This is a genomic window from Ectopseudomonas khazarica (genome assembly GCF_017915135.1).
GTDB lineage: Bacteria > Pseudomonadota > Gammaproteobacteria > Pseudomonadales > Pseudomonadaceae > Aquipseudomonas > Aquipseudomonas khazarica.
Genome location: NZ_CP068551.1, coordinates 2,593,930 through 2,650,153, shown reverse-complemented (window position 1 = coordinate 2,650,153; position 56,224 = coordinate 2,593,930). Strand labels below are relative to the sequence as shown.

Here is a 56,224-nt window from a genome sequence, read left to right as displayed (position 1 = left end):
CGGGGTGGGCAAGACCACCCTGGCCACCCATATCGCCGGCGAACTGGCCCTGCGCGGACAGAACGTCATCTTGCTCGATGCCGACCCACAGGGCTCGGCACTGGACTGGACACAACGGCGCAGCCAGCAGGGCTTGCCCAGGCTGTTCAGCGCCGTCGGCCTGGCGCGCGAGACACTGCACCAGGAAGCCCCAGAGCTCGCCCGTCGTGCCGATCACGTGATCATTGACGGACCACCGCGCATCGCCGCCCTCGCCCGCTCGGCGTTGCTGGCGGCAGATCGCGTGTTGATCCCGGTACAGCCCAGCCCCTACGACCTGTGGGCCAGCGCGGAGATGGTCAACCTGATCCGCGAGGCACAGGTGTTCAGGCCCACGCTGCGCGCGGCGTTTGCCATCAATCGCCGCGTCAGCACCACGGTGATCGGCCGGGAAGCCCGCGGCGCCTTGGCCGAGCAGCCGCTACCGGCACTGCAGGCAGAGGTACGCCAGCGCATCGTCTTCGCCGAAAGCGTGGCAGCCGGTCGCCTGGCGCGTGAACTGGCGCCGGACAGCGCCGCCGCGCGCGAGGTCAGCAGCCTGGTCGACGAGCTGCTGAGGTGGTCACCATGAGCGGCAAGCGCATCGGTATCGGTGCACGCCCGCTGGCCGATCCGCAGGCCGAAGCCTGGATACGCCAGGGCGCCGCCGTCGACAGCGGCAAGGCCGAGCGCTACAGCGCCCGGCTGACGCTGGACGTGACGCCGGCACTGCGCACGCGCATCAAGCTGGCGGCCTTCGACCGCGGCGTGACCATGGCGGAAATGCTGCGCGAAGTGCTGGAGCAGCAGTTTCCGGAGAGCGCGTCATGACGTTGTGTGCTCGCGGCATGCGGTGGCCACTGGCGCTGCTCGCCGGCAGCCTGGCAGCAATGGGTTGGGCAACGATTGCAACGTCGCCACCACGGCTGGTCTACAACGCGTCCGACAGCGTGCCCGTCGGCTGGTACCGCATTTCGCCGGCCAACTCGTTGGAGCCGGGCGATCTGGTGCTGGTTCATCTACCGCCGGAGGCAAGGTCGCTGGCGGCGCAGCGCGGCTACCTGCCGGCGAACGTGCCGCTGTTGAAGACCGTGGCGGCGATGGCGCCGCAGCGGGTGTGCATGTTGGGCAGTCAGGTGCGTATCGATGGCGTCGTTGTTGCCAGGCGCATGAGGAGGGATCGACAGGGGCGCGCGCTGCCAACCTGGCAGGCCTGCCGGCGCCTGGTTGGCGACGAGCTGTTCCTGCTCAGCAGCAGCAACCCGGCGTCGTTTGACAGCCGCTACTTCGGCCCGATATCCGCCGACGCGGTGATCGGTCGGGCGCAGCCCTTGTGGCTGGAGTCGCGTCGATGAGCTGGCCGTTTCCCTGTCGCCCCGCCTGCCGACTGCATGCGCTCGACGTGCGCGGTCGCGGGCCGCCTGGCTGCAGATACCTCTGCCCTCGCCTGCCGGCCAGGAGCTTTGGAAGTCGCCATTCTGCCTCCCCTGATTACCCAGCTCAGCAGCGCAAAGGCACGGAAAAAGCGGAGGGCAAGATAAAAGGGGGCGGCACTTCGTTGGCCTGGAAAGCAGTCTGCACGGGGGTTGGCGGCGACACAGCGCCGGTGTCGCCAGGTGCCGAAATAGTGCTCGCCCTACAGTTTCACTGGCCGGGAAGCGTGCCTGACACGCCGTACTGCGATCAACTTGGAGGAGTCCAAACATGAGCAAAGGGAGTCGTCAGGACGACGAATTGCGTTTTCGCCCGCAGCCGGGCAAGCCGCAGCAACGCGGTCAACCCTTCGTCAATCAGGTGCTGCGCCAGGCCAACAAGGCCGGCACCGGAAATCCGCGCAAGGCGGGCCACCAGCCCGGCGCCCGCCTCGGCCGCGGGCATGTCGCCGCTCGTTTCAGCGCGCAGCAACTGCCGTCCAACGCCCGTCGCGTCACCATCAAGACACGCTTGGTAAACCTGCGCCAGGCTGGCAAGCGCTCGACGCTCAGCCACCTTCGCTACATTGAGCGCGACGGAGTCAGTCGCGAGGGCGATCCGGGTCAGGCCTATGGATCATTGACCGACCAGGCCGACCTCAATGCGTTCGAGGAACGTTGCTGGGATGACCGCCACCAGTTTCGCTTTATCGTCTCGCCCGAGGACGCTGAGCAACTCGACGACCTACGCACCTACACCCGCCACCTGATGAGCCGGATGGAGGCCGACCTCGGCACCCGCCTCGACTGGGTGGCGGTCGACCACTGGAACACCGACAACCCGCACACCCATATCGTCCTGCGCGGCAAGGACGACACCGGCAAGGACCTGGTGATCGCCCGCGACTACATCGCCGAGGGCATGCGCAACCGTGCTTCTGAGCTGGCCACCGAATGGCTGGGGCCGCGCACCGAGCTGGAGATCCAGCAGAGCCTACAGCGCGAGGTGCAGCAGGAGCGTTTCACCAGCCTGGATCGCAACCTGCTGCGCGAACGCCTGGCCGGCGGCCTGAGCCTGAAAACACTTGCAAACCATCCACGTCGGCAACTGCTGATCGGCCGCTTGCAGCATCTGCAGAAGCTTGAACTGGCCCATGAAGTTCGACCTGGGCATTGGCTCCTGCATGACGACGTCGAGGCGACCCTGCGCGCCATGGGCGAGCGCGGCGATATCGTGCGTACGATGCAACGGGCCATGGGTAGCCTGCAGCGCGAGCTGGCGGTCTTCGAGCCGGGCAAGGATGGTTCTGTTGTGGTCGGTAGGATCGTATCCAAGGGCCTGGCCGACGAGCTAAACGACCGCGGCTATCTAGTGGTCGACGGCCTCGACGGCAAGGCGCATTACCTGGCCCTGCCTACCCGTGCGGAGCTGGCCGACTACCCCATCGGCGGCCTGGTGGAAACACGCAGTCTGAGCAAGCCGCGCGCGGTGGATCGCTCGATTGCTTCGCTGGCTGCGGACGGCCTTTATCGAACCGATCATCACCTGGCCCTGGCACGCTCGCAGTCGAGCGACGGACATGATCCTGATGCACTGATCGAGCGTCATGTGCGCCGCCTCGAAGCCCTGCGCCGGGCCGGTATCGTCGAGCGGTTGGCCGAGGGTGTCTGGCGGGTGCCGGCCGACCTGCCCGAGCAAGGCCGGCAGCATGATGCTCGCCGCCTGGGCGATGTCGCCGTCGAGCTGCGCACACCGCTGCCCCTCGAGCAGCAGGTACGCGCCGTCGGCGCGACCTGGCTGGACCAACAGCTGATCGGCGGCAACCGCGAGCTGGTCGACAAGGGCTTCGGCAAGGAAGTGCGTGAAGCGTTGCGACAGCGTGCCGACTTCCTGGTGGAACTGGGGCTGGCCGAACGCCAAGGCCAACGCGTGGCGCTCTCACGCAACCTGCTGGCCACCCTGCGAGGACGGGAGCTGGCCGCAACGGCGCGCGAGATCTCGGCGCAGACGGGCATGCAGTATCGCCCGGTAGTCGAGGGCCAGCGCGTCAGTGGGATCTACCGGCGCAGCGTGCAGTTGGCCAGCGGCCGTTATGCCCTGCTCGACGATGGCATCGGCTTCAGCCTGGTGCCGTGGAAGCCGGTGATCGAGCAGAGGCTCGGGCAGAGCGTGTCGGCGGTGATTCAGGGCAACAGCGTGTCCTGGCAACTGGGTCGCCAGCGCGGGCCGTCGATTGGTTGAGCAACAGGCGCCGGGGCTTATACCAGCGCCGGCTCCTGTTGCAGCCACTGCTCGAAGTCGCGGCTCTGCGGCATACCTTCCTTGGCTGCGTAGTAGACCAGCCGCAGGTGGCGATCCTCGTCGATGGTCAGCGTGGTGTGTTCGAACACCACCTGGCCGACCGAATCGATCTTCAGGTGACGGATCCCCTGGCAAGGGCCGTGGATGTCCTGCTGTCGCCACCACTCCCTGAAATCCGGCGAGGCCTTCTCCAGATCCTTCACCAGAGCGGCGATATCTGGATCCTGGGTCGCCCGCACGAAGTCGCGGCGGAAGCTGGAGAGGATCTGCAGCGCCTGCTCAACCCAAGGGTTGAACAACTCGCGCATGGCCGGGCTGGTGAACAGCATCCACAACAGGTTGCGGCGATCCGCCGGCAGCGCGGAGAAGCCAAACACCCGGTCCGCCGCAGCATTCCAGGCCAGCACATCCCAGCGCAGGTTGAGCACATAAGCCGGACGTGACGGCAGATCCCCCATTAGACGGTGAATCAGCGCCGGCACCGTGCACCAGGTCTTCCCTGGCTCTGGCGGGAGGCGCTGGTGAGCGAGCAGGAACAGGTGACGACGCTCGGTGGCATCCAGCTTGAGCGTGCGCGAAAGGTTGTCGAGGAAGGTCGCGGAAACGCTGATGTCCCGGCCCTGCTCAAGCCAGGTGTACCAGGACAAACCCACCCCGGCCAGGGCCGCGACCTCCTCGCGACGCAGCCCCGGCGTGCGCCGTCGACTACCGGCGGGCAGGCCCACCTCCTCCGGCGAAATTCTTTCGCGGCGGCTACGCAGGAATTCGGCCAGCTCTACCCGAGTGCGTTCAGCTGTGCGAGGCGCGCTCATCCGGTTACCTCCAGTACTAGGATAAACAGTCAAATTGTAACCCCTATAAATCCCGAGAAGAATAGCCCGACCTGGCCGCAATTACCCGTGTCAGGGCTCTCGCTTGATGAGGAACCACACAGAGACGTGTCATCAACTCGCTAAGGAGATAAACGGATGTACCAAGCACTTCTTCGGGAACAACTGGAGACATTGAAGTCCTCCAACCAGTACCGCACCTTCACCACCCTCAGCCGCATCTGCGGCCAGTACCCGCTGGCCAAACTGGATGGCCGTGAGCAAGAACCGGTGGTGGTCTGGTGCAGCAACGACTACCTCGGGATGTCGCAACATCCTGCAGTGCGCGAACAGATGCACGATGCGTTGGAGACCTACGGAGCGGGCTCCGGCGGATCGCGTAATATCGGCGGTTCGCACGAGGTGTATTCCAGTCTGGAAGCAAGCCTGGCTGACTGGCACAGCAAGGAAGCGGCGCTGGTCTTCCCCACCGGCTTCGGCTCCAATGACGCCACCCTCCAGTGCCTGCTGCGGCGCATCCCCGACTGCGTGGTGATCAGCGATGAGCTGAACCACGCCTCCATCGTCAACGGCATTCGTTCCACGCCCAACGAGCGCAAGATCTTCCGCCATAACGACGTCGAGCATCTGGAGCAGATTCTCGCCAGCTACCCGCTGGGTCAGCCGAAGATTGTGGTGTTCGAGTCGATCTACTCGATGGATGGGGACATCGCCCCAATCGCCGAAATCGTTGCGATCGCCAAGCGCTACAACGCCCTCACCTACCTCGACGAGGTGCATGCGGTGGGCATGTACGGCCCACGTGGCGCCGGTATCGCCGCCGAGCTGGGCGTGGCCGATCAGGTGGACATCATTCAGGGCACCATGGCCAAGGCCATCGGTGTGATCGGCGGCTACATTGCATCGACCCAGGTGATCGTCGATGCAGTGCGCTCCTTCGCCACCGGCTTCATCTTCACCACCTCGCTGCCGCCGGCAATTACCGCAGGCTGTCTGGCCAGCGTCGAACACCTCAAGGCCAGCCGCGCCGAGCGCGATCGCCTGCATGCCCAGACCGCCAAGCTGCGCGAGCGCCTCAAGCACCATGACGTACCGGTGATGCCCTGCTCGCAGACGCATGTGTTGCCGGTGCTGGTGGGCGAGGCCAAGCGCTGCAAGGTGGCGGCCGAGCGCCTACTGCATACCCACGGCGTGTACCTGCAGCCGATCAACTATCCATCCGTGCCGGTAGGGACCGAGCGCTTCCGCGTCAATGCCACACCGAACCACAGCGATGCGCAGATCGAGCACCTGGCGCTGTCGCTGCGCGAGACCTTCGATCACTTCAGCATCCCGCTTGCGTCCGAGGTGTTTGCTGCGGAGGTGGCCTGAGATGGAACAGTCCTTCTTCACAGTACGTCCGGCGAACCAGGCCGACCTGGCCCGTTTGGTGGAGCTGCGCGCGTATCTGCTGGACGGCACCAACGCCAGCTATTCGAGCAAGACGCCGGAGGACGCGGCGCGCTGGCGGGCGGCCTACCGCACCTGGCTGAATAGCCGCCTGAACGACAGCGACTGCGTGCAGATCCTCGCCGCCGAGCACAGGGAATCCGGCCAGATGCTGGGTTGCGCGACCGCCATCATCGACCAACGCGCGCCGGCACCGGGCTGCCTTAACGGCCTGTCCGGCTGGGTGCAGTCGGTGGTGGTGGAACCGCAGTGGCGGGGCCGTGGCATCGCCAAGCAACTGATGCAGCACCTGCTGCGCTGGTTCGCCAACCGCGACGTCGGCTGCGTGGTGCTGCAGAGCACCGCGGATGCCGGCACGCTGTACCAGACCCTCGGCTTCGCCGTCAGCGACGAGCGCCTGCTGATCCGTCAGGAGGCCTCGGCATGAAGATTCTGATCATCGGCCTGGGCTACGCCGGCAACCGCTACCGCCGCGCCTTCGAACATATCGCCACGAGTACCGGCCTGCCGCTGTCTCTAGCCTATGTCGGGCGTCGGCAGAAGACGACCGAACTGCCCTACTTCGATAACGTTGGCCGCGCGCTGCTGGTGTTTGAGCCGGACATCGTGGTGGTCAGCGTCAACGACCACAGCCATGCGCCTGTGCTCAAGCAGTTGGCCGGCTACCGGGGCTTCGTGCTCTGCGAGAAACCCCTGGTCACGCCTGCTGACGACCTGGATGAGCTGCTCGGTGCGCTAGATCGGATCAGTGGCTTTGCCCTGGACCTGGTGGAGCGCTACTCGGATGCGACCCAGCAGTTGCGCGACTGGGTCGAGCGCCATGACTGGCAACTGGTACGTGCCAGCTTCCACTGGGGCAAGGACCGTATCAACGACTACCGCCCCACCTGCGGCGTGACCAGCGAGGTGATTCATGCCCTGGATCTGCTCGGCTGGATCTGCCCGCGCGCCGGCCAGCTCCAGCTCGATGGCGTGCTCGGTGTGCGCTCGGACTTCTCCATCTCCGGCGCAGAGGTGCTCGACACCTTGCAACTCATCGCCAGCTTGGGCGAAGCGCGGATCACCGGCTACGCCAGCTTCGTCAACATCGTGCGCCAACGCACCGTGGATTTCAGCTTCGTCGATCGCGATACCCGGCTGATCCATGCGCGCCTGGTGTTCGACACGCCGCGCTGGGATCACGACCAGCTGCGGATCTGGACGCGCGGTGCCAACGGCGCCGAGGAGCTGCTGCACGAGTTCGCCACCGCGCCCGACGAGCCTGGCCTGGACACCCTGCACAAGCTCTCGCGGCTGTGCCGGCAGGTGGTGCGCGCCGTGGCGCTCAAGGAGACGCCCCGCCAGCCCTTCGCGGGGCTCGACACCGCCGTGGCGCTACAGCGCCTGCTCAACGACCTGGAAACCCATGCCCGAGCCCCAGCACCGGCGCGCTACGTCCATGGCGAGACGCGCGTGCTGCTGGCCGAGGACAGCGACCTGGAAAGCCTCGGTTAACCCAATCACAAGGAGAACGACTATGTGTGGAATCGCTGGATGGCTGTCATACAGCCAGAACCTGGAAACGCAACGCGACACCCTGCAGCGCATGACCGACACCATGGCCCGGCGCGGGCCGGATGCCGGCGGGCTGTGGATCGACGGACCGGTCGGCCTGGGCCATCGGCGCCTGTCGATCATCGACCTGGAGGGCGGTCGCCAACCGATGACCGCCCTGCACGGTGGCCCGCGCGAGGTCGCGGCCATCACCTACAGCGGCGAGGTCTACAACTTCCGCGAGCTGCGCACCGAACTGCAACGACTTGGCCACCGTTTCGAGACCCGCAGCGACACCGAGGTGGTACTGCGCGCCTATGTCGAATGGGGCGAGGCCTTCGTCGAGCGGCTCAACGGCATGTATGCCTTCGCCATCTGGGACCTGCGTTCGCAAGAGCTGCTGCTAATTCGCGACCGCATGGGCGTCAAGCCGCTTTATTACTTCCCCACCGCGGACGGTGTAGTGTTCGGCTCCGAGCCCAAGGCGCTGCTGGCCAACCCGCTGGTACCGCGCAAGGTGCGTGCAGACGGCCTGCGCGAGATCCTGGAGATGGTGAAGACGCCAGGCCATGCGGTGTTCGCCGGCATGCGCGAGGTGATGCCGGGCGAGATCGTGCGCATCAACCGCCAGGGCCTCGGCCGTCGCCACTACTGGAAGCTGGAAGCGCGCGAGCACGAACACACGCTGGACGAGACCATCCGCCATACCCGCGACCTGCTGGAGGACATCGTCGACCGCCAGATCGTCGCCGATGTGCCGTTGTGCAGCCTGCTCTCCGGCGGCCTGGATTCCTCGATCATCACCGCGCTGGCGTCGAAGAAGCTGCTGGCCGCCGGCAAGGAAAACATCCGCTCCTTCTCCGTCGACTTCGTCGACCACGGCAGCGGTTTCACCGGCGATGCCGTGCGCGGCACGCCGGATGCGCCCTTCGTGCGTGACCTGGTGGAGATGATTCGCTCCAGCCACCAGGAGATCGTCCTCGACAGCCGCGAGCTGGCCGATCCGGCGCTGCGTGCACAGATCGTTCGCGCCCTCGACCTGCCACCGGCCTTCTGGGGCGACATGTGGCCATCGCTCTACCGGCTGTTCCAGGAGGTGCGCAAGCACTCGACGGTGGCACTGTCGGGCGAGAGCGCCGACGAGGTCTTCGGTGGCTACCGCTGGTTCCACGATCCGGAGGCGATCCAGGCCGATACCTTCCCCTGGCTGGCCTCGGTCACCGGCAAGTACTTCGACGGTAAGACCCTGTTCGATCCAGGACTGCTGGCCCAACTCGACATGCACAGTTTCCTGCGTGACAGCTACACCCAGGCCATTGCCGAGGCGCCGGTGCTGCCGGGCGAAAGCGCGGTCGACCAGCGCATGCGGCAGATGAGCTACGTCAACCTGACACGCTTCGTGCAGACCCTGCTCGACCGCAAGGATCGCATGAGCATGGCTGTCGGCCTTGAGGTGCGGGTGCCTTTCTGCGACCACCGCCTGGTCGAGTACGCCTTCAATATCCCCTGGGCGATGAAGGCCTTCGACGGGCGAGAGAAAAGCATCCTACGCGCGGCGACCCGCGACCTGCTGCCAGAGTCGATCAGCGAGCGGGTGAAGAGCCCATATCCCTCGACTCAGGATCCAGCCTACGAGCAGGCGCTGCGTGATGCCCTGGCCGCTATCCAGGCGGATCACAACGCGCCGGTGACGCCACTGCTCGACAGCGGCCGTATCCAGCAGACCCTGGCCAAGCCGCTCGACAGCGTCTCGCCCATGTACGAGCGCATGGGTATGGAGCTGGCGGTCGGCCTCAACACCTGGCTGAACGAGTACGACGTCAGCCTCGAACTCTAGTCCCCAACCGGATACGGCCCCGGTGCGGGGTCGCATCCCTACGCTGTACCACCCACGCGTTCTTGCAACGCAAGCGAGTCCGAGCATGCACACACCCAACCAATCACCCATCTACCTCATAGCGCTGGGGGCCTTCGCCCTCGGCATGGCCTCCTACGTCACCGCCGGGTTGATCCCGATGATCGAGGCCTCGTTCGCGGTCTCCGTCGCGGTGGCTGCACAGTTGGTCACCGCCTTCACTCTGGCTTATGGCCTGGGTTCGCCGATCTTCGTGGCCCTGACCCCAGCACACCGTCAGCGCGCCGGCTTGTTGCTGGCCTTGGGCCTGTTCGTCATCGCCAACGCCGCCAGCGCGCTGGCCGAGAGTTTCACCGCACTTATGGTCTGGCGCGCCATCGCCGGTATCGGCGCCGGCGTCTACCTGGCCATGGGCATCGGCGCCTCGGCCGCCGTGTCCACCCCGGAACGCCGCGGCAAGGCCATTGCCATAATCATGGGCGGCATGGCCAGCGGCGTGGTGCTGGGCGTGCCGCTCAGCCTGCTGATCGCCGAACAGCTGGGCTGGCAGGCCGCCTTGTGGCTCGTAACCTTGCTCGGTCTGGTGGCCCTTGTCGGCCTGCTGCTGAAGCTCCCTTCCCTGCCGGCAGCCACCGCCACCACGCTGGGCCAGAAGCTGGCTATCCTCGGCGACGGCCATGTGCTGGTCATCCTGCTGGTGTCGCTGCTCGCCGCCATCGCCAGCCTGGGCATGTACACCTTCATCGCCCCATTGCTGGCTGACCCGGCCTACGGCGCGGTGCGTTCGGTCACCCCCTATCTGTGGGTCTGGGGCATCGGCGGCGTGCTGGGCAGCTTCCTGATCGGCCCCCTGGTGGATCGCATCAAGGGCCCGGTGCTGACCTTCGCCATCATGCTGATCCTCGCCGTGTCGCTGTTTGTGCTGCCGCTGACGGCGGCCCTCAGTACCTGGCTGGTGATGCTGCCCATCGCGCTATGGGGCGCGGTCGGCTGGGCACTGCAGGTGCCGCAGAACAACGAGCTGATCCTGGCACGGCAGGCCCAAGGTGACGGCAACCTGGCCATCGCCCTGAACGAGTCGGCGCTCTACCTGGGCAGCGCCATCGGCGCCGCGGCCGGCGGCTTCGTGCTGCTGTTGCAAATGCCCACCTGGACCCTGGCCGCCAGCGCCGGTGGTGTCGCAGCCCTCGGTGCCCTGCTGCAGGTCGTCAACCTGCGTCGCCAGCCAACCTGGAACGGCGACGTGCAAGCCGAACCCTACAACTGACGGAGGAAAGGCCGTGGAACTGCGCCACCTTCGCTGTTTCATCGCCGTCGCAGAAGAACTGCACTTCGCCCGTGCCGCCGCGCGCCTGCATATCGAACAGTCGCCCCTGTCGCGGATCATCAAAGAGCTGGAGTACCGCCTGGGCGTGCAACTATTCGAGCGCACCACGCGGCGCACGCGCCTGACCTGGGCCGGCAAGGTGCTCTTGGAAGAAGCGCGTCGGGTGCTGGCCGTGGTCGACCAGGCCAAGGCCAGCGTCAAGAGCGCGGCGGCCGGCTACCGCGGACGTATTCGCGTCGCGCTGTCCGACGGTATACCCCAGGCACGCCTGGCCGCCCTGCTCGCCCAGTGCCGCGAGGAAGAACCCGAGGTCGAGATCTGCCTCTCAGAAGTCACCTTTAGCGAGCAGGTCAGGGGCCTGAACGACGACCTGTTCGACATCGGACTTGCACAGTCCGACGAGGTTGGCGATGGCCTGGTGGCCGAGCCGGTCTGGTTCGATCCGCTGGTTGTGGCGGTACCTGCCCGCCACCCACTGCTGAGCTACCGGCGCGTGCCGCTCGACGAGGTGGTGCGCTACCCGTTGGTCCTTTGCGATCCGCAAGTTTGCGAAGGCTTCTGGCAACAGCTGCAGCGGGTGCTGGGCGCCGTGGATACGCGACTGACTATTGCTGACCGCGTTCCAACTCTGGATCTGATGATGGCGTTGGTGGCCGCGGGTTACGGCCTGGGCTTCTCCAGCCTGGCGCGCATCAACGAACTCAACAATCCGGACGTCGTGGCCAGGCCGCTAGACGGCTGTGCATCGATGCTAACCACCTACTTGGTAAGGCGCGAAGGCGATCCAGCCGAGCAACTGGCCAGGTTTATCGAGCGGGTCAGCCCGGCAGAAACTCAGGTGATGCTGCCGGATCACAGATCACACAAGGAGATCGCCTGATCGCATCAGGCACAAGATATCCCCTCGCAGCGCGCCTGTCAGAAGAGAGTCTTAGCGGCAGCCCACTCAGGCTGCCGCATTTGTTGTATCTGGCCAACAAGCCTCTTTCTTGACAAGAAGACACTCTCCATTAAATATACGCAAATAGCGCATACAAATGAAAGCATTGTTCGTTGAACTGTCACCCTTTGAGCGCAACCGAAAAGCCCACCTCGATGATGACGAGTACTCGCTATTCCAGCAGATGCTCTTGACCAACCCGGAGGCAGGCGCAGTCATCGCCAACAGCGGTGGTCTACGGAAGGTCCGTTTCGGATCGGTCAGGCGCAACAAGGGGAAGCGAGGTGGCGTTCGGGTGATTTACTACTACTGGCTCCGCGGTCTGCAGTTCTGGCTCTTCACCCTGTATGACAAAGACGAACTCGATGACCTGAGCAGTGACCAGCGTAGGCAGCTGAAAGCGCTCCTTGAGCGCGAAGTGAAGGCGAGGCAAGCACCATGACCAAACGCGATATTTTTTCCGAATTGATCGAAGGCTTTGACGACTTGGCCGCAGCACGTGAAGGCAAGCGTACGCTGCGTACTCAAAAGGTTGAATACAAGCCAATCGAACCCGCGACAGGTGCGGAAATCGTCGCACTGCGCGAAAAGCTGCAGATGTCCCAGGGTGTATTTGCGCAGGCCATTCACGCCAAGCCAGCGACTCTCAAGAACTGGGAACAGAACCGCTCAAAGCCCAACGACCAGGCTACTGTTCTCATCCGTATCCTGAACAAGCATCCGGACCTCATACGCGAACTGGCGTAGATCACCAGAGCGCAGATGGTCCCTGTAACAACAGCAAACGGGCAGAATCACTCGCCGGGTACTCAAATAGATTGGGAAGCGATGTGAGGCGAGCCGCATGCACAGCCCTTCACCACAACTCGTTCGCCCTCCGTCAGCGTCTACAGGACACTGATGGCTCTGCGCGCTGTCACCTTGATCATCCAGCCTACCCATCTCGATGATGATCTGGAGCGGAAAGCAATCAGAGTCAACCGGCTTACAACGTTGCTAGCCGAATAGTTCCCAGCGCTGAGAGTGAACCCTACAATCAGGTAGGGAGCGACCTCCGGCCACGGACTGCCGATCACAACCGGCAGAAATCGGCCCAGACCGTGTAAAAACGCAGCAAACGATGACCATCAACTTCCGGGGATTTTCTCAGCGTCTAGGAGGCCGTCGGAGGCCCAATCAGGCGCAATCGATAATTCTGGTTGCTATGGCACTTTCGGCTTCAGTACGCCTGCTGGAGGGCGGTACGAGTCGTAGAACAGGCCTCAGGCCTTCATCGCTGCCATCAGGGCACCGCTGCCCAGCACGTTCAACACGCGTTTGAGATTGTAGGCGAGCACATGCAGGCTCATCTCGGTACTCACTCGGTCGAGAGTCTTGGTGAGGAAGTGGGTGGCGCCCATCCAGCTCTTCAGCGTGCCGAACGGGTGCTCGACCGTCTGACGGCGGATTCGCATCATTTCAGGCGCTTGATCCAGGCGACTCTGCATCGCTTCGAGCACTGCCTCATGCTCCCATCGGCTCACTCGGCGCTCTGAGCTAGGCGTACAGTGCTCTTTCAACGCACAACCCTGGCAATGCGAACTCCAGTAGCGGTGCAGTTTCAGCCCTTTTTCGACGCTTGAGAACCGCCAGATCAGGCTTTGCCCAGCCGGGCATCGATACTCGTTCTTGGCTGCGTCATAGATGAAATCACCTTTGCCGAAGCGACCAGCCGCTGTCGCTCCCGAGGTCAGCGTCTTGGGCACGAAAACGGTGATTCCAGCCTCATGGCACGCCAGGATTTCTTCGCCTTTGAAATACCCTCTGTCTGCGACCGCCGAGAGTTCCTCGACACCCATGGCCTCTCGCGCTTGCTTGGCCATGGAGCTCAGTTGGTCTCGATCGACCCCGTCGTTCGTGACCTCGTGGGTCACGATCAGGTGGTGCTTCGCGTCGACCGCCGCCTGCACGTTGTAGCCGACTATTCCGCTGCCCCGGGTCTTCATTGAGCGGGCATCGGGATCGGTCAGGGAGATCTGTTTATCCGGTGTTTCGTTGAGCTGTACCTCGATTTCCTTGAGCTCCCGCAGCTTAGTTTTCAAGGTCGCAATCTTGTCGTGGAGGCGTTCGGCTTTGACCTGCGCCACGGCCGGTTCCTGGCGATCAGCGGTATCCAGTGCGGTCAGGTAACGGTTGATGCTGGACTCGATCTCCTCCATTCGCCGCTGAAGCTTGGCGCTGGTGAAATTGCGGTCACGGTTGTTGACCGCCTTGAACTTGCTGCCATCAATGGCTACCAGCGCTTCAGAGAACAGGCCAAGTTGCTGGCACAGCACCACGAACTGCCGACAGACGCCGCGGATTGCCTTGCCGTTATCCTTGCGGAAGTTGGCGATGGTCTTGAAGTCCGGCATCAAACGTCCGGTCAGCCACATCAACTCAACGTTGCGCTGACTCTCGCGTTCGAGACGTCGACTGGACTGGATACGGTTGAGGTAACCGTAGATGTAGATCTTCAGCAGGTCAGCAGGATGGTAGGCGGGTCTGCCGGTTTCCGCCGGGACGACACCCTCGAAACCCAGTAGGCCAAGGTCGAATTCATCGACGAAAACATCGACCACCCGCACCGGGTTGGTGTCCGCCACGTAGTCATCCAAGCTCTCGGGAAGCAGTGTGCTTTGCCCTCGGTGCTCTCCCTGGATAAAGCGCTTCATTGGCGTCCCCCGCTGATTTTGAATCCATCAAATCACAGCAAGGACGATGCCAACGTTTTTACACGGTCTGGGCCAATAGCGGACGTAGTCAATAGACCACTTTTCGGTAGGTGCGCGTTCATTAAAGCGAGGAGCTAGCAGGAGGCACTCTGGATCAGGCCTTCAGTGTCCTTCGATCAACTCCCCGAACAACTCCCTGACCTTGACCTTGGCATCTGCCAGCGCAACTCGGCCTTCATCGGTAATTTCGTACATGCGCCGCTCACGGCGCCCGGTGCGCTCATGGTGCGAGCGCAGATAACCCTTCTTTTCCAGGCCGTGCAGCATCGGATACAGGGTGCCCGCGCTGAGCTCGTAGCCGTGGTGTCGCAACTCCTCAATGATGGCCAGCCCGAAGATGGGGGCCTCGGCCGCGTGGTGCAGGATGTGCAGGCGGATAAGCCCGCCGTAAAGGTCTTTGTCGGTCATTCGCCGTATCTCACAGGGCAATGCTCAACAGCCCGCCCAGGACACCGCTGCCGAGCACGACCAGCCACGGCGGCAGCTTCCAGAACATCAACGCCACCAGTGCCACAAGGGCCAGGCCAAAGTCTTGCGGGCCATGAATCGCACTCGTCCACACGGGCTGGTAGAGAGCAGCCAGCAGCAGGCCGACCACGGCCGCATTGATGCCCAGCAGTGCTGCCTGCGTGCGTAGGTTACGGCGCAGGTGTTCCCAGAACGGCAAGGCACCCACCACCAGCAGGAAAGAGGGCGCAAAGATAGCCAGCAGGCAGATCAGGCCGCCAAGCCAGCCAGTCGGTGCTTGGTTCATCGAGGCGCCGAGAAAGGCTGCGAAGGTGAACAGCGGCCCCGGCACGGCCTGCGTCGCACCATAGCCCGCGAGGAATGCGTCATTGTCGACCCAGCCTGTTGGTACGACCTCCGCTTGCAACAGCGGCAGCACGACATGCCCGCCACCGAATACAAGCGAGCCGGCGCGGTAGAAGGCATCCACCATCGCCAATGTCTGGTTCGGGAACACAGCTGCTAGCAACGGCAGCCCCAGTAGCAGGGCTAAGAACAGGGCCAGCCAGAACAAGCCAACGCGACGTCGCACGCTGATCGGTAGTGGATCATGGGCCTCGCCCTGCTGTGGTTTGAACAGCAGCAGGCCGACGATGGCTGCAAGGATGATGACACTCACTTGCCCCCAGGCAGAGGGTACGAGCAGCACGAAGCAGGTCGCCGCCGCCATGATGGAAATACGCGGTGCATCGGGACACAGATTGCGCGCCATGCCCCAGACCGCCTGGGCGACCACTGCCACGGCCACCACCTTCAAACCGTGCAGCACACCAGCAGGCATTGCATCACCATAACTGGCGATGCCGAGTGCGAAGAGGATCAGGGCCATTGCGGAGGGCAAGGTGAAGCCCAGCCACGCGGCCAGCGCGCCGCGATAGCCGGAGCGCGACAGACCGAGCGCGATACCGACCTGGCTGCTGGCCGGCCCTGGCAGAAACTGGCAAAGGGCAACCAGATCCGCATAGCTGCGCTCGCTCAACCATTGTCGGCGCACCACGAACTCATCGCGGAAATAGCCCAGGTGAGCGATTGGGCCGCCGAAGGAGGTAAGCCCCAAGCGGAGGAAGATTAAAAAAACAGCCCAAGGGCTACGGTCAGTCTTAGTGATTTCAGTCATGGCCATTACTTGATCTGTGACAGGGCTGGATGAAATTCTCGATCTACGATAGCGTAAATCGATAATTGAGGTCGAGCATCATGGAACTCGTTCTGATCGGCTTTGCAGCACTGCTGGCTTCCGGGCTGACGTTGCTCTCTGGCTTCGGCCTAGGGACGGCACTGATGCCAGTGTTTGCCCTTTTCTTCCCCTTGCCGCTCGCTGTTGCGGCCACCGCCGTGGTGCACTTCGCCAACAATCTCTTCAAGCTCGGGTTGATGGCCCAGCAGGCTGATTGGTCGGTTGTGGTGAAGTTCAGCGTGCCGGCTGCCCTCACGGCAATCCTGGGCGCAGGCTCACTGACGTTCTTCGACCAACTGCCGCCTCTCTGGCACTACAGCATTGCAGGGTCAAGTTTCGAAATAACGACAGTGAAAGCTGTCATTGGCAGCCTAATCATCCTGTTCGCATTGCTTGAAATGTCCACGCGGTTTCAAACGCTGGCCTTTCCTACGCGCTGGCTTCCTGTAGGTGGGGCGCTTTCGGGTTTCTTTGGCGGTCTATCGGGAAACCAAGGTGCATTGCGTTCGGCGTTTCTGCTAAAAGCGGGCCTGTCTAAAGATGTTGGCGCAATGCCGGCCCGCTCCGCTTCGACAGCACCCTGCAAGACGAGGCTTGCGCCGTAACAGGCCGCTCCCGCGCCACATTGCCAACGCAACGGGTTTTCAACGGTCTGTTAGGTTGATCCCAGTCAAGGACTCACCCGACCGCGCTGGCTCATGCTCAACTTGTCGCCGCAATGACATTTGCGCCGGGAGATGCATCGCCTGCGAATGGAAACAGTGATCCGGAACAAAAGCTTGCTTACCCATATCGGTAAATTTAACGTGCATCCACCCAGTACATTTGTTGCTGGGTTTTTCCACCGGGGCGGGCTCAGATCCTCCCCTCAATTAGCCTTGAGGAAGTACTCATGAAAAAAATCCTGGTTCCGCTGTTCGCCCTGAGCGGCGCGCTGATGCTGCAACCGGCGATTGCTCAGGACGGCGAAGCGCTGTTCAAGAGCAAGCCTTGCGCAGCCTGCCACAGCATCGATGCCAAGCTGGTTGGCCCGGCATTCAAGGAAGTCGCCGCCAAATACGCGGGCCAGGAAGGCGCAGCCGACCTGCTTGCCGGCCACATCAAGAACGGCAGCCAGGGCGTCTGGGGTCCGATCCCGATGCCGCCAAATGCTGTAACCGAAGAAGAAGCCAAGATCCTCGCCGAGTGGGTTCTTAGCCAGAAGTAACCTAGCGTCCTGGAGGACGTCATGACAGTGTCCCGACACGCAGTATCACGTTTGGGGCTCGCCCTGGCGCCCCTCCTCCTGATTCCCGCAGCCCTGGCCGCGGCACCTGATGCCGAACGCTGTACATCTGCTTGCGATCGTAGAGCCGCGGAATCAGGTGATACAGCGAGCCGATGGAGATCATCGCCACCCAACCGAGGGCGCCGGCATGTACGTGGCCGATGGTCCAGTCGGTGTAGTGGGACAGGGCGTTGACGGTCTTGATGGCCATCATCGGACCTTCGAAGGTGGACATGCCGTAGAACGCCAGCGACACCACCAGGAAGCGCAGCACCGGATCGGTGCGCAGCTTATGCCAGGCGCCGGAGAGGGTCATCATGCCGCCCCAGCTGGGCGCGAGCAGAATCACCGACATCGCCATGCCCAGGCTCTGCGCCCAATCCGGCAGTGCGGTGTAGTGCAGGTGATGCGGGCCGGCCCAGATGTACAGGGAGATGATCGCCCAGAAATGCACGATGGACAGGCGATAGGAATAGATCGGCCGCTCGGCCTGCTTCGGCACGAAGTAATACATGATGCCGAGAAAGCCCACCGAGAGGATGAAGCCCACCACACTGTGCCCATACCACCACTGGATCATCGCGTCGGTGGCGCCGGAATAGACCGAGTAGGACTTCATCAGGCTCACCGGCACCAGCGCGTGGTTGATCACGTGCACCATGCCGGTGACGATGATGAAGGCGCCGAAGAACCAGTTGCCCACGTAGATGTGGCTGACCTTGCGATACGCGATGGTGCCGAAGAACAGGTAGGCATAGGCCAGCCAGACCAGGGTCACCCAGGCGGCGATCGGCCATTCCATCTCCGCGTATTCCTTGGAGGTGGTGTAGCCCAGCGCGTAGCTGACCACCATGGCGACGCACGCGGCTTGCCAGGCCCAGAAGACGAACTCGCCGAGGCTATCGGAGATCAGGCGAACACGGCTGGTGCGCTGCACCACATAGAGTGAGGTCGCGAACAGCGCGTTACCGCCGAAGGCGAAGATCACCAGATTGGTGTGCATCGGCCGTACGCGACCGAAGCTGGTCCAGGGCAGATCGAAATTCAATACCGGCCAGACCAGTTGCGCCGCAATGAACACGCCCAGGCCCATGCCGATGATTCCCCACACCACCGTCATCAGGGTGAACTGACGCACGACGCGGTAGTTGTAGAGGGGAGATGCCGATGTGGACGCTTCGATCATGGACGTGCATGAGGCAACTACGCACGCGCCTGGGGAACACAGGCATGCCGCGCACCTGCCACTCCTTCGTGAGGTCAGGTTCGTGAGCGCGGCAAGCGGCCGCGTCGGCTGGGAATGCCGCCCATTGTCGACCGACCGTTGAGTTATCTCTAATGAATAGTGTTGCCGTTATAGCGCAATTTTTTTGCTATATATGTGACGCTTCGACGGTACGCGAAACATTAGCGATGCGCGGCTTCAAGCGATCGCCGCGTAGGCCTGACGTCCGTACTGCTCCACCACCGCGGCGACGATGCGCATCACTTCCAGGTTGGCTTCTTCCATCTGCTCAAGATGCCGCAATGCCTTCTCCAGATGCTGCGCCTGGAAGGCATCGATGGCGGCCTGGCCCTGATCGTGCACTGCGGTGTGCGGCCACTCGATCCGCTGGAAGTGCTCCAGGTCCTGCATCTCGCGGTTGCCTTCCCCGTAGTACCAGCGGCCGAAACGACATTCGCGCTCGCTGGGCAGCTGCGCGCTGCCCTGGGTATCGCTGCCGAGCAGCTGATTGTAGACGACGAACTTGAGCGACAACTCGTCGAGGTTGGCCAGTTCGATACCGGCACGGAACGACGAATTGTCGATGCCATGCCGCATGCTGCCGGCCAGCTGATGCAGGGTCCGCATGGCGCCGACGGCCAGCTCGGTGGTCTGGCTGAAACCCTGGGCGAGCTTGCCCTGCAACTGGATGTAGTCGTGAACGCTGGCGATTTCGGCCTGGACTTCGCCGATCTTGCGCACGATGTCCTCGGTGGCGAGCGCGGTCTTTTCCGCCAGGCTGCGAATCTCCCCGGCCACCACGGCGAAGCCGCGCCCCGCCTCACCGGCCCGGGCAGCCTCGATCGCGGCGTTGAGGGCCAGCAGGTTGGTCTGGCTGGCGATTCCGCTGATCAGATCGACGATCCCGTTGATCTCCTTGGAATGGCCGGCCAGGGTGTCGACTTTGTGCGAGGCTTGGTTGAGCCCGCTCTCCATGTCCGAAGCCTTGCTCTGCAGCTCGCCGAAATGCTTCTGGTTGCTCAGTGCCGCCGAGGCCACCTGCTCGGCATGCGCCTTGTTCTGGCCCAGCTGTCCGGTGAGGTATTCGAACGAATCCCCCAGATGCGCGATCGAGTGGCTGAAGCGAATCAGGTTGCCGGCCACGCCGCGGTAATAATCGAACTGCCGACCGCTGGTTCGATTGGCCTGCCTGGCGGCCTCCAGCTCCTGCTCCAGTTCGGCGATCCGCAGGCGTTGCTCGTCACAGGTCGCCTGGAGGCGGTCCTGTTCCTGCTGCAGCTTGCGCGCCGTTTTCTTCCATCCAAACAGCATCGAGGGTTCCTCGCTCTTTCAGCTCAGGGTGAAGCCGTTATCGACGACCCAATCCTGACCGTAGACGCCACGCGCTCCTTGCGACAGCTGAAACAGAATCACGTTGGCCACCGCGGCCGATTCCAGGAAATGCCCCGGCAGCAGGCGCTGGGCGATGCCATCGGCCACGCCCTCGAGCTGCTCGTCCGACAGGCCCAGGGCGCCCCAGATCGCCGTCGCGGTAGGGCCGGGCGAAACCATGTTGATGCGCACGCCCAGCGGCGCGAACTCCACCGCCAGGGTACGGACCTGCGCCGCCAACGCCGCCTTGCTGGCGATGTAGGCCGCCAGGCCAGGATAGGTCGAGCGCATCAGGAAGGTACCGATGAAGACCACCGAAGAGGATTTCGCCAGCTCATGACGCAACACCCCTAGCGTGTTCAACGCACCCGCTCCGTTGACCGCCCATTGCCGATCGAACGCCGCCATGTCGAGGCCATCCGCCAGCTCGGCGATACCGGCATTGGGCACCAGATAATCGACCTGCCCCAGCTGCGCGGCGCGTGCCCGCAAGGCCTGCAAGTCGGCCGGCACGGTCACGTCGCCCGCCAGCCAGACCAGTTGCTCCGCGTAGGTCTGCAGCAGCGGCTCCAGTCCGCCCAGCGCGCGGGACATCGCCAGCACCCGGGCGCCGCGTTGCAGCAGTGCCGTGCACAGCGCCAGTCCTATGCCCGAGCTGGCGCCGGTGACGACCGCCAGGCGATCCTGAAAATCGTTTTTCATCATCATCTCCGATGCTCGACATTGCCGAGCCGCAAGCTGCCCCTCCCCTCCGGGAACGGACAGCGGTTTGGAACTCTCGCCGGCAGACCTGAACGGGCCGGCATCGCACTCAGCCCGGATGCCCGTCGACCCGCGCGGTGACCAGCATCGGTGCGTAGCGCCAGACATACAGCGCGAAGGCCGACGCCCAGCAGATCGCCGCCAGCCAGAGCCCCGGCACAGGCCATGCGGTCGCCAGGAATACGCGTGCGAAGGCGCCCAGATTGAACAGCACGAAGGCCCAGACCACGCCCGCCGGCAGCTGCAACGGCCGGCCGGTGTGACCGAGGGTGACGCGCGCGATCATTGCCAGGATCAGCCCGCTCATGGACCCCACGCTCAGCGCGTGCAAAGCGGGGCTGGATTGCGCCAGCACGCCGAAATGCCACAGCGCCAGGCCGAAGCAGGCCACCACCAGCCAGAGCATCGCCAGGTGCAGCGACCACAGCAGCGGCACCTTTCTGAGGTCGGCGTCGTACCAGCGGATCAGGCGCAGCAGATGTCCCAGACCGATAGCCAGGAACAGCAGCCCGATCAGCGCATGGGGCGCCAGCGCCACGCCAACTGCATGCAGAAGCGCGATCAGCGCACTGCCGACCAGCAGCGACCAGTCGAGCCAGGGCCAGGCCTTGACCTGCGCCGTACGTCCCAGGCCGCGCTGAGTGAAGAAAGGAATCACCCGGCCGCCGATCAGCGCCATCAGCGCCGCCACCAGCCAAAGCCCCGCCAGTACGCCCTGGCGCTGCAGCGCGTCATTGCCTTGCAGCACGCCGGCCAGCATCAGCGCATCGGCACCGATCATCAGCGTCAGCACCACCACGATGGGGTAGTTGCGCTGCTGCCGCACGGCCCAGAGCATGCGCGCCATCATCCAGGCGACGACGAGCAGGAACAGCAGATCCAGCGGCACTAGCAGTGGCGCCGGCAACCCGAGCAGCCAGCCCAGGCGCGCCGCCAGCCAGATCAGCGCCACGCCCATCAGGCGGTTGCCGGAAGGCGCCACCTGACCGGTCCAGGTCTGGACCGCGGTCAGCAGGAAGCCAGCGACGATGGCCATGGCGAAGCCGAACAGCATTTCGTGACGGTGCCAGGCCAGCCAGCCGCCAGTGGGTTGGAAACCGGGCCAGAAACCCGTCCGGGCCGCGACCCAGAGCGGAATCGCCAGCAGCGCATAGACGCCGCCAGCGAGGAAGAAAGGACGAAAGGCGAGACGCCAGACAGGCGGGATACTCAGGGCTTTTCGCCGGTCGACTACTTGCACGGAAGGCCTCCAGGGTTTTCTTCTAAGCCCGCCGCACAAAAGCGTCACTGCGCGGCGGAAACGACGCTCCAGCCAATGCGGGAGCCAGGACTACTTTCTACAGGGTAGGCGGCCTCGACAGACTTGATTGCAATCAGCTTTTTACCGAGGCGAGGGGAAAGCGACAGCCGGTGGGGCGAAATACGGTGTAGGGTCTGTTGCCGTTTCGTCGCGAGCCGCGCACGAAATGGCAACAGACCCTAGCAACGAACGAAAGAAGCCGGTCACCGGCAGTCCGCAGAACCGCACCGCAGAATGGCATGAGCGAAGCGATACCCAGCGTGACGCACCTGCACGCGATGGGCTGTGGCCTGGGTGATACGAAGCCTTCTCTTCCTGGCGGAAGAGAACTGGGAGAAGCGTGCCTCCAGCGGGCCGGGTCCGCCCTTCGGTGAACCCGGAGCAGAAGCCCTTACTTGAGTTCCGGCTTGACCGGCTCCACCTGGGCCGTGCTTTCACCCTCGCTCACCGACTTGCGAAAGCCCGCGATCGCGCTGCCCAGATCCGAGCCCAGGCCACGCAGGCGCTTGGTGCCGAACAGCATGACCACGATCAGAAGAATGATCAGAAGCTGCCAGATGCTGATACCCATCATTTTGCTTACCTCGATTGCGTCGAATGCGGTCAATGACCCGCGTGATCGTTGTGTTCGGTTTCGGACATGTGCTCATGCATGTCGTGATGCTGCATGTCCGCGCCCTGCTGCAGCACCGCATGGTCGATCTCTTCGAAGCGCAGCACCCGTCCGCCATGCTCGGCAGCGAGCTGCTGCGCCTGCTGCTCGTCGGCGAAACTGGCCAGGGAGACACCCATGGCGCCCTTGAGCGGCGTACCGGCGACGTACCAGGCCGTGCGGGCGTCGATCAGGTGCTCGTCGCTGGGGTGCGCCCATTCGCTCTTGCCCATGTCATGCACATAGAGCTTGGCATCGAGCAGCTTGTTTTCCGGCTGCAGGTACCAGCCGAGCATCTCGGCGGTGGAGCAGAACTTCTTCACGCCGGCCTTATCCACCGCCTGGCCTTTCGGGCCGGGGAAGTCGGCGATGATCATGCCGCAGACGTGGCATTCGTCACTTTCATGGAAAGCCACCGGGTCGAGCGATTGCTGGACTTCTTGCTTGTCGCCACAGGCGGCCAGCCCGAATGCCAGGAGCATCGCGAGCAGCGCCTGGGCGCCGGTACGGTACAGATTGTTCATCATTCGTTTCCCTCCAGAAAGTCAGGCCAGGCGCCGACGGAAGATGCCATAGGCCAGCAGCAGCGATGCGCCTGCCCAGGCCAACAGGCAGAGCCAGAGCACGGCGTTCGGCACGGGCAGGTCGCTGCCCAGCGACAGCACGCCCATGGCGCCGCCGCCTTCGAAGCCGGACAGGTTGATCAGCCGGTAGATGTCGGTGGGGTTGAGCAGCAGCAGCCAGGGCAGCAACTCGGGGCTGAACTTGCCTTCGCTGAGCACCAGCAGCGCCAGCAACACCAGGTCGAACACCAGCACGAACAGGAACCAGATCCCCAGCGCCAGGCCGGCGGCGCTGGATTTCTCGTTGACCTTGCCGCTGAGCACGTAAGCCAGGGCAAGGAACACCCAGCCCAGCAGCGTGGAGGAAACCATGAAGCGACCGAAGGCCCAGAGCAGCAGGCCCAGCTCGATATCCTCGACCAGCAGAGCGATGGCCAGCGCGGCGCCGCCGAAGCCGATCAACACCGCCAGGGCAAGGATCAGCCCGTGGCCGACGAACTTGCCGAGCAGGATCTCGCCGCGCCCCAGCGGGTAGGTCAGCAGCAGCATCAGCGTGCCGCCTTCGTCCTCGCCAACGATGGCGTCATAGGCCAGCAGCAGCGCGATCAGCGGCATCAGGAAGGTGGCCAGGCTGGCCAGGCTGGCGATGGTCGCCGGAATCGAGGTGAACCCCACCTGCCCCGAGGCGGCCGCACCGAGCCAGGCAATGCCCACGGCCAGCACCGCGAACAACAGGCTGATGGCCAGCAGCCAGCGGTTGCGCAGGCCATCGCTGAGTTCCTTGCGGGCGATGTTCCAGACCTGGTTCATACCCTGCCCTCCGCGGCCTGCACATCGCCGGCGCGCTCCATGTAATAGCGGTACAGATCCTCCAGCGAAGGCTGGTGGATTTCCACATCGTCGGGTTCGCTTTCCCCGAGCAGCTCACGCAGCAACGGCAGCTTGTGGCCGTTGATGGCGATCACCTCGACGCCATCCTCGCCGAGACGCTGCGCCGAGTGCCCCGCATTGGCCCAGCGCTCCAGCCAGGCCTCGCTCTGACTGATGCCACTGGCGCGGATACGCACCGGCAGGCCGGCCTCGCTGCGCAGCTGCTTGAGGCTGCCGATGGCCTGCAGGCGCCCCTTGGCGAGAATCGCCGCACGGTTGATATGCGCCTCCACGCCGGGCAGCACGTGGGAACAGAGGATCACGCTGGTACCCGTCTGGCGCAGCCGATCGATCAGCAGGTAGAGCTCCTGGGTGGCGATGGGGTCGAGCCCCACGGTAGGTTCGTCGAGCAGCAGCAGGCGCGGCTCGCCGAGCACCGCCTGCGCCAGGCCGAGCCGCTGGCGCATGCCCTTGGAATAGGTCTTCACGCGGCGATCGGCGGCGTGGGCGAGGCCGACCTGCTCGAGCAGATCGTCCACCTGGCCCAGCGGCGTGCTCTTCAGGCGCGCGAAATGACGCAGGGTCTCGCGCCCCGTCAGTTGCGGATAGAAGGTGACGTTCTCCGGCAGATAACCCAGGTGGCGGCGCACGTCGGTGGTGCGCGGATCGCGACCCAGTACCTGGACGCGCCCTTCGCTGGCCTGCAGCAGGCCGAGAATCAGTTTCATGCTGGTGGTCTTGCCGGCGCCGTTATGGCCGAACAGCCCCAGTACCTCGCCTTCGCCGAGGTTCAGGTTCAAATCATGCAACACGGTCATGTTGCCGTAACGCTGGCTGACGCCCTGGATCTCGACGGCATTCATGAGTGGGGCCTCTGCGTTGTGTTCATCGGTTCCTCTGTCACGCCTCGGGTAGGCGGCTTCATCAACGGATGGCTGTCCTGTACGCCCGGTGACTTGATCACCGGAAACGCGCGCTGCACCCAGCGCAGCACTTCGATGCTCGGGCTGTTCATCAGCAGACGCACCTGCGGATACATCCACAGCAGGCGATCGACGTTGTCGTTGGGCTCGTAGGCGATGTCGCCCAGGCCGTCTTCGTTGCGGTCCCAGCCCAGGTAGTCGCTCCAGTAGTTGCCGCGCCCGTCGACCGACCACTCCTGAGTCCGTATGGCGACGTACTTGACCTGCTGCGCGTTGCCGACGAAGGCGTTGCTGGAAATACGGTTGTCTTCCGAGCCGGCGGTCAGATGGATACCCAGATCGCTGCGCTGGAAGTGGTTGTTCTCGATGGTGTTGAACAGCGAGTTGTAGATGAACAGCGCCTTGCCTTCACCGCCGCTGATCATGCTGTCGCCACCGGTATCGCCACGCTCGACATCGGTGACGAAATTGTCCTTGAGGGTCGAGTAGGTGATGTAGTTCATCAGGATGCCGTAGTTCTGATCCTGCTCGGAGCGGTTGCCGATCACGGTCAGTTTGCGGCTCTGCATCAGCGCGTAACCGGTACGGGTGCGGCGGGTGATGTTGGCGATCACGCGGTTCTCGTGGGAGAACATGTAGTGCACGCCGTAGCGCAGGTCCTCGAACAGGTTGCGCTCGATGCTGTTGCCGTTGGAGTTGTCGATGTAGATGCCGTCGCGGGTGTTCCAGACATGGTTGTCGATGACCCGGGCACCGCGCACGGAGAACAGGTGGATGCCGTTGCCGCGATCCTGGGAACGCAGGCCGAGGTCGCCCTCGATACGGTTGCCTTCGACCAGCAGGTCACGGTTGCGATCGGCCCAGATGCCGAAGCCCGGCCCTTGCAGGTCGTTGTTGCGAATCTGCGCGCCGGTGGCGGTCGGTTCGAGGAAGATCGCCGCGTTCATCGCCGTGAGGTCGCGCCCCCAGTCACGCAGCGCGCACCCCTCGATGGTCACGTTCGCTGCGCGCACGGTCAGGACGTTGCCTTGCCCCGGCGCCTTGATCACCGCACCCGGCGCGCAGTGCAGCGCCAGCGGTTGATCGATGATGAATTGTCCGGTGTATTCGCCGGCGGGCAGTGTCCAGCGGTTCTCGCCCTGCGCTTGCAGCGGCAGCGAGGTGAGCGGTTGCGGTTCCGCCAGGGCGGCTCCCGCGGGAATCATGAGCGCGGTAAGCGCCAGGGTGTAGCACGCACGCATAGCCTGAAATCTGAGCACATCAATTACCTTCTCTTCAGCGTCAGGCGGGTTCGGGAACCCGGCGAAGCCAGTTCGCCGGGTTGGAAATGATCATTGGAGCGACTCGGCGCCACGCTGCGCGATGGCATCATCCACCGCTCCCACGACCAACACCTGGCCTCAGGCCGGCTCGACGATCATGCGGCCGACCATCTCCATGTGCAGCGCGTGGCAGAACCAGCTGCAGTAGTACCAGTGCAGGCCGGGCTTGTCCGCCACGAAGGTAATGGACGAGGTCTGCTGCGGGCTGATCTCCATGCTCACGCCATGGTTGACCACCACGAAGCCGTGGGACACGTCTTCGATCTGGTCGGTGTTGGTCACCACGACAGTCACTTCGTCACCCTGCTTCACGGTGAAGTCGGTGATGCCGTAGGCCGGCGCCATGGAGGTCATGTAGACACGGACTTTGTTGCCGTCGCGGATGACCTTGTTGTCGGTAGTCAGGTTGATACCGTCCTTCTCGGCCATCTTCACGGTCGGCGCGAAGAACGGATCGTTGCGGTCCCAGATCTTCTTGGTCTTGATCTGGTCGCGACGGGCCATGATGCAGTCGTGCGGCTCGGCGAAAGTCGGGCCGTCGTGCACCAGCTTCATCTCGTCGCCGGAGATATCGATCAGCTGATCGTTTTCCGGGTGCAGCGGGCCGGTAGGCAGGAAGCGGTCCTTGGAGAACTTGGACAGCGCCACCAGCCATTTGCCGTCGGCTTCGCTGGTTTCGCACAGCGAGGCGTGCAGGTGGCCCGGCTGGTAGTGCACGTCGAGCTTCTGCTTGATGTAGTTGACCTTCTCGCCCTTGTAGGCGCGACGGGCCTCTTCCATGTTCCACTTGACCACCTGGCTGTCGATGAACAGCGTGGTGTAGGCGTTGCCGCGACCGTCGAAGGTGGTGTGCAGCGGGCCGAGACCCAGTTCCGGCTCACCGACCACCACGTCACGCTCGTCCTTCAGCTTGCCGGCGAACAGGTCGGGCAGCATGTCGATGGCGATCATTGAGCAGGTCGGCGACAGCTTGCCGTTGGCGATGAAGTACTTGCCATCGGACGAAGTGTTCAGGCCATGGGGGTTCTTCGGCACCGGCACGTAGCGGGTGAACTCGCTGTTCTTGCCGTCCTTCTTGCGCCCATCGACCACCGGTACCTTGGAGTCGCCCAGGGTGATGAACTTGCCGGCCTTGACGGCTTTTTCGATCGCGTGGATGTCGAATACCACCACCCAGTCACGCTCGTTGCGCATCATCCCGCCCAGGTCGAAGGCCTTCTCCGAGTTGTAGCAGGTGGCGGCGGCGAAGCGGCCGGTGTAGTCGGCGTCGGTGTTGTCGAGGTTGCCGTCGACGATCACCTGGAAGGCCATCTCCATGCTTTCCGCATCGATGGCGTTGTACATGGTGTAGCTGTTCTCGTCCTGCAGGTCGAAGACCTTGCCATCGTTCGGGTGCGGGATGATGAACTCGGCGTTGGCGAAGACATACTTGGTGTGCGGCACCTTCTGCAGACGCAGACCGTGGATCGCCTGCACGTTCGGCACGGTGATCATCTTGTCGCACTTCATGATGTCGAGGCGGATACGCGCGACGCGGCTGTTGGCCTTGTCGTTGATGAACAGGTACTTGCCGTCGTACTTGCCGTCGGTCATGGAGATGTGCGGGTGGTGGCAGTCGCCGTTCAGGAACTTGGCGCTGTCGCCCATGATCGCGCGGCTTTCGTTGGTCAGGCCCCAGCCGGTGGCGGAGTCGACGTTGAACACCGGAATACGCATCAGCTCGCGCATGGACGGTACGCCCAGCACGCGGACTTCGCCCTGGTGACCGCCGGACCAGAAGCCGTAGTACTCGTCCAGCTCGCCCGGTCCGACGTGAATCTTGGATTGTGCGTCCTTGACGGCTGCCGCCCAGCTTTCGCGGCTCATGACGGCACCACCCAGGGCAGTGGCCGCCACCGCGGCACCGGTCAGGGCACTTGCGCCGAGGAAGCCGCGGCGACTCAGGCCGTCCTTCTCCAGCGTTTGCGGGGTGTTCTTGGAATCATTGTCGCTCATGGGTTTTGCTCCTAATTGAACATCTTCAACACGGTCGACCGACCAGTTTTGAGCGTTTCGCCCGGTGGCGATCACTCAGGATTCCACCACTTGCACTACAGGGATCAGCTCGGCCCCGACCGGCGCTTTCTTGTCGCGCTTCTTGCGCTTGTTCTTCTGAATAAGCGGCGGGCACTTGTTTTCGTTGTGGTAGGTCATCTGGCAGTCCAGGCAGTAATGGCATTCGTTGTGGTTGATATGCCCGTCCGGATGAATCGCCTGCACTTCGCATTCATTGGCGCAGATCTGACAGGGGTTGCCGCATTCCTTGCGCCGCTTGAGCCAGTCGAACAGCCGGAAGCGACCGGTGATCGCCAGCCCCGCGCCCAGCGGGCAGACGTAGCGGCAATAGACCTTGCGAGTGAAGATGTTGATTACCAGCAGGAACACCGCGTAGGCGACGAACCACCACTGGCGGTCGAACTTCAGCGTGATGGCGGTCTTGAAGGGTTCGATCTCGGCGGCCTTCTCGGCCATCATCATGGATTCCAGCGAGATGCCGAACAGCACCAGCAGCACGATGTACTTGATGGCCCAGAGCCGCTCGTGAACGCCGAAGGGCAGGTCGTACTGGGGAATCTTCAGCTTGCGCGCGGCCTCGTTGATCAGCTCCTGCAGGGCGCCGAAGGGGCACAGCCAGCCGCAGAACACGCCACGCCCCCACAGCAGGATGCTGGCGGCGGTGAATACCCAGAGAATGAAAATCACCGGATCGGTCAGGAACAGCTCCCAGCGGAAGTCCTGCACCAGCGCATGGACGAAGGTCAGCACGTTGACCACCGACAGCTGCCCGAGGGCATACCAGCCGATGAACACCACGGTGAAGACCAGGTAGCCATGGCGCAGCCGCTTGAGGAAGTTGGGATGCTGGGTGAATTTGTCCTGCAGGAAGAGGATGACCGTCAGCAGCGCCAGCGCGACCAGGATCACCCCCACCTGGAAGCTCTTCTGGTACCAGATGTTGACCCACAGCGGCCGGTTGGCTTCCTCGATGGCGGCCAGCTCTTCGGCAGTCAGCGGTACCCGCTCGATGTACTCCTCGGGCATCACGTAGGGCATCTCGAAGCTGGTGAAGATGCTCTCCACCGGGCCGACCTGGCGACGCACCAGCAGCTCGAGGTTCCAGGGCGAGCCCGGATCGAAGCGATACTGCTCGCGGGCAGTGAAGATCGCCATCTCGAAAAATTCCGGCATGCCTTCGGCATACACGTCGGACAGACGGATGAAGTCCAGGTCGCGGAAGCTGATGGTGTCGCCGAACTGGCGCAGCTGAACCCGATCGAAGATGCCGCCACGCACGTAACCCGAGCCCTTGAATGAGTATTCGCCGTTGGCCAGCACCGCGAAGGCATGCTCGCCCGGCTTGAGGTTCGCCATCAGATCGGCGTACTGACGCTCGCCCAGCAGGTTGCGGCCAATGGTCGGCGGGTTCAGGTGCGTGGCGTAGAGATCGATGAAGGTTTCGTCGCGCTGCTCCGCTGCGGCAACGTCGACACCCTCGGCCTCGGTGCCCTTGAAGGCATCGTCGACCTGGCCACGGGTAAGGTGCATGCGACGGATGGCGCCATTGCCCACCAGCTCGGTCCAGCTGGTCGGCTGGAAGACGTCCTCGCGCACCAGCGCCGGCTTGGGGCGCGCGGTGGCGCCCGCCTCGACCAGCCCCAGATCCACGGCCACGGTATGGGCCGCACGCATGACGATCTCGTTGATCACCATCACGGTCACGGTGGCGCCGGTAACGGCGTCGACCGTGACCGCGCTCTTGTCGCTGGAACGACCGACTACCACGCGCTGGTCGACGTGGATGCCGCTGTAGTTGGCGTTGAAGTCGTGAACCTTCTGCTCGGGAATACCGATGAGCACGATGGGTTCGTGGTGCTCGAGCATGTAGGCATCGACGATGACGCCCTTGGGGTCGAGCAGGATCTGCATGTTGATCGGCTTGCCGGAGTAGGCCGGCATGTCCGTGACGTTGATGCTCTGGAAGGCGTACCCGTAGATCGTGCCCACCCCGTCCGCAAGGGTGCGCACCTGGTACTCGCCCTCGGGCTCGGAAATTTCGGTGACTTTCGGGAAAAGCAACTCGATGCGTTGCTGCTCTGCTTCGTACTCTTTTGCCTGTGCCACGGATACACAGAACATCAAAGCCAGGAGGATCGTAAAGCCAGCTACCCAGCGGCGCGAGGTGCCGACGACTGCAAAACCTAGGGATTTCATGGATTTACCTTACTTCCACTGCTGGATGTAGTCGCCATGTTAGGGATGTCGCCCCAAGCCATCCTTGACGCTGATCAACCTCACGTCCTTGGGAGCTGTTTCATTGCGCCAAGTCAATGCCGTGCCGCTTAGTCACGTAAGACTCAGCCTAGACGATATCCTCTGCACTGTCTCCCGGCCGAAGCGGCGCCGCCTGGGGAGCCGCCCGCATCACCGTCGTTCACTTCCGTCCAGGCGGCGTCAGGTAGGCCGCGGTTGCACCTCGATTCGCTTCGCTGGCCTTGATCTCCATGCGCGCGATGCTGCGCAGATGGACCTCGTCGGGACCATCAGCATAACGCAGCGCGCGGCCGCCGGTTCACATGTCGGCCAATGGCGTATCCGGTGTCAGACCCATGGCGCCGTACGCCTGCATGGCCCGGTCGACCACCCGTGTATGCATGCGCGGCACCAACGCCTTGATCATGGCGATCTCCTTGCGGGCTGCCTTCGCTCCCACTTCGTCGATCATCCAGGCGGTCTTCAGTACCAGCAGGCGCGCCTGCTCGATCTCGATACGCGATTCGGCGATCCGGTCTGCGATGTTGGAATACTGCTGCAGGTAGCGGCCGAACGCCTTGCGCTCCTGGCAGCGCTCGATCATCAATTCCAGCGCCAGCTCCGCCATGCCGATCGAACGCATGCAATGGTGGATGCGCCCCGGCCCGAGGCGCGCCTGCGCCATCATGAAGCCCTCGTCCTCCCGGCCCAACAGGTTGCCAAGCGGAACCCGCACGTTGCGCAGCACCAGCTCGCTGTGGCCCTCGGGAGCGATGTGGTTCATCACCGGGATGTTGCGCACCAGCTCGACACCAGGCGTATCGAAGGGCACAAGGATCATGCTCTGCTGATGGTGCGTGTCGGCTTGCGGATCGGTCTTGCCCATCACGATCAGCAGCCGGCAGTCGGGGTGCGAGGCGTTGGTGATGAACCACTTGCGCCCGTTGATCACGTACAAACAGGGCAAAGATAACCAATATTGACCAGTCGATAGACAGCATCAACGCGTCGCTCAGTACGCTGGGTCTCAAAGGTTTCTTGGTGGTGCGGGAGGAAGGCGATTTGCCCCGTTACCGCTTGGAAAGACCGGTTCAGCAGCAGGGCGTCTTCAAGACCCTGAGCGAGGGCGAAAAGACGTTGATTTCGTTCCTGTACTTTCTAGAGGTTTGCAATGGAGACCTAGATAGCAAGAGCGGTAAGCTCAAGACAAATCGCGTCATCGTTATTGATGATCCAATTTCCAGCCTGTCGCACAACTATGTTTACGATATCGCATCGTTGATCTATCGGAGGGTGTTAAGCCCAAAGGATCGGTTCAAGCAGGTTTTCATCCTGACCCATAATCTTTTTTTCTTTCATGAAATGCTCAAGCATCTGAAGAAGGCTGATGATTGTTCGTTATTCAGAATCACCAAGGCGCAATACAGCAGTGTCGTCCCAATGAAGGCAACTGATGTGCAGAACGATTACCAATCCTTCTGGCAGGCGATTAAAGACGCCCAGGCAGGTCGAACCTCAGTATCTGTCATCCCCAACATGATGCGGAATATCCTTGAGCACTATTTCAATTTTGTGCATAGACAGGATGAGCTCGCAAAGGCATTGCAGGAGTTGGCTGAGGAGGATATTGAGTTCAAGGCGCTTTATCGCTATGTCAATCGTGAATCGCACTCCGATGCCATAAATCTTACAGATTTTGGTGAGATCGAGCCTAGTCATTATGTTGAACGATTCAGGCAGGTTTTCGTACGCACTGGTTTTGAGCAGCACTACGAGAAGATGATGGCCTAAGCGAACAGGCTTCAGATTTATTTCCCTACGTCCGTTCTGGCCGCTTTGAGCCTGTCGCATTAGACCGGAGTCGGCCAGAAGCAGACGGCCGGATGCGCCTACGAAATAGATATTCTTAATACGTAAATGCATAAGCCATCTACAAAAAATAGCAGTGCCAAATTATTTTTCGTAGAGATATCATGACTGCGTTGCTGGATTACGTCTCTGATCAACTTAAAGCACACTCAATCGATATTACCAAGGCTGTCACACAGGCAATAAATATTCAGCTTCTTAAAACTAAAGTCGCGCTTCTGAATAAGGCCTGTCCAAGCATGCCATCCAAAGTGTTGTAGACCTGGTTTTGGTGTAATCCGCCCACGGCTTTAATACGTATAAATTCCTAGATAGATTGCGGCACAAGCACCAAAGCTTGGTGTTTGATCACGGGAATATGACGACTGTCTTATACTGATTTATCCGAGTAGATAATTAGCGCAATGCGCAAAGCTAAGCAGTTCCTTTGTGCCACAACTGCAACTCAGATTGACAGACGCTGACAAACTCTCCGCAAAGGAGATTTCTATGATTTTTTTGCTTAATTCCAGCATGCCAAGCTTAGAATTGGGTTGGTTTGTATATTCATACTAATTGTCACAGGGTTGTTTAGCATCACATGTCGAGCATATAGATGAGCAATGAATTCGATATTAGCAAAGTCGAAGAGCGCTTGAGAATAGCTCAACTCAAAGGAGATATCGATGAGCTATCTCTACTTCTCGACGACTCCCTGTCGTTTACAGCCCTTGATGGAACGCTAGTCAGTAAAGTGGATGATTTAAATCTGCACAAGTCGCCAAATTTTTCTATAACCAAGATGAATGTGATTAATCGGTGGAGTCAGTATTTTGAATACGCTGCGGTCCTATCAACTCTCATAAATGTGACATCCATCATAGACGGGATTACTATAAATCAAAGGATCCGTTACATACGTATCTGGTATCGGTTTGGTGATGATTGGCGCGTTGTTTCAGGAAGTATGAAGGCTTTGTGAATTTTTAATTTTTGCGACAGCTTTATAGAGTACACACTTTTCTAAGACTAGCAGATAATCTCTTCGTGGCGGCTGTCAGGCCAACCAAGATCCGATGAGAACTAATGCTGGCGTATATAGTTTCACTATTAGCGAGCAAGAGCATCACAAAGCAGATCAAAAACTATACGTATGCATCGAGCTGTGCGTAATTCCCTGTGGGTAACCAGCCAGATCGGAAATGGTACTGGTGGCACGTCCTCAAGCACACGGACAACACCTGCGGTGTCATTAGCAATATCCTCAATCTGAGCACCTATTCCAAAACCGTGGCGTACCATTTCCCAATGAGTCGCGGTGTTATCTGCAAAACAGCGGAAATTAGCGGCTGTTACTGGCAGGCCATGAGCTTGCAGAAAGGCCAGATAGTTTCCGGATCGGTCTGCGCCAATAAAATCATGGTGTGCGATATCAGCAGCCGTACGTGGATGGCCATTTTCGCGCACCCAACTCTCTGAAGCATAAAAATATCCAAATGCATTGCGAACCAATCGGCCAATTAGCTCAGGCTCCGTGGGCGAAACATGGCGGATAGCGATGTCTGCCTCACGACGAAGCAAGTCACTGAGGCCATCCGTTGGAACAACATCCACAAATATTCCAGGCGCGAACTTACGGAGCCGAAGCAAAATTTTGGGGAGCAGGTAGGATGCAATTCCGTCACAAGCCGATACCGAAACAACGCCCTCTAGAGATTCCGAGCGACCTTTAGCAGAGAGCCCCAGGTCTCTAGCCGCAGCCCCCATCAGACGTGCATGCACCAATAGCTCACTGCCCGTTGACGTCAGCACCATGGCTTTGCCTACCCGCTCGAAGAGCGTCACTCCTAGGCTTTGTTCAAGCGCGGCGACCTGGCGACTGAGAGTGGGTTGCGTCTGCCCGAGCTTGCGCGCTGCTGCCGACAACGAGCCGGCTTCTGCTGTCTCCAGAAAAGCTCGTAGCTGATTCCAGTCGACCTTATCCATGCGTAAATGCATATGTCCTCTGCAATTTATCTCAATACCGCCGGGTGATTAGCCGGGATAGTATCAACCGTGCTGTCGTATTTCGCTATATACCCATGCAAAGGATGCACACCCATGCGCTCACCTGTCATCTCTCCCGGCGACCGAGGCTCTGAAGATACAACCTCTGCTGCCATGGCCAACAAAGCGCGCTTCTGGAATCGAGTTGCACGCAAATATGCGAGTGATCCTATTGCTGACTTGGTAGGTTATGAAAGGACGTTGCAGCGCGTAAAAGAAACGCTGTCAACGGACTATGAGGTGCTGGAGATCGGTTGTGGCACAGGATCAACCGCACTGCGATTGGCTCCTGCCACGCGACGATTGGTGGCTACAGATATATCCGAACAGATGATTGCCATCGCTAGGGAGAAACTCGCTAGCCAACCGATGCCACAACTAAGTTTCAATTTGGCAGATGCTGATGGATCTTTATCAGAAGATAACTCTTACGACATTGTCTTAGCATTTAATATGCTGCATTTAGTGTCGAGCTTATCTCAGACGCTTAAATTGGTAGTCAAGTCTCTGAAACCAGGAGGCTTACTAATCTCCAAGACGCCCTGCCTGAATGAGATGAATCCCCTTATACCAAAAATCGCCTTACCTCTGATGAAAGCTGTAGGAAAAGCTCCGCCTGTTTTATGTTTCACTGCTGCGCAGTTACAGGACGCCATGATAAAAACTGGATTACAGATCATTTCTGCAGAGCGCCACGGAAGTAAAGGCAATGATTTTCGTGCTTTCATTATTGCTCGGAATATTAATTCCTGAAATTAATTACTGAGTCTCTACACCTAGACCAGGCCGATTTAGCACCCAGCCAAACATGAATAGAACACAAGAAATATCTTCTGAATGGAAGTTATTTCTTTGAGCATAACTTTGTCAAAAAAAGGAGTTTTAAAATGAAAAAACATGCTTTTGCCTTTATCTTTAGCGCTCAATTTTTCCTGGGTGGCTGTGCCAGCAATAGCGGCCAGCTTGGTGAACATACGCCTCTGCCTGAGCAACGTCAGCAGTCGAATCTAAATGGAGGAAGTGCAGTTTCCTCAAAAAATTCTGATGCTGGCATAACCGTTCGGGATACTGTGGATACAGTACAAGATATTACACAGAATGCTCGCGAAGCCAAATCTACTGCATATGAGCTAAAGCAAACCATAAATGAACTTAAAGGACTTATGGAGGGCTGGTAAGTTGAGAGCTTATACAGTTTCATATTGCGCCTCGTTAGTGACTCTTTTGCTTTTCCCGTTCGATGCCCAGGCTCGTCCATGTGTAGAGGGGGTTTGTCTGGGGGATTCAATAAATGCGGTTAAAGCGTTCAAATACGAATCTGTCGACTCATTTGGGCGCCAATTATCCCCGCGCCAGAAGCGGAAGTTAGATGCTGCCTACCCAAGGTACCCGGCAGAGTTGGCCATGCCACTTTTACAGGGCCGCTTTGATAATAGAATACTTATGATGTTGCCTGCAGTGAGCAAAGCATGCTCACCTAGAAGCATGATTGGAAAAACGCTTAAGCCAGCAGGTGTGGAAACACAATTCACATTGCAACTTGATACAGCTGGAAATTGGAAGGTTGTGGGTATTGCACAGGTATTCCCTCCTCTAGCTCGTGATGAGTTGAGCAGGCTTAATGTCGACCTGGACAAGCAGTACGGGAAGTATTCAATACACTCTACAAATAAAGCGCCACATTATGCGTATGTCTTCAATCCCAACCTGGCAAAACCCTATTTCGTGCTAACTCAACCCGTGCCAGATAAAAAAGCGATGGAAAGATACAGGAATAATTGCACTTGATGAATATTCGATGCTGTGCACCTTTTTAATCCTGAGGGCAACAAGATCTATCAGATGGTCAGCGCTCATATCTGATGTTTGTTTTTTTATCCTGGGACGGGAGGTGAAATGGTAAAAAATATATTAGCTTCAGCTTCGGCAATCGTAGCAGCCGCAATTCTTGTTTATCTGATTGCCCCAGACTCAAAGCTATATAGCTACTTTGTTGGCATTGAGCGTGCCTATGCCGGGCTTGAGTTAAAACGACTAGAAATCGATGGATTGGAAGTTGAGCATCTTCGCGGAGGGAGTGGTCACCCTTTAATTTTGCTGCATGGCTTTGGAGCAAATAAAGATAACTGGAATCGAATTTCCAGATACCTTGTTAAAGACTTTGATGTGGTAGCGATCGATTTGCCAGGATTTGGCAATAGTACAAAGAACCCTGATCTAGATTATGACGTTCGCACACAGGTTAAAAGGCTTAAGTCGATAGTTAATGCATTAAATATAGATAACTTTTATATAGCAGGTAGCTCAATGGGCGGGTACATTGCAGGTAATTTCGCTGCAAGATACCCTGAAAATGTGCAGCGCTTATGGTTAATTAGTCCGTTTGGCGCTCAAGACTCAGAGTTGAGCGAGATGTTTGAGTTCACCCAAAATGGCGGGCATCCAGTTATTTTGCCGAGAACCAGCAGAGAGTTTTCAGAGTTGCTGGATTTCGTATTTGTCAATCCACCATATATCCCTTCACCAATCCTAAATCATTTGGCTGCCGAGTTTGAGTTAGATTTTTATATGAATGAGAAAGTATTCGACCAGATACATAGAATGACGGATGGAATGCCGCATCCAGAACTGCCTCTGGATAAAGCTCTCACATCTTACAAGGGGCCAGTTCTTATATCTTGGGGCGAAAGAGATAGAGTTTTGCATTGGTCAGGTTCTTTAGCTTTAAAAAAGGCAATTCCACATGCGGAAATCAAGATAATGAAGAACATTGGTCACTTGCCTATGGTGGAGTCTCCTGCGGAGACTGCCATGTCATTTTTGTCCTTTCATAGAGACTAGGTCAGCGGATATATTGACTGAATATATGGGGTCGCTGCTCCTGCAGTGAGGGATTCTTGATACTTTCTTGGATTGCTTATAACAACAATATTTTTATATTGACACTAAGTCACCCCCTTGTTTCTCACTCACTTTGAATGTCCGCTCCTGGCCGGTTAGCGACGGCCTGACTTCGACCGTCGCTATACATGGTCAAACCTCGGTCTGCTCCGCCATTTCCAAGGCGTCGTCGACCTCAATCCCAAGATATCGAACGGTGCTCTCCAGCTTCGTATGGCCGAGCAGCAATTGAACCGCCCGCAGGTTCTTCGTCCGGCGATAGATCAGTGATGCCTTCGTACGTCTCATTGTGTGAGTGCCATACATGGCCGGATCGAGGCCAATGGCTTTCACCCAGCCCTTGACGATACGAGCGTATTGACGAGTGGATAGATGGTCTGAGGTGTGCAGCCTGCTCGGGAAAAGGCAGTCTTGGTTACGGAGCTGGGCTTGGTGTATCCAGGCCGCGAGAGCAGACTGTGTTTGCTCAGTAATTTCGAACTGCACTGGCCGCTTCGTTTTCTGCTGCATAACCATTGCTCGTGATGACACATGCTCGCCATGAGCAACGTCGCATACACGAAGCTTGGTTAAGTCGCAGGCTCGGAGCTTGCTGTCGATTGCCAGATCGAACAGAGCCAGATCACGGGTTCGTTCTGCAAGTTGAAGCCTTACTCGGATGGCCCAGATATCTCTCAGCCGGAGCGGGGTTTTCTGCCCGACCAACTTTCCTTTGTTCCAGGGCCGGCAGCTGCAGGTAGCAATGATGTTCATGGCAAGTCCTCCACATGTGGGAGGACAAGCATGGCTAGCCAAAGCAGTAGTCGCTAACCGGCCAATAGCGGTCATCAGGTGTCTACAGAAACAGGGGCTATTCAGTGCTGACTTCCAGAGCAGAGAGAGATGACCTCGAAGTCTGCCACAGCAACCGGCTTGCCAAACAGATAACCTTGAAAGTGCTTACATCCGCTATCACTCAGGGCATCACGCTGAGCCAAGGTCTCTACGCCCTCAGCAATGACTTCGAGATTAAGACTATGCGCCATAGCCAAGATGGCGCGAACTATAGCCAGACCGCTCGTGTTTTCAGGTAAGTCACGCACAAATGACTGGTCGATCTTCAACTGATCGAGCGGCAACTGTTGAAGGTAAGCCATGGACGAATAACCGGTACCGAAATCGTCGATGGAAAAGCGAATGCCCATCTCCCGTAGTGACTGCATGCGCATCACTGCCTTCTCCTTGTCAGTGAGCAACAGTGACTCAGTTATTTCGAGCTTTAGGCGCAGTGGGTTGGCCTGGGTTTCATCCAACAAATGCTTAATCAGATCGATAAAGTCATCCCTGTAAAGCAGTCTGGAGCTAATGTTAACTGACAAGCTCAAAGCAGCTCGCTGCGGCTGGTTTGACCAGCAGGCAAGGAGCTCGCAGCCCTGGCGCAAGGTTGCAAGATCCATCACTTCAATAAGGTCGCTGCGTTCAGCGATCTCGATGAATACGCCGGGCCCCAAAATACCACGCTGGGGATGCTGCCATCGCACAAGGGCCTCTGCACCTTCGAGATAGCCATTCACCCCAGCCTGTGGCTGCAAGTAAATGACAAACTCTTCTTCGGCTAGGCCGCGACGAATATCTTCTTCGAGTTGCAGGCGCTTGCTCACCACAGCCTGCATCTGCGGGTCGTAGAAACTGAGTGCGTTCTTGCCCAAGGCTTTTGAGCTGTACATGGATAAGTCCGCATGCTGCATCAACTCATCCACCGAGTGGTGAGCATCATTGAACATCACAATACCCAAGCTGGCGCTATTGTTGAACCGATGACCGCTGACTAAATAAGGCTCACGCAACGCCTGCAATAACTTGATACCTATGTGCTCAACCTGGGTGCCTGCCTCCTCGGCACAGGACTCCAAACCCTCCAACAGGATTACAAACTCATCCCCGCCAAGACGTGCCACGGTGTCCTGTTCTCGAAGCGTTTCAGTAAGGCGCTTGGCCACCTGACATAGCAACTCGTCGCCAACTTGGTGACCATAAAGGTCGTTGACGTTTTTGAAGTCATCCAGATCAAGAAAAATTAGTGCGCCATACATGCCTTTCCGGCCGCATAAGGCCATCGCCTGTTGGAGACGGTCACGCAACAAGCGCCTATTGGGCAAATTAGTCAGTGGATCATAGAAGGCCAGATGCTGAATTTTCTGCTCGGCACTTTTGCGCTCAGTGATGTCGGTGAGGGAAGCCACGTAGTTAATGACCTGACCTTGCTCATCACGTACGGCGCTAATTGTTAGCCACTCTGGGAACACTTCATTGTTCTTGCGGCGATTCCAGATCTCACCCTCCCAGAAGCCGTTTTCAGAGAGCGTTTTCCAAAGCTCTTGGTAGAACTCAGGGCCTTGATGGCCAGAGCCAAGCATGCGGGTCGGCTGTCCTAAAACTTCAGTTTCGGTATAACCGGTGATGCGCGAGAACGCTTTATTGACTTTGATAATCCTGGTTTGAGCATCGGTTATTATCATGCCTTGCTGGGACTCGAAGGCGATAGCAGCAACCCTTCGATCCAGATCATAAGCAATCCGGTCAGTTATATCCCGAGCCATAAGCACCACTGCACGACGGCCCTGAATAAGCGTATCTAAGCGACGCGCACGCGCTTCGAAGGTGCGATGACCAACCTGGGTTTGCATACCATATTCGATGGTTTGTGGGCGGTCACTGGCCAGAGTACGGCTTATAAATTTATGGAATAAATCTGCCTGGCTTGCCGGCAGTACATCTTGCAGGCGCTTTCCAAGTAACTCCGAAGCCCCAGTAAAAAGCAGGTCATTGTCTGGTGTCTTGATTTTCAGGTAGCGCCCATCCTCATCGAGCACCAGTGATAAATCAGGTACTGCTTCAGTAATCGCACGCAAATATGCCTCGCTCTGCCGCAAAGCCTCGCGGGCTTGTCTCTGTAGCTGAACATCCCTTAACAACAGACCTAGGAGCAGCGTTGCGGGTATCAGCACTGCAACGAGAGGCAATAGTGCATGCTTAAGGAACAAGGCAAAATGGTCGACTGGTAGTAGCGCCAGATTCAACACCTGCAAGCCTTGAAGCACAACTCCAAATACCAGCAGTGAGCCGATATTAAAGGGCACCCATCCCCGCCGATGTATGTAACTAAATGCCAGCCCCATTAGTATCGGCATCAATATATTGAGCAGCCCAGGGATAACACCTATACCTCCTAGCCAAAGGCGAAACAAACCTGCCATGCAACCTGCAATCGCGCCAACCAGTGGCCCGCCGAAGAACGCGGCCATACTTAGCACTACTGTGCGACCATCGAAAATTATCCCATCAGTCAGCACCAATGGGATTTTCATCCCGGCAATACAAACTGCGCCGAATAATAGGCCTGCGCAGACTTTACCCAGCCGCTCATACCCGTCCAGATACCGCATGATCATCCCATGTAGCCAGCACAGTGAGATCAGTAGGGTTATGTTCTCGATAAGGTCTATAAACATTCAATCTTCCACTGTGTAGAACGATGTCAGCCGAAGGTTAGCAAGCGCAACGGTATTAATTTGACCGCGCGCGCAGACTGGTAATAGTAGGTAAAAGTAGCTCACATAAAGCTTTTCCAGGCCATCTCTTGAAGCATTTCGCTTACTCCCTGCAACAGCACGTAGCAATCTGTATCGACCTGGTTCAGCTTTTCTACAAGCCAGGTTCCGCAATAGGTGAAGAACGCGAAAGCCATTCCGCTACGTAGCAGGGTCAGTTTGGCACTAAGAATGTGTGCCTTGTGACTTCTGGGTCGACGTCTTTGCTTGCGCTAATGCTTGGATACGGCCTAATTTTTTACAATACGCGGCCGATTACCGAAAGAAGAACAGCAGCGCCTTCCGGCACTAGCCAGTGGCTTCGCTGGAAAATGATATCATTACGCCACCACCAAGAAGGCTTATGAAAAATGCGTAAAAACCTCCCCCTAACAGGCCGCGAGCGAAGCTTTGATCAGTCGCAACGACTGATTTCAGCAACAGACTCGTCGGGAAAAATCCTCTACTGCAATGATGAGTTTGAGGCGATAAGTGGCTTTACTCGGGCAGAACTGATTGGCAGCCCGCACAACATCGTCAGGCACCCCGACATGCCACCCTCTGTCTATGAGCACATGTGGCAATGCCTCAAGGCCGGAAAGTGCTGGATGGGTATAGTGAAGAACCGCTGTAAAAATGGTGATCACTACTGGGTTGAAGCCTACGTTACGCCGATCACTGAAAGCGGTAAGTTGATCGGGTACGAATCCGTTCGAACGAAACCGAGCCCTGAGCGCGTCAACAGAGCAAGCGCGCTGTACGACAGCATCAACGAAGGCAAGCTCAGCTCAGCATCCGCAGACCATTTTAGGTCATTGCTTGGGCAACTTTTTGCCCCTATTGCCATAGGCCTTGCCGGTGCGGCTCTAATAAGCTCTATGGGAGCAAGCTTTTGGATGGCCATCGTTCCGCTTTTTAGTGCTCCAGCTGCGGGCCTTATGGCAGTAAGGCGTTTGCAGAATCGTGTCAACGCTGCTCTGGGTGAAGTGCCGGATGCTTTCGACAGTGAACTGGCCGCTAAGGTATTCACTAAAGATAAGGGCGTTACAGCCAAGCTGCGTATGGTTTTAATCAGTGAAGCAGCACGAATTCGAACCGTTCTCACACGCTTGGGTGATTATGCCGAGCAGACTAGTCAGGGTGCTGCGGATGCTCAAACGCTTGCCAGCAAGACCAGGCATGCGTTGGCAGAACAGCGTGCTGAAGCCGATATGGCAGCAACAGCCATGACAGAAATGACCGCCTCGATTAACGAGGTAGCAGCCAATATCCAGCTCACAGCTGAGGAAGCACAGAGCGCCTCTAGTCTGGTGGCACAAGGAAGTGAAGTCGCGGACACAACGCTAAAAGTTATAGAAGCCTTATCCGTAACAGTGGATCAGGTCACTTGCGCAGTCGAAAGTCTTGCAACCGAAACGGACTACATCAATACCGCAGCGAGTTTGATCCAATCAATCGCTGATCAAACAAATCTACTCGCACTAAACGCTGCGATTGAGGCAGCACGGGCCGGCGAGCAAGGCCGTGGTTTTGCTGTTGTTGCTGACGAAGTACGCTCATTGGCGCAAAAAACAAGAGAGTCCACTGAGTCGATTCAGAAGATCATTAGCACCTTGCGTAATAGCGCAGTAAACGCAGTAGAGATCGCCCGCAAAGGTAATGAGGACGCTGAGCAAGGCGTAAAGCGTGTCAGTGAAACACAGCAAGCCCTTGAAGGAATAAAATCAGCCATGGAGCGCATAAGTGCCATGAGCCAGCAAATGGCTGCGGCAGCAGAAGAGCAAGCTCACGTTGCTGAAGATATTTCACGACAGATTAACCACATTGCTGAGGCTGCTGATGAGAGCTTGGGGAATGCCTCCAAGGCTAGTGATAGGGGGCAGGAGTTAGAGAAAACCGCGTCAGATCTCCATGGCCTGACGGAGCGCTTTAATACCTAGAACACTGTTTGCCAGAAGCGTGCGGCAAGCATCGTGTTGCATCGATTGATGCGCCTGGAATGGCTGCGCTCGCAGACAGGGTATCTTCGACGAGCTGGCCGCTACGGTTGTAAGTCTCAAGTGGCTTCACCGAATCATCTGACGCACCTATCCAATGTCATCGAACCCAACAAAGTCTGGGACAAGGACATAACCTACATCCACACCTATGAGGGTTGGTTATTTTTGGCGATTGTGCTCGATCTGTTTTCTCTTCAGGTCATTGGCTGGTCTGTGAAGCCGCAGATGGCCAGCGATCTGGCTATTGATGCATTGCTGGTGGCTGTTTGGCTGCTCAAGCCCAAGCAGGATGTGATGTCTCACTCAGACCAGGGTAGTCAGTTCAGCAGCGGTGACTGGCAGAGTTTCCTGAAAGCTAACAACTTGCTTGGTGGCATGAGTCGACAACGTAAACGTCAAAGGTTGTAGATACCATTCTGAAAGCGAAACACCAACTTTTATAGATGCCGGATGACTGCTCTTGGCCGGTTTCTGCCTGTCGCCAGGCGCAGCTTCGGATAGACATCTACCTCGTGTAAACACCCCGCTGAGCTTTTCCACCGACCGCCCCAGCCTGCTGTGTTGCCCCTACCTTCTTAGTCCTCGACAAAACGGTCTTTGACCCCTCCCCTCCCAATGCCGAACCTCTCGCCCGCGGCACATCCGCGTGCCGTGCGTTTTGCCTGGGAGGTTGGGTTCAGGGATGCAAGCGGCGACAGTGCTGTACGGCCAGGTTCTGGTGGTGCTGGCAATTACCTTGTCCGGGGTGTGGGGTGCTACGCAGTGCACAGCTGCTGCGCTCGGCTACCAGGCTCGCCTGGGGGCACCCTGGTTCGAGCTGCTGGGTACACCGGTCTATCACCCCTGGCGCCTGTTCGAGTGGTGGTTCGTCTTCGATGCCTATGCGCCGGAGGTCTTCAATGTCGGCGGTAGCATCGCTGCTTGCAGCAGCCTGCTGGCGTTGGTGGTGGCCATTGGCATGGCGATCTGGCGGGCGCGCCAGGCACGCCGAGTCACCACCTACGGCTCGGCGCGCTGGGCCGACGCGGATGAGGTGCGCAAGGCTGGCCTGACCCAGCCTGCGGGTGTGTTCCTCGGCCAATTCGACAATCAGTATCTGCGTCACGAAGGCCCCGAACATGTGGTGACCTTCGCGCCGACGCGCTCGGGCAAGGGCGTCGGCCTGGTGGTACCCACTCTGCTCACCTGGCCGGCCTCGGCGGTCATCCACGACATCAAGGGCGAGAACTGGAGCCTGACCGCCGGTTGGCGCTCGCGCTTCTCCCACTGCCTGCTGTTCAACCCCACCGACCTGGCCTCGGCAGCCTACAACCCGCTACTGGAAGTGCGTCGCGGCGCCCATGAGGTGCGCGACGTGCAGAACATCGCCGACATCCTGGTCGACCCAGAAGGCGCGCTGGAGCGGCGCAACCACTGGGAGAAGACCAGCCATGCACTGCTGGTCGGCGCCATCCTGCACGTGCTCTACGCCGGCCAGGACAAGACCCTGCGCGGCGTTGCCAACTTCCTTTCCGATCCGGCCTGCACCTTCGAGCTGACCCTGCACCGGATGATGACCACGCCGCACCTGGGCGATGCACCACATCCAGTGGTGGCCTCAGCCGCGCGGGAAGTGCTGAACAAGAGCGACAACGAGCGCTCGGGTGTGTTGTCCACGGCCATGTCCTTCCTCGGCCTGTATCGCGACCCGACGGTGGCCGAAGTCACCTCACGCTGCGACTGGCGCATCGCCGACCTGATCTCGGCCGAGCATCCGGTATCGTTGTACCTGGTCGTGCCGCCCTCGGATATCAGCCGGACCAAGCCGCTGATCCGCCTGATCCTCAACCAGGTCGGCCGGCGCCTGACCGAGTCCCTCGACGGCTCCGACGGCATCGAGCGCCGGCACAAGCTGCTGCTGATGCTCGATGAGTTTCCGGCGTTGGGGCGGCTGGATTTCTTCGAGACGGCCCTGGCCTTTATGGCCGGCTATGGGCTGCGCGCCTTCCTCATTTCGCAATCGCTGAACCAGATCGACAAGGCCTACGGCCAGAATCACTCGATCCTCGACAACTGCCATGTGCGGGTGACCTTCGCCACCAACGACGAACGCACCGCCAAGCGGATCTCCGAGACCCTGGGCACTGCTACAGAACTGCGCGCGCAGCGCAACTATGCCGGCCACCGCCTGGCGCCCTGGCTGGGCCATCTGATGGTCTCGCGCCAGGAAACCGCACGCCAGCTGCTGACTCCGGGCGAGGTGATGCAGCTGCCCAGCGACGAGGCCGTGGTGATGCTTTCGGGCCTCGCACCGATCCGCGCGAAGAAGCTGCGCTACTTCACCGATGCCAACTTCCAGAGCCGGGTACAGCCGGCGCCACGCTTGCAGCCGGGCCACTACGCCGACGCACCGGCGCCACGCCCGGACGACTGGAGCGGCCTGGCCGTGCCTGAGGCCGTAGACGCTTCAGCGGCCGACCTGAGCGATGACGAGACCGTCGAGGAAGGCGGCCCACGCCGTCAGCCGGAGCTAGCAGAGCTCGCCCAGTTGCCGGATCACGACGAGTTGACCAGCGACCTGCTGTTGCTCGACGAGGACGACATTTCCACGCCCTTCCCCACCCAGCCGGATCCGCGCCTGCAGCGCGTGGCGCGGCTGGCCGCCCTCGACCCTGACGATGGAATAGCCCTATGAGCCGAGCCCGCCTCAACCTATTTATTCAACCCGAGCATGCCAAGCGCCTGAACGAATTGGCGATCACCAAGGGCGTGTCGAAGTCCTCAATCATCGCTGCGGCGTTAGCCTCCTGGCTGTCACCCGAGTCCGGCGAGCAGCGCGAGGTGGCCATGGCCAAGCGCCTGGACCGGCTATCGCGCCAATTCGAGCGCTTGGAGCGCGACCAGCACATCCTGATCGAGACCGTGGCGCTCTACGTGCGCTACTACCTCACGGTCAGCACGCCTGTACCCGAGGCTCACCAAGAAGCAGCACGCGCGCAGGGCAAGCTGCGCTTCAGCCAGTTCGTCGAACAACTGGGGCGCCACCTGCAGCGCGGACGCAGCCTGGTCAGGGATATGCAGGAAGAGGTTCAGGCAGAGGCCCTGGGTTCGGGAGAGCGTCCATGACTGTTGCCTCCTCCCCAGTGCTGAGCGTTGCGGCAACGTCCCTGGAGCGGCGCACGCGCATGCTGCGAACGGCGATGGGCCCGCAGATCGCTGCTGCCCTTGACGACCCGGACGTGGTCGAGGTGATGCTCAACCCCGACGGCGTGCTCTGGATGGATCGCCTGTCCGCCGGCCGCGCCCATCTGGGCACGCTGGCAGCTGCCGACGGTGAACGGATCATCCGTCTGGTCGCAGCGCATGTCGGTCAGGAGGTACATCGCAACAAGCCGCTACTGAGCGCCGAGTTGCCAGGAACTGGCGAGCGCTTTGAAGGTGTACTGCCGCCAGTGGTGGCAAGCCCCACCTTCGCCCTGCGCAAACGCGCAGCCGGCGTCATTCCGCTGCAGCAGTACGTGGCCGACGGCATTCTCAGCGCTACTCAGGCAGAGCACCTGCGCGCGGCCGTACACGAGCGACAGAACATCCTCGTGGCCGGCGGCACCAGCAGCGGCAAGACCACTCTGGCTAACGCATTGCTGGCCGAGGTGGCCGGCAGTGGTGACCGTGTGCTGGTGCTGGAGGACACGGTCGAGTTGCAGTGCCCGGCCCTCGATCACGTTGCCCTGCGCACCAAGCACGGCGTGGTCTCCATGGCTGATCTGGTGCGCAGCACGCTGCGTTTGCGCCCCGATCGCGTGGTGGTCGGCGAGGTTCGCGGCGGCGAGGCGCTGGATCTGGTCAAGGCGTGGGGCACCGGTCATCCCGGCGGTATCGCCACTATTCATGCCGGCTCTGCACTGGGCGCACTGCTGCGCCTAGAGCAACTGATTCTGGAAGTCGCCCTGACCGCGCCGAGGGCGTTGATCACCGAGGCGGTCAACCTGGTGGTGTTTCTATCCGGGCGTGGCCACACGCGCTATGTCCAGCAGATCGCCCGCGTCACCGGCTATGACGAGCGCGGCTATCAACTCACGTCCATCGCCCCCGCATTCATTCCTTCGCTACCTCAGGAAAACAGCCATGACTGCCTGCCATCCACGCGTTGCTAATCGTCGCCGCTTCATCGGCGCCTTGATGCTCGGTGCCCTCTGCCTGGGCGCCTCCCTGCCTGTGCTCGCAGCCGGCTCCGGCATGCCCTGGGAAGGACCGCTGCAATCGATCCTTGACTCGGTACAGGGTCCGGTGGCGCGCATCATCGCAGTGATCATCATCATTACCACCGGCCTGACGCTGGCCTTCGGCGACACCAGCGGCGGCTTTCGCAAGCTGATCCAGATCGTCTTCGGCCTGTCCATCGCCTTCGCCGCGTCGTCGTTCTTCCTCAGCTTCTTCAGCTTTGCCGGCGGGGCGGTGGTCGCATGAACGGCGAACGCGAACTCATCCCCGGCTTCGAGGTGCCGCTGCACCGCTCGCTGGCCGAGCCGATCCTGCTCGGTGGCGCACCACGCAACGTGGCGATCCTCAACGGCACTCTGGCGGCAGTGGTAGGCCTGGGCCTGCAGCTGTGGCTGCCTGGCTTAGCGCTCTGGTTGGTAGGCCACTCGCTGGCGGTGTGGGGTGCCCGCCTCGACCCGCAGTTCCTCCAGGTGTTTGCTCGGCACATCAAGCAGCCGTCGCTGCTGGATGTGTGAGGAGGCCGCCATGCTGAACCTCACCGAATACCAGCGCCGCCCCGCCCAACTCGCCGACTGGCTGCCCTGGGCCGGCCTCGTCGCCCCCGGCGTGGTGTTGAACAAGGACGGTTCACTCCAACGCAGCCTGCGCTTTCGCGGGCCAGACCTGGACAGCGCCACCCAGGGCGAGCTGGTGGCAACCTCGGCGCGCCTGAACAATGCCCTGCGTCGCCTTGGCTCGGGCTGGGCGCTGTTTATCGAGGCCGAGCGCCTAGCGGCAGCCAACTACCCTGACAACGACTTTCCTGAACCCTTGTCCTGGCTGGTGGACGAGGAGCGCCGTGCCGCCTTCGAGGCGCACGGAAGCCACTTCGAGAGCAGTTATCACCTGACGCTGCTCTACCTGCCGCCGGAGGAATCGCGCTCGCGCGCCGCCGGCCTGCTCTACGAGCACCGGGCGCAGCGCGGCGTCGACTGGCGCGAACGACTGGCTGCCTTTGTTGCTGAGACAGATCGTTTCTTCGACCTGCTGGACGGAGTGATGCCAGAGCTCGCCTGGCTCGATGACAGCCAGACGCTGACTTACCTGCATGCCACGATTTCGCCCCATCGCCAGCGGGTGGCTGTACCCGAGGTGCCCTTCCACCTAGATGCCCTGCTGGCCGACAGTCCCCTGACCACCGGCCTGGCGCCACGCTTGGGCGAGCAACACCTACGCGTGCTGTCGGTACGTGGCTTCCCCACCTCTACCTGGCCAGGCGTGCTGGACGACCTCAACCGTCTGGGCTTCGCCTATCGCTGGTCGACCCGCTTTATCTGCCTGGAAAAGGACGAGGCCGAGAAGGAACTGGTGCGCCTGCGCCGGCAATGGTTTGCCAAGCGCAAGGGTGTCCTGGCGCTGCTGCGCGAAGCGATCTTCCAGCAGGAAAGCCCGCTGCTCGACAGCGATGCGGCGAACAAGGCCAGCGACGCCGACGCGGCGCTGCAGGAACTCGGTGCCGACCAGGTGGCCTTCGGCTATGTGACGGCCACCGTGACGGTGAGCGATACCGACGCCCAGGTCGCCGACGAGAAGCTGCGCCGGGTCGAGCGGGTGATCCAGGGCCGTGGCTTCGTCACCATTGCCGAAAGCCTCAACGCGGTGGAGGCCTGGCTGTCGTCGATCCCCGGCAACGCCTATGCCAATGTCCGCCAGCCGCTGATCTCCACGCTCAACCTGGCGCACCTGATGCCGGTCTCGGCAGTCTGGGCCGGCCCGGCGCGGAACGAACATCTGGATGGCCCGCCATTGGTGATCACCCGCACCGATGGCGCGACGCCATTTCGCCTGACCACCCACGTTGGCGATGTCGGCCACACACTTGTGGCTGGCCCCACGGGCATGGGCAAATCGGTTTTGCTGGCGACCCTGGCCCTGCAGTTTCGGCGCTACCCTGGTTCGCGCCTGTTTCTGTTCGACATGGGCCGTTCGCTGCGCGCAACGGTGCTGGGCCTGGGTGGCGAGCACTACGACCTCGGCGGCGACAGCGACCTGGCCTTCCAGCCCCTCGCGCGCATCGATCAGCCGGGATACCGAGCCTGGGCTGCCGAGTGGCTGGAGGCGCGCCTGCTCCAGGAAGGCGTGGCCGTCGGCCCCGAGCAGAAAGCTGCGCTGTGGACGGCACTCGACAGCCTGGCCGGCGCGCCCGAGGCGCAGCGCACACTGACCGGGTTGTCCATGCTGCTGCAGGACAACGCCCTGCGCCAGGCGCTGCAGCCCTACGTGCTGGGCGGCGCCCATGGCCCGCTGCTGGATGCCGATCAGGACCGCCTCGGCACGGCTGCTGTGCAGTGCTTCGAGATGGAGGAACTGATGCACAGCAAGGCGGCGGTGGCCGCAGTGCTGAGCTACCTGTTCGCCCGTTTCGAGGAGCGCTTTGACGGCGCGCCGACCCTGCTGATCCTCGACGAGGCCTGGCTGTTTCTCGACGATCCGCTATTCGCCGCGCGCATCCGCCAGTGGCTCAAGACCCTGCGCAAGAAGAACGTCAGCGTCATCTTCGCCACCCAGTCGCTGGCCGACATCAAGGACTCCAGCATCGCTGCGGCAATCATCGAGAGCTGCGCCAGTCGCATCTTCCTGCCCAACCCGCAGGCGGGCGAGCCGCAGATCCGAGACATCTACCAAGGATTCGGCCTCAACGACCGGCAGATCGAGATCATCGCCCAGGCCACGCCCAAGCGTGATTACTACTACCAATCGCGCCTGGGCAACCGCCTGTTCGACCTCGACCTGGGACCAGTGGCGCTGGCCTTCGCCGCCTCGGCCAGCCCGGCCGAGCAGCGCGAGATCGACCGCATTTTGCAGACGTCCGGCGCCGCCGATTTCGCCCCTGCCTGGTTGCGTCACCGTGGCCTGGACTGGGCCGCCGACCTGCTCACCGCTTATCCCTCGTCACGCAAGGAGTGCCTGCCATGAGATCCCCTGCCCACCGCTTTCCCGGCGCAACGCTGCTGGTACTGGGTCTATTGGCCGTGAAGCCGGCCAGCGCTTTCACCGTAATCGATCCGACCAACCTGGTGCAGAACACCTTGACCGCAGTACGCACCCTGGAGATGGCGAACAACCAGGTTCGCCAGTTACAGAACGAAACCCAGATGCTGCTGAACCAGGCCCGTCATCTGCAGCGCCTGGACTACAACGTGGTCAGCCAGTTACGCGCGAGCCTGGCCAATACCGAGCGACTGCTCGCCGAGGCGCGAGGGCTGGCCTACGAAGTGCAGCGCCTGGATCAGGAGTTCAGCCGACTCTACCCGAACGAGTACACCGGCGACGTCAGCAGCCAACGCCTGGCAAAAGAAGCACGCGAACGCTGGCAACAGGGCCTCGACGGGCTGCATACGGCGCTGCGTGTACAGGCTCAGGTGACGCAGAACCTGGCCGAGGATGAGAGCGTCTTGTCCGCTCTGGTGCAGCAGAGCCAGTCCGCGGGTGGCGCCTTGCAGGCTGCCCAGGCTACCAATCAGTTGCTGGCCCTGCAGGCCAAGCAGTCGATCCAGGCGCAGCAACTGCAGATCACCCAGAACCGCGCCGTCGCCCTGGAGCTTGCCCGTCAGTCTGCAGCGGCCGAGGAGGCGCGTGAACGGCGGCGACGCTTTATGGGCAGCGGCACGCCCTATACCCCCTACCCCGTGCAGTTCTATCGGTAGGGAGGTGCCCTCATGAGATTCCTGACACTGCTACCGCTTCTGGTGCTGGTCGCCTGCGGACAGAACGACAACGGGGTCATGGCTCGGCAAGACGATGCGACTGAGCGCTTCTACTCCGGCTGCGCCCGGCCCGGCGAGTTTCTCCGGCCTACCGACTTGCCCGGGATTCCGCCAAGCTTCGACGAGGACGTGCAATGAACGACGTCAGCGTGATCGACCGATTCCTCGAGGTGTTCGGGCTGTATATCGACACGGGCTTCGGCCTGCTCGGCGGCGAGGTGGCCTTTCTCACCATGACCCTGGTGGTGATCGACATGACCCTGGCTGGGCTGTTCTGGGCCATGGGTGGCGAGGACGTCAGCGCCAAGCTGATCCGCAAGACTCTGTACGTTGGAGCCTTCGCTTTCATCATCGGTAACTTCAACATGCTGGCGAAGATCGTCTTCAACTCCTTCGCCGGGTTGGGCCTGCTGGCGGCGGGCTCGGCACTGAGCCCGGCCGAGTTCCTGCAGCCGGGGCATCTGGCGTCAGTTGGCATTGAGGCAGGACGGCCGTTGCTCGAGGAGATCCGTCACCTCAGCGGCTTTCCCAAGGTGTTCGGCAACCTCGACAGCATCCTGGTGCTGTTTTTGGCCTGGCTGGTGGTGATCGTCAGTTTCTTCTTCCTGGCTATCCAGCTGTTCGTCACCCTGATCGAGTTCAAGCTGACCACCCTCGCCGGCTTCGTCCTGGTGCCCTTTGCACTGTGGAACAAGACCGCCTTTCTCGCCGAGAAGGTGCTGGGCAATGTGGTCGCGTCCGGCATCAAGGTGCTGGTGCTGGCGGTGATCGTCGGCATTGGCAGCGGGCTGTTCGCCGAGTTTCAGGCCGTGCCGGACGAGCCTTCCATCGACCATGCACTGGTGGTCATGCTCGCCTCGCTGGCCCTGCTGGGCCTGGGCATCTTCGGGCCGGGCATTGCCACCGGGTTGGTCTCCGGCGCACCGCAACTGGGTGCTGGTGCAGCAGCCGGTACAGCGCTCGGCGCGGTGGGCATGGCTGCTGGTGCTGCTGCAGTCGCCGCAGGTGTCGGGGGCGCGGTATTGGCCGGCGCACGTATGGCACCCGGTGCAGGGCGCTTGGCAATGGGCGGCGCTCGCTCTCTGGCAGGAGCCCCTTCCGGCGCTGCAGCAAGTGGCACCCCCGCTGCTTCCGATCCTGCAACTGCCCCAACCAAACAGCCCGACTGGGCCAGGCGCCTGCAGCGCAGGCAACAACTCTCGCAGACCACCAGCACGGTCGCCCATACCCTACGTGGTGGCGATGGCGGTGGCTCATCACCTGGGCCGCAGATCCGCGACCCATCGAATTCGTAAAGGAGGACGAGGATGCGATTCAGACGTCCACGGGTGCGCTACAGCGACACTCCTCAACCTGTCACCCCTTACCAGGCCGCGGCACAGGCCTGGGACCTGCGCATGGGCAGCAGCCTGGCGCAGGCACGCAACTGGCGACTGATGGCCTTCGGTTGTCTGGGCCTGGCGCTGCTGATGGCCAGCGGGCTGGTCTGGCTTTCGGCGCAGTCGACGGTAACGCCCTACGTAGTGGAGGTCGACAACCTCGGCCAGGTGCGCGCCGTCGGCGAAGCCGCCAGTCCCTACCAGCACCAGGATGCGCAAATCGCCCATCACCTGGCGCGCTTTATCGAGCAGGTGCGATCGCTATCAATCGATCCGGTGGTGGTGCGGCAGAACTGGCTGGAGGCCTATCACTCCACCACCGACCGCGGTGCGGCAACCCTCAATGATTATGCCCGCGCCAACGATCCCTTCACCCGGGTCGGTAGGGAGTCGGTATCGGTCGAGATCACCAGCGTGGTGCGTGCCAGCGACAGTTCGTTCCAGGTGCGCTGGATCGAACGCCGTTTCGTGAATGGATCAGCCGCCGGCCTGGAGCGCTGGACGGCGTTGATCTCGCTGGTACTGCAGCCTCCGCGTACTGAGGAAAAACTTCGTCGCAACCCGCTCGGCATCTACGTCAACGGCCTGTCCTGGAGCCGTGAGCTGGACACTATGGAAGGAGCCAAGAAACCATGAAAACCGCCCTGAACCTCTGCATCTGCCCTTTGCTGCTGAGCGTGCTGGCCGGCTGCGCCAGCCAGGAACCGCCAGTGATAGCGCTGGATGAACCGTTAGAAGCGCAGCGCCTGCCGGAGCCGCCCAAGCCCATCGAAGTAGTGGAAGTACCCAAGCCCTTGGCCCTGCCCGCACAGCTCAAGCCACTGCCGGAAACTCAGCGCAGCAAGCCGGTCAAGGAGCCGGCCGATGAGCGCGTGCGGGTCTCGCGCGCCAATCGCAACGCTCGGGTGGCACCGAGCCGCGAGGGCTATATCAACGCCATCCAGATCTGGCCCTACTCCGATGGCGCGCTGTACCAGGTGTACGCCAGCCCGGGCCGGGTGACCGCGATCAACTTGCAGCCCGGCGAGGAGCTGGTCACCGTGGCCGCCGGCGACACCGTGCGCTGGATCGTGGGCGACACCTCCAGTGGCAGCGGCGACGAGTTGCGCATCAGCGTGCTGATCAAGCCGACCCGTGTCGATCTCAAGACTAACCTGGTGATCACCACCACGCGGCGTACCTACCTGATCGAGCTGACCTCCACCGAGCAGGCCTGGATGGCCTCGGTATCCTGGGATTACCCCAGGGATCGCATGCTCGTCCTGCAACGCCGTGCCAGTACAGCACAGGCCGCGGCACCGGTGGATGCCGGCCTGGCGCTGGAACAGCTGCGCTTTCGCTATGCGATCAGCGGCAGCAACCCGCCCTGGAAACCGCTGCGCGCGTTCGATGACGGTCGCAAGGTGTACATCCAGTTCCCTGCCGGCATCGCCCAGGGCGAGCTGCCGCCGCTGTTCGTGATCGGCCCGGAAGGCGACGGGCAACTGGTCAACTACCGCTTCCGCTCGCCCTACTACGTCGTCGACCGCCTGTTCGGCGCTGCCGAGCTGCGCCTGGGCGCCGACAAGGGTGACGTGGTGCGGATCGAGCGCACCGACGGCGTGGCACGGAGGCCATGAGCATGACGGCCAAGAACGACAACCAAGCCGCAGCAACCTCGCTACCGCCCAAGGAGGCGCCGGAGTCGCTGGAGCTGCGCGCCAAGCCTCGCCCGGTTACCCGCCTCAACCCACGCATGCTGGCGGCAGTGGTGGGCGGCCTATCGGCTGCGGTACTCGGAGCCATGCTGTGGTCGCTACAACCGCAGCAGCGCCGCCAGGGCGCCGAGCCGAACGAGCTATACAACGTCGACCGCGTGGCACGCTCCGAGGGGCTGGAGCAGTTGCCGGCGGACTACTCGCAGTTACCGCCTCCACCGGCTCCCGAGATACCGCAACTGGGGCCGCCGCTGCCCGGCGATCTGGGCGGGCCAATCCTCAGGGCAGAGCAGCAGGCGCAAGGTTATGGACATGGGCCAGATGCCGCCGAAGCAGAGCGCCTGGCCCTGCTCAAGGAAGCCGAGGAAGCAGCGCAGTCCTCGGTATTCTTCCAAACCAGCAGCGCGCGGAATTCAAATATCGCATCTGGTGGTGGCGCTCAACTCGATTCCCCGGCTCTGGGTATGGCGTCGTCAGGCGCAGTAGCCGCCGCAGGAACACCAACGCAGCAGGAGCGGAACGAGGCGTTTCTCAGTAAATCCGTAAACGCACAAATCCGTAATTCCGGATTGCTGCAGATGCCTGAGTCGCCTTACCAGGTGATGGCCGGCACCGTCATCCCGGCAGCACTGGTAACCGGCATCAAGTCTAATCTACCCGGCGACGTGATCGCCACGGTGACCGAACCGGTCTACGACAGCGCCACCGGCCAGCATGTGCTGATCCCTCAAGGCTCGCGCCTGCTAGGCCGCTACAACAGCCAGGTGAGCTACGGGCAGAGCCGCGTGCAGGTGGTATGGCAGAGGGTGATCCTGCCGGACACCTCGTCCTTCCAGCTCGACAACCTGATAGGTACCGACGCCGCCGGCTATGCCGGCCTGGAGGATGGCGTCGATTGGCACTGGGATCGGATCGTCGCTGGCGCGGCCATGACCAGCCTGCTGGGTATCGGAGCCGAGCTGGCGGCACCGACCAGTCGCACCGATGGCGACCGCATCATCATTGCTGGGCGCGACAGCCTGCAGGACACGGTGAATCAGGTTGGCCAGGAGGTCACCCGTCGCAACCTCGATATCCAGCCCACGCTGACCCAGCGCCCAGGCCTGCCCCTGCGTGTGATCGTCAACCGAGATCTGGTGCTGCGCCCCTACCAGCCCGCCTCCACTAACCAGAGGAACCCGCAATGAGCACGACCAAGCTACGCCTCGGCCCGCTGCCGAAAACCGAGAACCTGAAGCTGACGTTCACCTGCCCGGCCAACCTGAAAGCTGATCTCGAGCGCTACGCGGCGCTGCACTCACAGACCTACGGTGAAGAGGTCGACGCCCTGACGCTCATCCCGCACATGCTGGAAGCCTTCATGGCGAGGGATCGGGTGTTCAGGAGAACAAATACACAATCTTGCACCGGCAATTGATAAGTCTGCATTCCCCCTCCCAGCTGCCGTGATTACAACGGAAGAAAACCCACACACGGTTGAAAACCGTGACCTAATACATCACACTCATCACTATGATCGTAAGCTTCCGGCACAAAGGTCTACGCATTTTCTTTGAATCTGGCTCAACCAAAGGCATTCGGGCCGACCACGCAAAGCGCCTGGGCCGAATGCTGAGTTTTATGGATAGAGCCAATGAACCCGCCGACCTCGACATACCCGGTTGGCGGCTACATCCCCTCAAAGGGGAACTGGAAGAGTTCTGGTCACTCACCGTCAATGGAAACTGGCGGGTGATCTTTCGATTCGTGGGTAGCGACATCGAGCTCGTCGACTACCTTGACTATCACTAAACAGGAGGGGGTTATCCATGGCCATGTTCAACCCACCGCATCCTGGTGAAACCCTGCTTGAGGACGTGCTCCCCGAACTGGGCATCAGCATTGCCGAACTTGCCCGCCGCCTTGGCTTTGCGCGGGAATCCCTGTCTCGCATCTTGCACGGCCATGCGCCGGTCAGTCCGGATTTGGCTGTTCGCCTAGAATTGGCCGGCATCGGCAAAGCTCGCACCTGGCTCGGGGTGCAAGCCGACTACGACCTTTGGCAAGCCAGACATCGTGAACAGCCGCACATCGAGCGCTTTGCCGCGATTGCTTAGTTCCGTATGGAAGAACGAGGGAGGCGACTTGGATGAAAGGAAAAGCTCTTGGGCGCAATTCCAGCCCGCTGTCGACTTTTTTCAGGAGCAGCTC

53 protein-coding genes and 4 pseudogenes (2 of these 57 running past the window's edge) are annotated in these 56,224 nt (G+C 60.7%); 38 read left to right on the top strand and 19 right to left on the bottom strand.

Features of this window, described 5'->3' with window-relative positions:
* From parA to JLK41_RS12690, 4 genes are all read left to right on the top strand, one after another.
* Positions 1-610: the 3' portion of a ParA family partition ATPase gene (gene parA, locus JLK41_RS12705; protein WP_013715988.1), read on the top strand. It extends 29 nt beyond the left edge of the window; 610 of the gene's 639 nt are visible here — the last part of the coding sequence; the start codon falls outside the window, past its left edge; its stop codon occupies positions 608-610.
* Positions 607-849, top strand: coding sequence for a hypothetical protein (locus JLK41_RS12700; protein ID WP_210391162.1), 243 nt, complete (start codon positions 607-609; stop codon positions 847-849). The genes parA and JLK41_RS12700 overlap by 4 nt, the downstream gene beginning before the upstream one ends.
* Entirely contained in the window at positions 846-1,373 is a 528-nt protein-coding gene (locus JLK41_RS12695; RefSeq protein ID WP_210391161.1) for a S26 family signal peptidase, read from the top strand. The genes JLK41_RS12700 and JLK41_RS12695 overlap by 4 nt, the downstream gene beginning before the upstream one ends.
* A 349-nt stretch (positions 1,374-1,722) precedes the next feature.
* A complete protein-coding gene (locus JLK41_RS12690; RefSeq protein WP_210391160.1) occupies positions 1,723-3,672 on the top strand; it encodes a relaxase/mobilization nuclease and DUF3363 domain-containing protein in 1,950 nt (649 codons plus the stop codon).
* A gap of 17 nt (positions 3,673-3,689) precedes the next feature.
* Here the strand turns inward: JLK41_RS12690 and JLK41_RS12685 are convergent, their stop codons facing one another.
* A complete protein-coding gene (locus JLK41_RS12685; protein WP_210391159.1) occupies positions 3,690-4,544 on the bottom strand; it encodes a helix-turn-helix transcriptional regulator in 855 nt (284 codons plus the stop codon).
* Positions 4,545-4,700: 156 nt separating this feature from the next.
* Between JLK41_RS12685 and hemA the strand changes: the two genes are divergently transcribed.
* The 8 genes from hemA to JLK41_RS12645 all read left to right on the top strand — a co-directional run bounded on the left by hemA (position 4,701) and on the right by JLK41_RS12645 (position 12,413).
* Complete coding sequence (gene hemA / locus JLK41_RS12680; protein ID WP_210391158.1) at positions 4,701-5,933, top strand: 5-aminolevulinate synthase; 1,233 nt, start codon at positions 4,701-4,703, stop codon at positions 5,931-5,933.
* A 1-nt stretch (position 5,934) separates the two neighbouring features.
* On the top strand, positions 5,935-6,438 hold the full coding sequence (locus JLK41_RS12675; RefSeq protein ID WP_210391157.1) for a GNAT family N-acetyltransferase: 504 nt from the start codon (positions 5,935-5,937) through the stop codon (positions 6,436-6,438).
* The gene (locus JLK41_RS12670; protein ID WP_092320686.1) at positions 6,435-7,505 is read left to right on the top strand and encodes a Gfo/Idh/MocA family oxidoreductase; all 1,071 of its coding nucleotides are present in this window, start codon (positions 6,435-6,437) and stop codon (positions 7,503-7,505) included. Before JLK41_RS12675 ends, JLK41_RS12670 begins: the two co-directional genes overlap by 4 nt.
* A 22-nt stretch (positions 7,506-7,527) precedes the next feature.
* On the top strand, positions 7,528-9,381 hold the full coding sequence (gene asnB / locus JLK41_RS12665) for an asparagine synthase (glutamine-hydrolyzing) (RefSeq protein ID WP_210391156.1): 1,854 nt from the start codon (positions 7,528-7,530) through the stop codon (positions 9,379-9,381).
* An 85-nt stretch (positions 9,382-9,466) separates the two neighbouring features.
* Positions 9,467-10,666, top strand: coding sequence for an MFS transporter (locus tag JLK41_RS12660; protein ID WP_210391155.1), 1,200 nt, complete (start codon positions 9,467-9,469; stop codon positions 10,664-10,666).
* A 13-nt stretch (positions 10,667-10,679) separates the two neighbouring features.
* Positions 10,680-11,606 carry a LysR family transcriptional regulator gene (locus tag JLK41_RS12655; RefSeq protein WP_210391154.1) on the top strand — a complete coding sequence of 309 codons (927 nt, stop codon included), beginning with the start codon at positions 10,680-10,682 and terminating at the stop codon, positions 11,604-11,606.
* A 157-nt stretch (positions 11,607-11,763) separates the two neighbouring features.
* A complete protein-coding gene (locus JLK41_RS12650) occupies positions 11,764-12,108 on the top strand; it encodes a toxin (protein WP_047588122.1) in 345 nt (114 codons plus the stop codon).
* Entirely contained in the window at positions 12,105-12,413 is a 309-nt protein-coding gene (locus JLK41_RS12645) for a helix-turn-helix domain-containing protein (protein ID WP_124148941.1), read from the top strand. Before JLK41_RS12650 ends, JLK41_RS12645 begins: the two co-directional genes overlap by 4 nt.
* Positions 12,414-12,928: 515 nt before the next feature.
* Here the strand turns inward: JLK41_RS12645 and JLK41_RS12640 are convergent.
* The 3 genes from JLK41_RS12640 to chrA form a co-directional block, all read right to left on the bottom strand.
* The gene (locus JLK41_RS12640) at positions 12,929-14,359 is read right to left on the bottom strand and encodes an IS1182-like element ISPa7 family transposase (RefSeq protein ID WP_210391153.1); all 1,431 of its coding nucleotides are present in this window, start codon (positions 14,357-14,359) and stop codon (positions 12,929-12,931) included.
* 162 nt (positions 14,360-14,521) lie between these two features.
* A complete protein-coding gene (locus JLK41_RS12635) occupies positions 14,522-14,827 on the bottom strand; it encodes a PadR family transcriptional regulator (RefSeq protein ID WP_047588115.1) in 306 nt (101 codons plus the stop codon).
* Positions 14,828-14,837: 10 nt separating this feature from the next.
* Positions 14,838-16,043, bottom strand: a complete 1,206-nt coding sequence (gene chrA, locus JLK41_RS12630) for a chromate efflux transporter (RefSeq protein ID WP_196250622.1) — start codon at positions 16,041-16,043, stop codon at positions 14,838-14,840.
* A gap of 80 nt (positions 16,044-16,123) precedes the next feature.
* Here chrA and JLK41_RS12625 point away from each other — a divergent pair, with 80 nt between their 5' ends.
* Together JLK41_RS12625 and JLK41_RS12620 are read left to right on the top strand one after the other, a co-directional pair.
* Positions 16,124-16,708, top strand: coding sequence for a TSUP family transporter (locus tag JLK41_RS12625; protein WP_080757027.1), 585 nt, complete (start codon positions 16,124-16,126; stop codon positions 16,706-16,708).
* A 287-nt stretch (positions 16,709-16,995) separates the two neighbouring features.
* A complete protein-coding gene (locus JLK41_RS12620; RefSeq protein ID WP_014851536.1) occupies positions 16,996-17,310 on the top strand; it encodes a c-type cytochrome in 315 nt (104 codons plus the stop codon).
* A 115-nt stretch (positions 17,311-17,425) separates the two neighbouring features.
* Here the strand turns inward: JLK41_RS12620 and JLK41_RS12615 are convergent.
* From JLK41_RS12615 to JLK41_RS12560, 12 genes and pseudogenes are all read right to left on the bottom strand, one after another.
* Positions 17,426-18,556 (bottom strand): annotated as a pseudogene (locus JLK41_RS12615) (cbb3-type cytochrome c oxidase subunit I); the annotation flags it as partial.
* Between the two features lie 237 nt (positions 18,557-18,793).
* Entirely contained in the window at positions 18,794-19,906 is a 1,113-nt protein-coding gene (locus tag JLK41_RS12610) for a methyl-accepting chemotaxis protein (protein ID WP_196250598.1), read from the bottom strand.
* 18 nt (positions 19,907-19,924) lie between these two features.
* A complete protein-coding gene (locus JLK41_RS12605) occupies positions 19,925-20,668 on the bottom strand; it encodes an SDR family NAD(P)-dependent oxidoreductase (protein ID WP_047585950.1) in 744 nt (247 codons plus the stop codon).
* Between the two features lie 109 nt (positions 20,669-20,777).
* On the bottom strand, positions 20,778-21,968 hold the full coding sequence (locus tag JLK41_RS12600) for an NnrS family protein (RefSeq protein ID WP_210391152.1): 1,191 nt from the start codon (positions 21,966-21,968) through the stop codon (positions 20,778-20,780).
* 451 nt (positions 21,969-22,419) lie between these two features.
* Positions 22,420-22,602 carry a twin-arginine translocase TatA/TatE family subunit gene (gene tatA / locus JLK41_RS12595; protein ID WP_014851518.1) on the bottom strand — a complete coding sequence of 61 codons (183 nt, stop codon included), beginning with the start codon at positions 22,600-22,602 and terminating at the stop codon, positions 22,420-22,422.
* 29 nt (positions 22,603-22,631) lie between these two features.
* On the bottom strand, positions 22,632-23,204 hold the full coding sequence (locus JLK41_RS12590) for a nitrous oxide reductase accessory protein NosL (RefSeq protein ID WP_047585943.1): 573 nt from the start codon (positions 23,202-23,204) through the stop codon (positions 22,632-22,634).
* Positions 23,205-23,225: 21 nt separating this feature from the next.
* Positions 23,226-24,053 (bottom strand): ABC transporter permease, encoded by an 828-nt coding sequence (locus JLK41_RS12585; RefSeq protein ID WP_014851516.1) that lies wholly within the window; start codon positions 24,051-24,053, stop codon positions 23,226-23,228.
* Positions 24,050-24,976 (bottom strand): ABC transporter ATP-binding protein, encoded by a 927-nt coding sequence (locus JLK41_RS12580; protein ID WP_014851515.1) that lies wholly within the window; start codon positions 24,974-24,976, stop codon positions 24,050-24,052. Before JLK41_RS12580 ends, JLK41_RS12585 begins: the two co-directional genes overlap by 4 nt.
* Entirely contained in the window at positions 24,973-26,277 is a 1,305-nt protein-coding gene (locus tag JLK41_RS12575; RefSeq protein WP_417312581.1) for a nitrous oxide reductase family maturation protein NosD, read from the bottom strand. Before JLK41_RS12575 ends, JLK41_RS12580 begins: the two co-directional genes overlap by 4 nt.
* Positions 26,278-26,436: 159 nt before the next feature.
* Positions 26,437-28,353: a TAT-dependent nitrous-oxide reductase gene (nosZ, locus tag JLK41_RS12570; RefSeq protein WP_210391151.1), complete on the bottom strand. Its 1,917-nt coding sequence runs from the start codon at positions 28,351-28,353 to the stop codon at positions 26,437-26,439.
* A 75-nt stretch (positions 28,354-28,428) separates the two neighbouring features.
* Positions 28,429-30,609, bottom strand: a complete 2,181-nt coding sequence (nosR, locus tag JLK41_RS12565) for a transcriptional regulator NosR (RefSeq protein WP_210391150.1) — start codon at positions 30,607-30,609, stop codon at positions 28,429-28,431.
* Between the two features lie 220 nt (positions 30,610-30,829).
* Positions 30,830-31,603: pseudogene (locus JLK41_RS12560) on the bottom strand (acyl-CoA dehydrogenase family protein); the annotation flags it as partial.
* Positions 31,604-31,605: 2 nt separating this feature from the next.
* Between JLK41_RS12560 and JLK41_RS12555 the strand changes: the two are divergent.
* A pseudogene (locus JLK41_RS12555) lies at positions 31,606-32,439 on the top strand (AAA family ATPase); the annotation flags it as partial.
* A gap of 673 nt (positions 32,440-33,112) precedes the next feature.
* Entirely contained in the window at positions 33,113-33,478 is a 366-nt protein-coding gene (locus JLK41_RS12550) for a nuclear transport factor 2 family protein (protein WP_210391149.1), read from the top strand.
* Between the two features lie 128 nt (positions 33,479-33,606).
* On the opposite strand, the gene JLK41_RS12545 is transcribed toward JLK41_RS12550, so the two are convergent.
* Positions 33,607-34,482, bottom strand: coding sequence for a LysR family transcriptional regulator (locus tag JLK41_RS12545; RefSeq protein ID WP_210391148.1), 876 nt, complete (start codon positions 34,480-34,482; stop codon positions 33,607-33,609).
* A 114-nt stretch (positions 34,483-34,596) separates the two neighbouring features.
* Between JLK41_RS12545 and JLK41_RS12540 the strand changes: the two genes are divergently transcribed.
* The 4 genes from JLK41_RS12540 (at position 34,597) to JLK41_RS12525 (ending at position 37,383) form a co-directional block, all read left to right on the top strand.
* Positions 34,597-35,295 carry a class I SAM-dependent methyltransferase gene (locus JLK41_RS12540; protein WP_210391147.1) on the top strand — a complete coding sequence of 233 codons (699 nt, stop codon included), beginning with the start codon at positions 34,597-34,599 and terminating at the stop codon, positions 35,293-35,295.
* A 134-nt stretch (positions 35,296-35,429) separates the two neighbouring features.
* Positions 35,430-35,720, top strand: coding sequence for a hypothetical protein (locus tag JLK41_RS12535; protein WP_210391146.1), 291 nt, complete (start codon positions 35,430-35,432; stop codon positions 35,718-35,720).
* The gene (locus JLK41_RS12530; RefSeq protein ID WP_210391145.1) at positions 35,689-36,330 is read left to right on the top strand and encodes a hypothetical protein; all 642 of its coding nucleotides are present in this window, start codon (positions 35,689-35,691) and stop codon (positions 36,328-36,330) included. The genes JLK41_RS12535 and JLK41_RS12530 overlap by 32 nt, the downstream gene beginning before the upstream one ends.
* 108 nt (positions 36,331-36,438) lie before the next feature.
* Positions 36,439-37,383, top strand: a complete 945-nt coding sequence (locus JLK41_RS12525; RefSeq protein WP_210391144.1) for an alpha/beta fold hydrolase — start codon at positions 36,439-36,441, stop codon at positions 37,381-37,383.
* 192 nt (positions 37,384-37,575) lie between these two features.
* On the opposite strand, the gene JLK41_RS12520 is transcribed toward JLK41_RS12525, so the two are convergent.
* Both JLK41_RS12520 and JLK41_RS12515 read right to left on the bottom strand, forming a co-directional pair.
* Positions 37,576-38,196 carry a tyrosine-type recombinase/integrase gene (locus JLK41_RS12520; RefSeq protein ID WP_210391143.1) on the bottom strand — a complete coding sequence of 207 codons (621 nt, stop codon included), beginning with the start codon at positions 38,194-38,196 and terminating at the stop codon, positions 37,576-37,578.
* 101 nt (positions 38,197-38,297) lie between these two features.
* Entirely contained in the window at positions 38,298-40,934 is a 2,637-nt protein-coding gene (locus JLK41_RS12515) for an EAL domain-containing protein (protein WP_210391142.1), read from the bottom strand.
* A gap of 449 nt (positions 40,935-41,383) precedes the next feature.
* On the opposite strand from JLK41_RS12515, the gene JLK41_RS12510 reads away from it, so the two are divergent.
* The 18 genes and pseudogenes from JLK41_RS12510 to JLK41_RS12425 form a co-directional block, all read left to right on the top strand.
* Positions 41,384-42,952, top strand: coding sequence for a methyl-accepting chemotaxis protein (locus JLK41_RS12510; RefSeq protein ID WP_210391141.1), 1,569 nt, complete (start codon positions 41,384-41,386; stop codon positions 42,950-42,952).
* Between the two features lie 8 nt (positions 42,953-42,960).
* Positions 42,961-43,399 (top strand): annotated as a pseudogene (locus tag JLK41_RS12505) (DDE-type integrase/transposase/recombinase); the annotation flags it as partial.
* Between the two features lie 295 nt (positions 43,400-43,694).
* Positions 43,695-45,686 (top strand): conjugal transfer protein TraG, encoded by a 1,992-nt coding sequence (locus JLK41_RS12500; RefSeq protein WP_210391140.1) that lies wholly within the window; start codon positions 43,695-43,697, stop codon positions 45,684-45,686.
* Positions 45,683-46,117, top strand: a complete 435-nt coding sequence (locus JLK41_RS12495) for a CopG family transcriptional regulator (protein ID WP_034078679.1) — start codon at positions 45,683-45,685, stop codon at positions 46,115-46,117. Before JLK41_RS12500 ends, JLK41_RS12495 begins: the two co-directional genes overlap by 4 nt.
* Before the next feature lie 59 nt (positions 46,118-46,176).
* Positions 46,177-47,145, top strand: a complete 969-nt coding sequence (gene trbB / locus JLK41_RS12490; RefSeq protein ID WP_210391224.1) for a P-type conjugative transfer ATPase TrbB — start codon at positions 46,177-46,179, stop codon at positions 47,143-47,145.
* Positions 47,117-47,458, top strand: coding sequence for a TrbC/VirB2 family type IV secretion system protein (locus tag JLK41_RS12485; RefSeq protein WP_210391139.1), 342 nt, complete (start codon positions 47,117-47,119; stop codon positions 47,456-47,458). Before trbB ends, JLK41_RS12485 begins: the two co-directional genes overlap by 29 nt.
* Positions 47,455-47,727 carry a VirB3 family type IV secretion system protein gene (locus tag JLK41_RS12480; protein WP_003116617.1) on the top strand — a complete coding sequence of 91 codons (273 nt, stop codon included), beginning with the start codon at positions 47,455-47,457 and terminating at the stop codon, positions 47,725-47,727. Before JLK41_RS12485 ends, JLK41_RS12480 begins: the two co-directional genes overlap by 4 nt.
* A 10-nt stretch (positions 47,728-47,737) precedes the next feature.
* Positions 47,738-50,167: a conjugal transfer protein TrbE gene (trbE, locus tag JLK41_RS12475; RefSeq protein WP_210391138.1), complete on the top strand. Its 2,430-nt coding sequence runs from the start codon at positions 47,738-47,740 to the stop codon at positions 50,165-50,167.
* A complete protein-coding gene (trbJ, locus tag JLK41_RS12470) occupies positions 50,164-50,898 on the top strand; it encodes a P-type conjugative transfer protein TrbJ (protein ID WP_210391137.1) in 735 nt (244 codons plus the stop codon). Before trbE ends, trbJ begins: the two co-directional genes overlap by 4 nt.
* A gap of 12 nt (positions 50,899-50,910) precedes the next feature.
* A complete protein-coding gene (locus tag JLK41_RS12465; protein WP_210391136.1) occupies positions 50,911-51,096 on the top strand; it encodes a hypothetical protein in 186 nt (61 codons plus the stop codon).
* A complete protein-coding gene (trbL, locus tag JLK41_RS12460) occupies positions 51,093-52,253 on the top strand; it encodes a P-type conjugative transfer protein TrbL (protein WP_210391135.1) in 1,161 nt (386 codons plus the stop codon). The genes JLK41_RS12465 and trbL overlap by 4 nt, the downstream gene beginning before the upstream one ends.
* Before the next feature lie 12 nt (positions 52,254-52,265).
* Positions 52,266-52,973 carry a conjugal transfer protein TrbF gene (gene trbF / locus JLK41_RS12455; protein ID WP_210391134.1) on the top strand — a complete coding sequence of 236 codons (708 nt, stop codon included), beginning with the start codon at positions 52,266-52,268 and terminating at the stop codon, positions 52,971-52,973.
* The gene (trbG, locus tag JLK41_RS12450; RefSeq protein WP_210391133.1) at positions 52,970-53,956 is read left to right on the top strand and encodes a P-type conjugative transfer protein TrbG; all 987 of its coding nucleotides are present in this window, start codon (positions 52,970-52,972) and stop codon (positions 53,954-53,956) included. The genes trbF and trbG overlap by 4 nt, the downstream gene beginning before the upstream one ends.
* Before the next feature lie 2 nt (positions 53,957-53,958).
* A complete protein-coding gene (locus JLK41_RS12445; RefSeq protein ID WP_210391132.1) occupies positions 53,959-55,221 on the top strand; it encodes a TraB/TrbI/VirB10 family type IV secretion system protein in 1,263 nt (420 codons plus the stop codon).
* Entirely contained in the window at positions 55,218-55,451 is a 234-nt protein-coding gene (locus JLK41_RS12440; RefSeq protein ID WP_096826283.1) for a DUF2274 domain-containing protein, read from the top strand. The genes JLK41_RS12445 and JLK41_RS12440 overlap by 4 nt, the downstream gene beginning before the upstream one ends.
* Positions 55,452-55,546: 95 nt before the next feature.
* Positions 55,547-55,825 (top strand): type II toxin-antitoxin system RelE/ParE family toxin, encoded by a 279-nt coding sequence (locus JLK41_RS12435; RefSeq protein ID WP_019339397.1) that lies wholly within the window; start codon positions 55,547-55,549, stop codon positions 55,823-55,825.
* Positions 55,826-55,842: 17 nt separating this feature from the next.
* Positions 55,843-56,130, top strand: coding sequence for a HigA family addiction module antitoxin (locus tag JLK41_RS12430; RefSeq protein ID WP_096826282.1), 288 nt, complete (start codon positions 55,843-55,845; stop codon positions 56,128-56,130).
* A 32-nt stretch (positions 56,131-56,162) separates the two neighbouring features.
* Positions 56,163-56,224, top strand: the 5' end (the start) of a protein-coding gene (locus JLK41_RS12425; RefSeq protein WP_210391131.1) for a hypothetical protein. The gene runs 112 nt beyond the window's last position; only the first 62 of its 174 coding nucleotides appear in the window; it begins with the start codon at positions 56,163-56,165; the stop codon falls past the right edge of the window.

Excerpts from the sequence above, each read along its gene's own strand:
- JLK41_RS12495 (WP_034078679.1), top strand. The coding sequence starts at position 45,683 with ATGAGCCGAGCCCGCCTCAACCTATTTATTCAACCCGAGCATGCCAAG.
- trbG (WP_210391133.1), top strand. The coding sequence starts at position 52,970 with ATGAAAACCGCCCTGAACCTCTGCATCTGCCCTTTGCTGCTGAGCGTG.
- JLK41_RS12440 (WP_096826283.1), top strand. The coding sequence starts at position 55,218 with ATGAGCACGACCAAGCTACGCCTCGGCCCGCTGCCGAAAACCGAGAAC.
- JLK41_RS12585 (WP_014851516.1), bottom strand. The coding sequence starts at position 24,053 with ATGAACCAGGTCTGGAACATCGCCCGCAAGGAACTCAGCGATGGCCTG.
- JLK41_RS12485 (WP_210391139.1), top strand. The coding sequence starts at position 47,117 with ATGACTGCCTGCCATCCACGCGTTGCTAATCGTCGCCGCTTCATCGGC.
- tatA (WP_014851518.1), bottom strand. The coding sequence starts at position 22,602 with ATGATGGGTATCAGCATCTGGCAGCTTCTGATCATTCTTCTGATCGTG.
- JLK41_RS12660 (WP_210391155.1), top strand. The coding sequence starts at position 9,467 with ATGCACACACCCAACCAATCACCCATCTACCTCATAGCGCTGGGGGCC.
- JLK41_RS12635 (WP_047588115.1), bottom strand. The coding sequence starts at position 14,827 with ATGACCGACAAAGACCTTTACGGCGGGCTTATCCGCCTGCACATCCTG.
- JLK41_RS12525 (WP_210391144.1), top strand. The coding sequence starts at position 36,439 with ATGGTAAAAAATATATTAGCTTCAGCTTCGGCAATCGTAGCAGCCGCA.
- JLK41_RS12520 (WP_210391143.1), bottom strand. The coding sequence starts at position 38,196 with ATGAACATCATTGCTACCTGCAGCTGCCGGCCCTGGAACAAAGGAAAG.
- JLK41_RS12515 (WP_210391142.1), bottom strand. The coding sequence starts at position 40,934 with ATGTTTATAGACCTTATCGAGAACATAACCCTACTGATCTCACTGTGC.
- JLK41_RS12650 (WP_047588122.1), top strand. The coding sequence starts at position 11,764 with ATGAAAGCATTGTTCGTTGAACTGTCACCCTTTGAGCGCAACCGAAAA.
- asnB (WP_210391156.1), top strand. The coding sequence starts at position 7,528 with ATGTGTGGAATCGCTGGATGGCTGTCATACAGCCAGAACCTGGAAACG.
- JLK41_RS12605 (WP_047585950.1), bottom strand. The coding sequence starts at position 20,668 with ATGAAAAACGATTTTCAGGATCGCCTGGCGGTCGTCACCGGCGCCAGC.
- JLK41_RS12480 (WP_003116617.1), top strand. The coding sequence starts at position 47,455 with ATGAACGGCGAACGCGAACTCATCCCCGGCTTCGAGGTGCCGCTGCAC.
- JLK41_RS12465 (WP_210391136.1), top strand. The coding sequence starts at position 50,911 with ATGAGATTCCTGACACTGCTACCGCTTCTGGTGCTGGTCGCCTGCGGA.
- JLK41_RS12430 (WP_096826282.1), top strand. The coding sequence starts at position 55,843 with ATGGCCATGTTCAACCCACCGCATCCTGGTGAAACCCTGCTTGAGGAC.
- JLK41_RS12445 (WP_210391132.1), top strand. The coding sequence starts at position 53,959 with ATGACGGCCAAGAACGACAACCAAGCCGCAGCAACCTCGCTACCGCCC.
- JLK41_RS12530 (WP_210391145.1), top strand. The coding sequence starts at position 35,689 with ATGAACTTAAAGGACTTATGGAGGGCTGGTAAGTTGAGAGCTTATACA.
- trbJ (WP_210391137.1), top strand. The coding sequence starts at position 50,164 with ATGAGATCCCCTGCCCACCGCTTTCCCGGCGCAACGCTGCTGGTACTG.
- JLK41_RS12590 (WP_047585943.1), bottom strand. The coding sequence starts at position 23,204 with ATGAACAATCTGTACCGTACCGGCGCCCAGGCGCTGCTCGCGATGCTC.
- JLK41_RS12510 (WP_210391141.1), top strand. The coding sequence starts at position 41,384 with ATGCGTAAAAACCTCCCCCTAACAGGCCGCGAGCGAAGCTTTGATCAG.
- JLK41_RS12580 (WP_014851515.1), bottom strand. The coding sequence starts at position 24,976 with ATGAATGCCGTCGAGATCCAGGGCGTCAGCCAGCGTTACGGCAACATG.
- JLK41_RS12640 (WP_210391153.1), bottom strand. The coding sequence starts at position 14,359 with ATGAAGCGCTTTATCCAGGGAGAGCACCGAGGGCAAAGCACACTGCTT.
- JLK41_RS12625 (WP_080757027.1), top strand. The coding sequence starts at position 16,124 with ATGGAACTCGTTCTGATCGGCTTTGCAGCACTGCTGGCTTCCGGGCTG.
- hemA (WP_210391158.1), top strand. The coding sequence starts at position 4,701 with ATGTACCAAGCACTTCTTCGGGAACAACTGGAGACATTGAAGTCCTCC.
- JLK41_RS12545 (WP_210391148.1), bottom strand. The coding sequence starts at position 34,482 with ATGGATAAGGTCGACTGGAATCAGCTACGAGCTTTTCTGGAGACAGCA.
- trbB (WP_210391224.1), top strand. The coding sequence starts at position 46,177 with ATGCTGCGAACGGCGATGGGCCCGCAGATCGCTGCTGCCCTTGACGAC.
- JLK41_RS12500 (WP_210391140.1), top strand. The coding sequence starts at position 43,695 with ATGCAAGCGGCGACAGTGCTGTACGGCCAGGTTCTGGTGGTGCTGGCA.
- JLK41_RS12575 (WP_417312581.1), bottom strand. The coding sequence starts at position 26,277 with ATGCGTGCGTGCTACACCCTGGCGCTTACCGCGCTCATGATTCCCGCG.
- JLK41_RS12670 (WP_092320686.1), top strand. The coding sequence starts at position 6,435 with ATGAAGATTCTGATCATCGGCCTGGGCTACGCCGGCAACCGCTACCGC.
- trbL (WP_210391135.1), top strand. The coding sequence starts at position 51,093 with ATGAACGACGTCAGCGTGATCGACCGATTCCTCGAGGTGTTCGGGCTG.
- JLK41_RS12620 (WP_014851536.1), top strand. The coding sequence starts at position 16,996 with ATGAAAAAAATCCTGGTTCCGCTGTTCGCCCTGAGCGGCGCGCTGATG.
- JLK41_RS12690 (WP_210391160.1), top strand. The coding sequence starts at position 1,723 with ATGAGCAAAGGGAGTCGTCAGGACGACGAATTGCGTTTTCGCCCGCAG.
- trbF (WP_210391134.1), top strand. The coding sequence starts at position 52,266 with ATGCGATTCAGACGTCCACGGGTGCGCTACAGCGACACTCCTCAACCT.
- JLK41_RS12610 (WP_196250598.1), bottom strand. The coding sequence starts at position 19,906 with ATGCTGTTTGGATGGAAGAAAACGGCGCGCAAGCTGCAGCAGGAACAG.
- JLK41_RS12700 (WP_210391162.1), top strand. The coding sequence starts at position 607 with ATGAGCGGCAAGCGCATCGGTATCGGTGCACGCCCGCTGGCCGATCCG.
- chrA (WP_196250622.1), bottom strand. The coding sequence starts at position 16,043 with ATGACTGAAATCACTAAGACTGACCGTAGCCCTTGGGCTGTTTTTTTA.
- JLK41_RS12550 (WP_210391149.1), top strand. The coding sequence starts at position 33,113 with ATGAGCAATGAATTCGATATTAGCAAAGTCGAAGAGCGCTTGAGAATA.
- trbE (WP_210391138.1), top strand. The coding sequence starts at position 47,738 with ATGCTGAACCTCACCGAATACCAGCGCCGCCCCGCCCAACTCGCCGAC.
- JLK41_RS12435 (WP_019339397.1), top strand. The coding sequence starts at position 55,547 with ATGATCGTAAGCTTCCGGCACAAAGGTCTACGCATTTTCTTTGAATCT.
- JLK41_RS12535 (WP_210391146.1), top strand. The coding sequence starts at position 35,430 with ATGAAAAAACATGCTTTTGCCTTTATCTTTAGCGCTCAATTTTTCCTG.
- JLK41_RS12645 (WP_124148941.1), top strand. The coding sequence starts at position 12,105 with ATGACCAAACGCGATATTTTTTCCGAATTGATCGAAGGCTTTGACGAC.
- nosZ (WP_210391151.1), bottom strand. The coding sequence starts at position 28,353 with ATGAGCGACAATGATTCCAAGAACACCCCGCAAACGCTGGAGAAGGAC.
- JLK41_RS12540 (WP_210391147.1), top strand. The coding sequence starts at position 34,597 with ATGCGCTCACCTGTCATCTCTCCCGGCGACCGAGGCTCTGAAGATACA.
- JLK41_RS12685 (WP_210391159.1), bottom strand. The coding sequence starts at position 4,544 with ATGAGCGCGCCTCGCACAGCTGAACGCACTCGGGTAGAGCTGGCCGAA.
- JLK41_RS12675 (WP_210391157.1), top strand. The coding sequence starts at position 5,935 with ATGGAACAGTCCTTCTTCACAGTACGTCCGGCGAACCAGGCCGACCTG.
- nosR (WP_210391150.1), bottom strand. The coding sequence starts at position 30,609 with ATGAAATCCCTAGGTTTTGCAGTCGTCGGCACCTCGCGCCGCTGGGTA.
- JLK41_RS12695 (WP_210391161.1), top strand. The coding sequence starts at position 846 with ATGACGTTGTGTGCTCGCGGCATGCGGTGGCCACTGGCGCTGCTCGCC.